This window comes from Sphingomonas sp. SRS2 (assembly GCF_000971055.1).
Taxonomy (GTDB): Bacteria; Pseudomonadota; Alphaproteobacteria; order Sphingomonadales; family Sphingomonadaceae; genus Rhizorhabdus.
Genome location: NZ_LARW01000090.1, coordinates 57,672 through 98,528 on the forward strand (window position 1 = coordinate 57,672; position 40,857 = coordinate 98,528).

Genomic DNA, 40,857 nt, shown 5'->3' on the forward strand with positions numbered 1-40,857 from the left:
CATCGATTCCGCTCAGTGCTGAGATAACCGCCTGGTGCGCGGAGCATCTCGACGCGGATCGCGGCGTGGCCGAGGCCGGGCTGGCGCTGGCCACCCGCATCCATGACAGTTTCACCTATGACGGAAGCGCGACCACCGTCGACACCACGCCGCAGGAGGCGTTCGAGAAGCGCCACGGCGTCTGTCAGGACTTTGCCCAGATCATGATCGCCGGCCTGCGTGGTGTCGGTATTCCGGCGGCCTACGTCTCCGGCTATCTGCGCACCATCCCGCCGCCGGGCAAGGAACGGCTGGTTGGCGCCGATGCAACCCATGCCTGGGTGGTGATCTGGTGCGGGGCGCAGCGCGGCTGGCTCGGCTTCGACCCGACCAACTCCTGCATGGTCGGCGGCGATCACATCATCACCGCGATGGGCCGCGATTATGCCGACGTCGCCCCGATCGACGGGGTCTTCACCGGACAGGATGGACAAAAGATCGACGTTTCGGTTGACGTCGAGCCGATCGGCTAAGCGGCCCGCATATCCGGCCCTGGCGCTGCGGCGCGTCCGGCGGCTCGCGCGACCAGCCGGTTGACATAGTCGATCTTGTCCATGATCGCGGGGGACAAGCGGAAAGGGTAGAGATCGGGCTGGCCCATGCTGCGGTTCACCGCATTGAGCGCGAAGCTGTAGGGCACCATCTCCGCGGTAAGCTGCTCGGTCGAGGCGTGATAGGGATCGAAGTCGATCTTCGCGCCCGGATTGCCTTCTGGGCCGGGGAAGGGCGCCATCCGCATATCCATCCCGCCGATCGTCGCGAGCGTATCGATCATGTGAAGATAATGGGCAAAGGTTTCGGCGAAATCTTCCCATGGATGCGAGGTCGCGTAATAGCTGACATAATCGTCGGTCCAGACCTTATTGCTGTTCGGCCCATAATGCTCCGCGAGCGCCTGGGCATAGTCGGTCGTCTCGTCCCCGAAGATTGCGCGAAACGCCGCCAGTTCCTCCGCATCGGTCTCCACCAACCGAGACCAGTAATGATGGCCGACCTCGTGCCGGAAATGCCCAAGCAAGGTCCGATAGGGCTCGCCCATCGCCCGCCGCGCCCGTTCGCGGGCGACATCGTCGGCTTCGATCAGATTAAGTGTGATAACCCCGCCGTCATGACCGGTGGTGATCTGCGCCTGTCCTTGTTCTTCGGCTGCGGGATCGTATAAGAAATCGAATGCAAGACCTTGGATTTTATCGACTTCTTCTGCCTTGGTCTCCAGTGGCAGGCCGAGCTTGATCAGCGTGTGGAAAAGCCGCCGCTTGGCTTCCTCGATCTTGCCCCAGCGTTCGGGCACCGTCGGCACGGTCAGGTCGGGGATGGTCCGGTTGTGGCGGCAGGCGCGGCAATAAGGTGTGTTGTCGCTGGCGGAAACCAGCCAGTTGCAGACGCCATATTCGTTGTTGTTGGCGCATACGACCGCATCATGCGGCTGGCCCCCGCCGTCACGCCAGGTGGTCGCCCCATCGCCGAGGAACAGGAAGCCATCCGATGAGGGATCATAGCCCAACGTGAAAGCGCAGGCCGGACAGACGCGCACCTCGAAATGATTGAGGCGCTTGCAATTGGGGCACGGATAAGGCGCCATGAACGGGTAACTCGCTTGTAGTTGGAAGGTTTAGGCCGCAAGAACGCGGACGGAACCGGCTGGTTGCCATCAGGCGCAGTAAACTTGGGCTTGCGCAATGGCGAGGCGGTACACATCTGATCTGTTGCATAAATGCAACAGGGTGCGACGGCAGGATGACGACGACGACTATGGCGGACCTTTATTCGAAGCTTGGGGTGAAAAAGGGCGCGGACGAGGCCGAGATCAAGAAGGCCTATCGCAAGCTCGCGAAGGAGCTGCACCCCGACCGCAACACGGACAATCCGAAAGCGACCGAGCGCTTTGCCGATGTGACCTCGGCCTACGATCTGCTGTCCGATCGCGACAAGCGCGCCCAATATGATCGCGGTGAGATCGACGAGCAGGGCAATCCGCGTGGTCCCTTCGGCTTTGGTGGACGCGGTGGCGGGGGTGGTTTTCGCCCAGGTGCCGGTCCCGGCGGGGGAGGCTCTGAGTTCGGGGCCGACGCGGCCGACTTCGGTGACATCTTCGAAGGCATTTTCGGTCGCTCGCGGGGCGGACCCGGCGGCGGCGCGCGCCGGCCGGGCGGCTTCGGCGGTTTCGGTACGCAAGGCGGCGGCATGCCGACCAAGGGCGCGGATGCCAATTACCGGCTTGCCGTGCCCTTTGAGGACGCGGCGGCGCTCAAGCCGCAGCGCATCACGCTATCCAGTGGCAAGACGATCGACGTCAAGCTGCCCAACGGTGTCGAGACCGGCACCCAGATGCGGCTGGGCGGGCAGGGCGAGCCGGGCCCTGGCGGTAATGGCGATGCGATCATCACGGTCGAGGTGCGCCCGCACCGCTTCTATACGCGTGATGGCGACGACGTCCGGCTCGATCTGCCGATCGCGCTCGACGAAGCGGTTGCCGGCGCCAAGGTGAAGGTGCCGACAGTCGACGGTGCGGTGATGCTCGGCATTCCCAAGGGTAGCGGATCGGGCAAGACCCTGCGGCTCAAGGGCAAGGGCTTCCACCGCAAGGACGGCTCGCGCGGAGATCAACTCGTGACGGTGATGATCGACATTCCCGCGGACGATAGCGAGCTCGAGGCGTTCGTCGAAAAATGGTCGGCAAAGGGGCAGCGCAACCCGCGCGCCAATCTGGGCGTTTAGGTCGATATTTTTCAAAGAGACAGGAGCGGCGCGCTTTGGTGACGGATGAATCTCCAGAGGCGCGCCGCAGACGGCCCTTCGACAAGCATCTCGACGAGATGCGATCGGGCGGGCGAATCTACACGGTGTTCAAGCGGGCGGCGCTGGGCGTTTATGCTGACGGCTTCATCCATGCCGGCAATATTGCTTATCTCGCGCTGCTGACGATGTTCCCCTTCTTCATCGTGATGGCGGCGCTGGCCCAGCTGTTCGGCCGGACGCCCGATGTCCAGCACGCCGTCTACGGCTTCCTGCGGACCGTGCCGCGATCGGTACGCGAACTGATTTCACAGCCGATCAACGATGTTCTCGCCGCCAATGGAAGCGGAACCCTGCTCTGGCTCGGCGCGATCGTCGGCCTGTGGACGGTGGGTAGCTTCGTCGAGACGATCCGCGACATACTCCATCGCGCCTATGGCACTACTCCGTCCAAGGGCTTCTGGCATTATCGCGCCGGATCGATCCTGATCATCATCGCCTCGGTGATACTCGCCATGTCGGCGTTCAGCGCGCAGGTCGTACTAACGGGCATCGAGCAGTTCATCTGGCGGCTTCTGCCGATCGGCCTCGAGTTCCAGCCGCTCATCAACCTGTCGCGCATTGCGCCGCTGCTCATGCTTATCGCTGCGCTCTATGCGATGTTCGCGACGCTGACCCCGCTCAAATATCGGACGGGGCCCTGCCCGAAGTGGCCCGGCGCGCTGTTCACCGCGGTTTGGTGGATGGCGGTGACGATGCTGCTGCCGGTCGTCGTCGCCGCGTTCGGCGGCTATGGACGGACTTATGGCAGCCTTGCGGGAGTAATCGTGACGCTATTGTTCTTCTGGCTGGTCGGCCTCGGACTGGTTTTCGGCGCACATCTCAACGCGGCTCTAGCGGAGACCCCAGAAACTTCTGTAAAGGACGAGACGCCCAACCTTTGAGGGAGATAACGTGGCGGGTTTGATGACGGGGAAGCGCGGGCTGATCATGGGGCTCGCCAATGATCGCTCGCTGGCGTGGGGGATCGCCAAGGCGCTCCATGAACAGGGCGCGGAAATGGCCTTCAGCTATCAGGGCGAGGCGCTGGAGCGGCGCGTCCGTCCGTTGGCCGAACAGGTCGGTTCCGATTTCCTGATCGAATGCGACGTGTCGGACGATGCGGCGATGGATGTCGCCTTCGCGACGCTCGCCGAGCGCTGGCCGACGATCGACTTCCTGGTCCACGCGATCGGCTTTTCGGACAAGAACGAGCTGCGCGGCCTCTATGTCGACACCAGTCTCGACAATTTTCTGCTGACCATGAACATCTCGGCCTACAGCCTGGTCGCGGTTACGAAGCGCGCCCGGCCGCTGATGGCCAATGGTGGTTCGGTCCTGACGCTCAGCTATTATGGCGCCGAGAAGGTCGTGCCGCATTATAATGTCATGGGGGTCGCGAAAGCTGCGCTGGAGACCAGCGTCAAATATCTGGCGATGGACCTCGGCCCGGAAAATATCCGCGTCAACGCGATTTCGGCCGGCCCGATCAAGACGCTGGCGGCCAGCGGCATCGGCGACTTCCGCTATATCCTAAAATGGAACGAACTGAACTCACCGCTCCGCCGCAACGTCACGATCGAGGATGTCGGCGGCGCGGGCGTCTACATGCTTTCCGATCTGGCCAGCGGCGTGACCGGTGAGATCCACCATGTTGACGCTGGCTACAACGTCATCGGCATGAAGGCGGAGGACGCACCCGACATCGCGCTGGCTTGATTTCTCCCTCTCCCTCGGGGAGAGGGAGCTATGAGCTATAACTCCTTCGGCCGCGTATTCCGCTTCTCCACCTGGGGGGAGAGCCACGGGCCCGCGATCGGGGCGGTGGTCGATGGTTGTCCTCCGGGGCTGACGCTTAGTGAGGCGGATATTCAGCCCTGGCTCGATAAGCGGCGGCCAGGCACCTCGCGCTTCACCACCCAGCGGCAGGAACCCGATCAGGTCCGTATCCTCTCGGGCGTGTTCGAGGGCAAGACAACCGGTACCCCGATCAGCCTGATGATCGAGAATGTCGACCAGCGCTCGAAGGATTATTCGGAGGTCGCGCTCGCCTATCGGCCGGGCCACGCCGACTATGCCTATGACGCCAAATATGGCTTTCGCGACTATCGCGGTGGCGGGCGCTCCTCGGCGCGCGAGACCGCGTCGCGTGTCGCGGCGGGCGCGGTGGCGCGGCTCGCGATCCCTGGGGTTCGGATTCGCGCCTATCTGGTCGAGCTGGGCGGCGACGCGATCGACCGCGCGTGTTTCGAAGATGCCGCGATTGATGAGAATCCGTTCTTCTGCCCCGATCGCGCCGCGGCGGCGCGCTGGGAAAAGATCGTCGACGACGCCCGCAAGGCAGGATCGTCGGTGGGAGCCGTGGTCGAATGCGTCGCGGACGGCGTGCCCCCGGGCTGGGGCGCACCGCTTTACGCCAAGCTCGACAGCGAACTGGCGGCTGCGATGATGAGCATCAACGCGGTGAAGGGGGTTGAGATCGGCGACGGCTTCGCTGCTGCCCGGTTGACCGGAGAGGCCAATGCCGATGCGATGCGGCCGGGCAATGATGGCAAGCCGGTCTTCCTCGACAATCATGCCGGCGGGATCGCGGGCGGTATCTCGACCGGGCAGCCGGTGCTGGTGCGGCTCGCGCTCAAGCCGACCTCGTCGATCCTCACGCCGGTCGAGACGATCGGGCGCGATGGCGAGGCGGCCGATATCCGCACCAAGGGCCGTCATGATCCATGCGTCGGCATCCGCGCCGCGCCGGTGGTCGAGGCGATGATGGCGCTGGTTCTCGCCGACCAGAAGCTGCTGCATCGAGCCCAGGTGGGATAGGCATAGTGGGTGAAGACTCGCGCATTGCCCGCCGTATTCACATCAAGGGCAGGGTACAGGGCGTGTTCTTCCGCGCCTGGACGGTCGAGCAGGCGATTGAACTCGGCCTCGATGGCTGGGTCCGCAATCGCCACGATGGTTCGGTCGAAGCGGTCGTCGCAGGACCGGCGGAAAAGGTGGAGGATTTGATTGCGCGGTGCCACCGCGGATCTCCGCCCTCGCGGGTCGATGAGGTGATTGTCGAGGATACGCCCGGCATCGTTGACGCAGGCTTCAGCCAGAAGCCCACGGCATGAGCGTTCGTCCGATCACTGTCGGTGCATTGGTAGGATTGCCGCACGGATTCCTTGGTCGTGAAGGCGGGGTGTCCGTGGGGATACATGCCGGCCTGAATGTCGGGCTCGGTTCCGATGACGACCGTGACGCGATCCTCGAAAATCGCCGCCGCGCAGTGGGGGCAGTGGCACCGGGCCACAAGCTCGTCACGCTGCATCAGGTCCATTCGGCAGACGCGGTCACGGTCACCGTCCCCTTTGCCGATGACGCGCGTCCGCATGCCGATGCTCTGGTTACGGATCGGCCCGGTCTGTTGCTCGGAATACTCACCGCGGATTGCGTGCCGGTGCTGTTCGCCGATGCGGAGGCGGGGGTCGTCGGTGCGGCGCACGCCGGTTGGAAGGGCGCTATCACCGGCGTGACCGATACGGCGTTGGCCGCGATGGAGAAGCTCGGCGCCGACCGCGCGAACATCGTCGCCGCGATTGGCCCCTGCATCGCCCGGTCGAGCTATGAAGTCGATGAGGGGTTCGTGCAGCGTTTCGAGGCCGCTGATCCCGCCAATGAGCGCTTCTTCGCCGATGGCCGGCGGCCGGGCCATGCACAGTTCGATATCGAGGCCTATGTCGCGCACAGGCTTGCGGCGGCGGGGATCGGCCGGGTGATCGCGCTGGGTGAGGATAGCTACGCCCAGCCCGACCGCTTCTTCAGCTTCCGTCGCGCGACGCATCGCGGCGAACCGGGCTATGGCCGGCAGATCTCGCTGATCGGCTTAGCGGAATAGCCCGTCAGAACGGCACCGACTTCGATTTGCGGGTGAAGTTCATATAGCCAACATTGACGCCGAGCCGCCACCCGACGCCGAGCCGGATCGGGATCAGCACGACATCGCCACGCCGCAGATAGGTCGCGGTAAAACCGCCGACGATATAGGCAGTCCCTTCGACCGCCGGAAAGCGACGGAAGATGTCGGCGCTGTCGTAGAGATTATAGACGAGCACGAAGCTCTTCGAGCCATTGGCGCCGAGATCGAAGCCGAGCGACGGGCCGGTCCAGTAGATCGGCTGCTGACCCTCGACCTTGTGGAACAGCGTACCCGAACCGTAGCGCACGCCGACGACGATCGCCCCGCCGGCTTCCCGGCCCGCGATATAGGCATTGGGCTGGCCCTGGTCCTTGAGGACCTTCTCGATGAGCTTGGCCAGGCCCTCGGCGCCCTTGCCGAACACGCCTTCCGCCGCGCTCAGCACATCATCCTGCGCATAGGTGCTGTTTGCCGAGGCGTCGGCCGCTTGCATCCGGGTCGAAGACGGGGGAGGCGGGGGCAGGGCGCCGCCGCCTTCAGACGCGACCGCGTCCGCCGCGGCCTGAGTGCTTTGCGGGGCTTCTGCGGGCGGCGCGGAGACCTTGGTGCCATAATTGGCTTCGCTAGCGGGTACGGGGGCCAGATCGTTCGCCTGATTGGGATCGATCGTGCGCGCCTGCGCCTGAACGATGCCTGCGTTACCGAGCGCCATCAACGCCGTGAGGCACAGGACATAACCGAACTTCATCGCCACTCTCCGCAAAAGGCCTTGCCGCTGCTGTATAAAGCCTCTTTTCCCTGTCGCTGCAATGAACGCGAACATGAATAATGCTGGAGGAATTTTGATTAGGGAAGGCGGTTGATCGGACCGCACTCGCTCGCTATAGCCCGGCCTCTGCCTTCCCGGAGACGTGGGTGAGTGGCTGAAACCAGCGGTTTGCTAAGACGATTTTGTTCTTTTTGTGCATAGCTGGAACATCCCATAAAACCGCCATTTGCTCAAGCTTTTTCATCGCCAAACCTCTGGTCGTGTGCCCAATCCTGTGCCACCCCTCGGATTGCCGCCTGACGCTCGTCTGGCGTGAGATGGTCAAGATAGCGCTCGGTCGTCTTGATGCTCGAGTGGCCTAGCTCCTGCTGTAGATCATAGATGCTTCCGCGACGGTCGCGAAGATAGCGAACGGCGAAAAGGTGCCGCAAATCGTGGAAGCGGAAGCGCTGAAAGTCGCGCCCTTCCTGTGTCGCTTTCTGTGCCACTCGAGATAGCTTTGCGAAAAATTCGCTATGCACCTCGACGTAGCGCTGACCGTCGCCGCGCCAGAACACCCAACGCTTCTTGAAATGGCGGGGCTGGCGATCGATGATCTCGAGCGCCCTCTTCGTCAGCGTGACCTGGCGGACCCTATCTGTCTTTGTCGCCTCGAGCGTCGCCACCATTCGGCTACGGTCGATCCGGTCATGCTCGAGGCTGGCGATTTCTTCCTCGCGCATGCCAGTCTCGAGCGCCAGTTCGGCCATGTCCATGAATCGACCGGGAAGAGCGAACACCTGCTCGAGGCTTTCGTCTCGAGGCAGGATGATGCGCGTCTTGCGCTCCTTGAACCTCGAGCGGTCGATCATCTTCGCCGGGTTCTCTTCAATCCACTCCATATCAACGGCATGGGCAAGCACGCTCGAGATGGCGGTCATGTCGCGGCGGATCGTGGCATTGGTAGCGCCGTGACGCTGGCGGTCAGCAACAATGCTCTTCAGCAGCCGCACGTCGATCTTCTGCACATCCTTATCGTCGAGATGCGCTCGTAGCTGGCCAATGCTGGTAAGGTAGCGGTCGAACGTGCTGGCCTTGATGCCGATGGCGTTGTAGCCCTTCGCACTCCACGAAACGACGGCAGCCGGCCAGGTGATGGCTTCGCTGGCTCCGTAGAACACCCGGTCCTGTACGCCGTCCTTCGCAGCCTTCAGCCGCCTCTCAGCCGTTGCGAGAGAACGAGTTCGTAGGCTTTCGCGATATTCGATCCCTTTGATCTTGAAACGCGCCCAATAAATGCCGTTTCTCTGATAGAGGCCTTTAGGCATGGCTTGCTCCCTAGCCCGCGAAGGGCTGCGATGTCATAGGTCCAGCGTCCGAACGATTTTCGCGCGCCGGGTATAAGGCCTGCCGCCGCCTTCTCCTGCAAGGTGCGGATCGGCAAGCCCGTGATGAGCGATCCCTGGCTCGAGCCGCAGCGCTCCGGTTCCACGCCCCTTACCCTCCCTGATCAGCGAGGAAGGGGTTTGCCAGATGCTCGATGGCGGTGGCGATCTCTTCGGCGGCGGCTTCATAGCCGTGCCCGTATTGCGACAGGCCGCCATATACTGACCTCTGAAACTCGTCGGCCTTATGATCCCTAGCCACCTCAGCACATGCGGCGGTGACGATCGGGATAATGGCTTGGGCGAGCATCTCAGCAATCACGCGCTCCCGATGATAGTCAAAGTCCTGCATCGTCGCGTCTCGGATCTTTCGCTTTCGCGCCATCCGGTATATCTCGGCCCGGTCTAGTCGACCGACAGCCTCCTCCACCATCTCCACCATCTCAACCACGGCTCTGGCTCCCCGTCTCGGTGAAGGAGCGAGACCTCCCTTGGCCGTACAATGCCGGGCCATGTTGAACAGAGACGCCGGACCCGCCGCAGGGCCAGCATCGCCAGAGATTGGGGTACACGCCGACATTGCCAGCGCCTCGGCAGACACGGCAGATCATTTCCCCACCTCCTCGATCAGCACGGCGCGGACTGCTAGGCCTTTCGCTGGCAAAAACAGGCGGCCAACATGACCGCATTCACGCACCCCACTGACCAACCCTTTGTTCACCAAGGCCCGCGCGGAATGGCCCGCAAATCGCTCAGCGGCGTATGTCCAGTAACCGGGCTCATCTGTTGGGCGGAGTGAAGCCAGCAGCGATTTCTGCCCAGGCGTCAGCGACGCAGCCAGCTTGTGCGGGTCGGTGTTCATCGCGTCCTCCACATCTTGCGGATCAGCCACGCCCAAGCAGCCCACCATGCCGCGATGATGGGCGCGAAGAAAATGGCGGCGGCTATCTCGCTCCCAGCCATCACCGCGCCCCGCTCTCAAGGGGTGGAAGCTCTGGAAACAAAGCAGGGCACCACAGTTCGTAATCGCTGATCGACCAGCCCTGCTCACAGTCGGGATGCAAATCCCCGGTTTCGTCGTCGAGCCAGATCAGGTGACGCTCCCACCATGTGTCGCCATTGGTATGGCGGACACGAATGGCTGCGATAAAGATGTCATCGACAGGCGCGCTCTCAATCGGCCTCCACCCATCGCGATCGGCAAGCAGGGCGAGGATGGACTTAATGAAAATTTCGCGGTCATAGTGTCGGCACGGCATGACGTGATATTCGTCGAATAGCTCAATCAGCGCCTCCCTGGTCACATCAGTCTGCATCGGGGGGTCCTTTGATTGCATTAATGGCGGAACGGGCGCGCTTACCTGCGGCCAATAACCGATCGCACTCCTCCGGATCGTTGATATGTTCAGCAATCGCACGGGCCCATACGCCGTCGCCGGCGACCATCTCTTGCAGCGCCTCCGCAGCTTGTGAGAGGATAGGTTTTAGGCCTTCCAGCTTGTAGGCAGCATCCTGCCCGGCCCTCAGATTACGCTGGCATTCGCCAAGCCAGTGATCCCGATCCTGCTCAACCTCGGCCAGCTTCGTTGCGGTGGAGGCGAGGGCTTTGAGCACCAACGAGACGTTTTCGCCGAAGCCAGCCCAGTTCTCGATCTCGTCAAGCAGGCGGCCGGAATCCCCCCATGCGCGCAACTCGCTTACAGCCGATGCGAGCGCTTCGGGATTAACCGACTTGATGTTGGCCGGGCTCTGCAACTCGTGCTCGAATCTCGCGAAGGCTTCCACAGCCGGATGCGCGTCGTCTTCGCCGGCCCTGATCTGTACGGGAACAGTTGCGAGGCCGAATTGCTCTGCGACCAGATCAGCAGCAGCATCTCGCGCCTTCTGCGACACCTTCAACGGCGGGAGCGCCTGGGGGTCAGTCATAGAAAAACCAGTCCGATTTGCCGCAGCCGGATCGGCAGCAATGCGTTTTCACATAGCGCGGCGTTTTGTAGCGCCCCACTGGCGGCAGATTGATCGTTTGGAAGGCCCGCCACTTGTGCAGCCCGATCAGGCAGAGCAGCTTACCCACGGTCTGCACCCCCAATCTCAGGGCGCGTTTTCGCGAGTGCGGCTAGGATACGATCTGCGCGCTCATAAGCCATCGCTCGGAATGCGGGCAGGATCGTGTCGCTATCCCACGGCACAGGGTAGGATTTCCGTCCGAACCAATAAGTTGACGGTGCGAACTTATATATCATTTCCGCGAGCATCTCGCGTTGATCCACCTCCGCATCCGACGCGGCATTGCTGGCTGGCTGCGCGTCAGATGCGTACCGCTCTATCCACTCCCGCGCCCGCTCCTCTAGCTCGACAGGCTCCGGGCGCTCGGTGGTGGGGCCCATCTCATGCGACCACAGGACATGCGAATAGGGTACGTCGTCCCGGCTGCTGTCGATCTTATGGCCGTCAACGACCCGCTCACGGCTAAGCATGAGCCCCTTCACCTTATGCAATGTAGGCTGGCCCGGTCGGATGACGTGATAGCCGCCGTAAATCGGCGCGTCCGGGTCTAGTGTGCGAAGCTGGGCGATCAGGTTGCCAACCGTTTTCGCGTAACCCCATTCCGGCGTACAATCCTCCACCCCGCCAACCGCCGTGCTTGGCGATGCGCTTCGGAGGGTGGGCCATTGATGCTCCGTTACGAAGTTGGGCGTCGTCGCCAGCGCCCGGCCAAAATAATCCTCCGCAACGGTGATAGCGTCACGTTCGCGGGCGAACCGCAGGGCCTCGATACTATCCTCGGTCCATTGCCCGCGTGACTTGAGCCAGAGCGGCGTTCCGTCGCCGCCCACCGCTTCGATTAGCCAGCCAGATTCTTCCCCGCGGACCGCCGCGCGTAGGGTGGCGATTGCTGTCCGCAAAGCGCGATGGTTACGCTGGTAATGCTGCGCCTTGGGCTGGTCACCTGTATAGGCAGGCATGTCTTTTTGCCAATTCGTAAGAACGGCGATGGCTTCGTTAACCGCCTCCATCCCAGAGACGGCGGGGGTTGGGTCTACGGTCATGCGGGGTCCTTTCGGATTGCTGCGGCGATTTCCCTTCCATAGAGAAACCAGTCAGGCTCATGGCCGTGGTTGACCGCGAGATCGCTTCGACAGTCGCGCTCAGCTATAAGTGCCGCCCGTTCCCGCTCTTCCGCCCTTGCCGTGGCGGCGTGTTGGGCGAGTAGCTGGAGCGCGTCTTGAACCGCGCGATCCTGCGCGCCGGTCAAACGATAATCGGTCGCATCGTCCCAATCGCGGTAGCCAAGGATCTTTGCAGCCATCTCCCGATCCGCCTCGGTCGGCGTTAGCTTGGGGGTCATTGGCCCGGCTCCTGGGCACATCCGCTATCGCGGACCGCGCTTTCGTGAACGGAGCCAGACAGGCTGTCTCCGCCCTGCCGGGCTTCAATCGCTTGTGCGGCTCCGTTCGACATTACTTCGCGACCTTGCCGATGAACGGCACCGACGATCCGGGCACCATCGTTGTTGGCAGGACGCCGTTCCACTTTTCGACGGCGCGCAACTCGACGATCTGAGGGCTATTCTGGATAGCCTCCTGCTCGATCTTCAGAGCTTCAGCCTTACCCTTCGCGGCTTCAACGCCGGCCTTTGCGCGGGCGGTCGCCGTCTTTACGTTCGCTTCGGCGGCAAGGGCTTCCTGCTCATTGGCGACGCGGGCGTTGATCTGGTTCTGGATCGTGATCGGAAGCCGGATGCGGCTAGCCCACGTCATTGACTCGATCTGGATGCCGTACTTGCCCAGCTTGTTCCGAACGCGGGTCGCGGCCCGGTCGAGCAACGCACCCTTTTCGGCACCATAGATCTGATCGACCGTCAGGACGCCGGATTCCTTGCTGATCGCGTCTTTCACCTCGTTATACACGGCACCGAGAATGATGCTGTCCATTTCGACGCGGTATTGCTGGAATAGCTTGGGCGCGAGTGCCGGGTTTGCCTGATATGAGATCGCAATATCGGCGTCGATCGACAGACCGTTCTTGTCCTGAAACGGCACCTTCTGATAGGTGTACGGCTGAGCGTAGACTTTGTATTCGTAGATCGACGTACCCGGCGGGGTGAAATACCAACCCACGGAAAGCGGCTGCGGATCGACGCCCGAACCGCTCCCGACATTCTGGACCTTCACGCCGACATGACCCGAGGTCACGCGCTCGAAACTACAGCTTGATATGCTCAGCAGCATGATGACGGCAACGCCGCCTCCGACGACTTTCAACAAATTACTTCTCCTTGGAAATGCGGAACAGGAAGGATGCGCCCCACGCGAGCCAAGCCAGCCCGAGACACGCACCGGCCAACAGGGCGACGCTTTGATGTGCATTGATGAGGGTCGGGATTACGAAGACCCCGAGCGCGCCAGTCGCAACAATCGCGACCCCCTCGTGGAATGCGCGGCGTTCCTTGGTCGTCATGCGATGTTCCTTGCGATAGCGATTGAAGCCGAATGGGCGAGACGGCGAAGCTGGCTCGATGCGAAGCACGAAAGCGCGGGCCCGCAGGGCATCGTCGCACCCTTGTTCCCCACCCCGACACAGCAGGGGGTCATAGGAGCCTCGCCACGACAGCGGACGGGTCCAGGTGTGCATCGCCTTCATATGCGGTGCAGCGCGGTCCATTCGGGCCATCCTGACGCCATTCGCGTGGGTAAGCAGGATCATCGACCGAAACGGCCATCGTCATTGCCGCGATCTCGCAACTGTCGCCTTCACCCTCACGGAAAGCACGATCGCGCTCGCAAACGCCGCACCAGCGGTTCATGAAATCACGGCCTTCCGAGCCGTTCGATGGACGGTATAGTGCGCTCACCTTCCCGCCTCCCCTTGGTGAGAGGTGAGGGCGAGTTCACGGCCTCGTTTTAGGGCCTTGAGCATCCAAGATTGGACGATCACGCCGCCCACCATCGGGCTCTCATCGACCAGCCTGTTAACCTCCGCGATGTCCGGATCGACAGGCTCGGGCAGCAGCGCGACAATGGCGCGGGCTTCGTCGCCTTGCGCAGTGTTAATCGCGTGCCAATCGCCGGGATCAGCCCACTTCGCGCGCTCAGCAGCGATGCCCCGCACAAGCGACACCATCCGCTCCACAACATCTTCGCTTATCTCAACCATGAGCTTTTCCCTTGGGGGTGGCGCGGGCGAGCGAGGAAATATGCATACGCCGGGGCGCTATCATCCGAGTGCATGGCGTTGGCCATCAACCCCGCCAAAGCCTGCCCAGCGAACCAATCGCGCAGGCTCATGCCCGGATCATAAGTCTGGTTCCACGTGCCATCCTGCGTTTCATGCTGCTCGGATGGAAACGCGCTTGGGTTCTCAGCGCTCATCGGATAGCCCTCCACGCTGCTGCGGTTGGTTTCTGGCTCATGCCTGCCTCGCCCGAATGCGGGTCAGCAAAAGGTCGGCACCGGCGGCCCAGCGAACCAGTGTCTCTTCACGCCTAGGATATAGGATCGCGTCGATCGTCTCGATCAGTTCTTCGATCATGTAGTCGGCATCGGCACCGATCTCGGTGGCCATCGAAAGGGCGGCGGCATAGCCCTCGTTCCAATCTTCCGACTGGATTGTGTCGTTGCCGCCAAGTGCGTCGATCTTTCGTTCGTAGGTAAATGCCATGATCAGCCTCCAAACTGCTTGCCGTAGAAGGCGGCACCCGAAACCATCACATGCCGCTCGTAAGCTGGCGGGATGCGGGTGTCGGCGAGATAGCGGGCGGCTAGGTCTTCACCGCGCCAGTCCTCTTGCTCGGCAAGATCGACGGCGATCAGGTCCACACCGTAGTCGGCCTTGTCGTAGCCTATCGAGCAGCCCGAGAACCGCTGAAGCTGGCGCTTGATGAGGCGCAGGGCTTCCCGGTCGGACAGCGCGTCAAACGCTTCCATGTACGGCAATTCCTGCGCGGGGATGATGCTATCGTGATCGTGAACGCCCATGTTGGGTATCCTTCAATGGTGGCTCCAGTCGGTCGGGGTCTTCGGGGCTAGCCGACCGGGGCCTTCGCTCCGTGGGGACGGGCGAATTGGTTAAGCTGCGGCATCCAAGAGCCCGAGCAGCGCCTTGCGCTCGTCTGAGTTGAGGCGCGAAGCCTCAGCGGCTTTAGAGAGCCGGACGAGCATGTCGGCCTGCACGGAGGCGGGCGATTTCTCGAAGCGGACTCCGAGCTGCTCGATTTTCTGCTTCCACCACATATAGTCGGTGACGGTGAGTTCGATTGCCCACTGCTCGGATTTCCTAGCAGTTTTCACATTCACTGAAACCGATCCGAATGATGTGACTGCATCGGTCGGGATCACCTCAACGAGCTGTCGGTAGAAAGCGAGGAATGAGGCGTGCTCAGCGTCGCGCCGCCCTTTTGCTGTGACTGCAATGTCAGCGATCGACTTGAACAAATCCGCGCTCAGTAATTTCCGCATCATCTTCTCCATCACGTTCGCTTCCTGCCGGGGCAGGGGGTTGGTTAATCTCTGGAACGACGCTCGATTTCGTCGTCGCGACCCGACTCCCAATCGGCCATCAGGGCCGCGTGGAAATCATCGTCGGCCATCAGCAAATCGATCAGCCAATCCGCCTTCACGAAGCCGATAAGCGGTTCAGCCGTGTCGATCGTGACCCCAGTGATTGCGCACGATGCGGGTTCGTCTGGGCTCTCGCGACCGGGGCTCAAATATGCCGGGCGATATTCGTACGAGACGATTACCGGGATACTCAGGTTGCCATCAGCGAAGAACATGTGCGTTCTGAATTTGGCCACGTTTTAATTCTCCATCCTGCGCTTCCTGCCGGGGCAGGGGGTTGGGTTGCTTAAAATCGAAGGTTGAGTCCGGCGGCGATGCCATGCGTGCCGATCAGCGAAATCTGGAAGATGTCGCGCGCCGTGCTGTCGTAGCCAGCGGCCTCACCGATCAGGACGCTCCCGCCGATGTAGACGCCTTCCATCAGCAGGAAGGCTCCAACGGCGTCCGTGAGCGACAGGCGCTTTCCGAACAGGCCGCGAAGGGCCGGATTGCCCTCTTCGCAAGTGCGGCGGCGGGAACAACTATAGGTCGTGCCAGTGTCCAGCAGAGCGGCTGCGGCGTGCGCTGCGAAACGGTTGGGTCCGATCTTCTCGATCAGGCTTTCCGCTGCGGCAGGCTGCGCGGTGCAGGCCGTTGCGAGGAGGGCTAGGAGGAGGGGTTTCATGCCATCACCTCAACGCGACGCAGGCACTCGACTAGCCCGGTAGCCAGCTTGTTTATGGCGTTGGCGTAGGCGTTGGCGTTGGCGTAGGCGTCGGCGTCGGCGTAGGCGTAGGCGTCGGCGTCGGCGTCGGCGTAGGCGTAGGCGTTGGCGTTGGCGTTGGCGTAGGCGTAGGCGTAGGCGTCGGCGTTGGCGTAGGCGTTGGCGTTGGCGTAGGCGTAGGCGTCGGCGTAGGCGTCGGCGTTCTTAAGGACTGGTTGCCACTCGCCCTTCGGCGCGACATCGCCCGCCAGAGCGCGCCGGTGGAGCGCCTGCAAAGCCTGATGTGGGGCCGGATCACGATCACGCTTGATAGCTGCGTCGATGCCCATCTGCGTCACGACATTGGCTTGCCAGTCATAGACGACACTGAAGGGAACATTGCCGTCGAGACGCTTCAGTTCGGCGTAGAAATCGCGACCCCATGCAAGGGCTTCGGCGGGCTTCTGACGATCGAAAAACCATGGCACCATCTGAGCGAGCCAGCGGGGCATGATCGCGGCGGGGCATTTGCTTGGGCCGTCGACATCATCGCCGAGAACGCCAAGCGCACAGGCCAGATCACGGCCATCGTCACCGCGACCGTGCCATTGGCCCTGCACGATGCGGCCTTCCGTCAGATACTCTTCGTACCGGTCAAAGGCTTCCGCTGCTGTCTGAACAATTCCCACTGCAACACTCCATCCATTTCGCTTCCTTCGTGCCAGGACGAGGGGAGCTGGGTTGCTTAAAATCGAAGGTTGAGTCCGGCGGCGATGCCATGCGTGCCGATCAGCGAAATCTGGAAGATGTCGCGGGCCGTGCTATCGTAGCCAGCGGCCTCACCGATCAGGACGCTCCCGCCGATGTAGACGCCTTCCATCAGCAGGAAGGCTCCAACGGCGTCCGTGAGCGACAGGCGCTTTCCGAACAGGCCGCGAAGGGCCGGATTGCCCTCTTCGCAAGTGCGGCGGCGGGAACAACTATAGGTCGTGCCAGTGTCCAGCAGAGCGGCTGCGGTGTGCGCTGCGAAACGGTTGGGCCCGATCTTCTCGATCAGGCTTTCCGCTGCGGCAGGCTGCGCGGTGCAGGCCGTTGCGAGGAGGGCAATTATCGTGGTGAGCTTGTGCACCTTGATCTCCATGAGCCGGGGTGGCTCGATGAAGACAGTGTTCGCACATCGCGAACGCGGATGCAATAGCTTAGTTCGAATAATCCAAACTTTTTTGAGTGCGCACGAAAAAGCCCGGCGGATTAGGCCGGGCTGCGATTCGTCAAGTGCGATGCTTGCGGTGGGCTAGGCTTGCTTTTCCGCCTCTCTGGCGGCGATCTCCGCGCGCTCGCCATCAGACAGGCCCGCAGGATCATCGGGCTCCAGTGTTGGGGCTCTGAGCATCATGTAAAACATGACCGACACCACAATTCCATACACGGCGGCGCAGATTGCCCAGAACGTCATTTTTCCCCCGCAATTCTGCGATGCCCGGCGATCTCCACTATATTCTGGTATGTCGCAGCTTCCGTGCCCGTGTCGACGACCTGTTTGGCCTCAGCATAAAAGCGGCGGAATGCCATCGCGCGCGCGGGCGGGATGAGTAACTCGAAAGGCTCCAGCCCCAAACCCTCAGCAGCCGCCTTCAGAACTGACGGTGAAAAGGTTTGCGAGCCGTTGACAAGCTGGCTGGTCGTCGCCTTGGTCCAACCCGTTCGCTCCATCAAATCGACCTGTCGAGTGATGCCGAGCGCCGCCATCCATTCATTAAGGTACCAGGCGACGCCCGGCTTTTTTGTTCCACGTCTGGTCATGCGCCTATTGTGCGATCGCCCAGCAAAAATGTCGGCGCTCAATGTGCGTATTTTCGCTCTTGCCTCTGAGTTCGGATTGTGCGAACAAGAGCTATGGATATCACCACATACCGAACCGGACACGCCAAGCTCACCCTTGAGGACTTCGCTGCGGCGATCGGCCTTAAAAGCAAGGGGCAGATGTCGGAGATCGAGCGTAGCAACAAATGCTCCGTCGCTGTCGCGCTGGCTATCGAGGCTCATTCAAAAGGCCTGGTTGATGCCGCAGGGCTGAACTCTGATGTGGCCGCCGTACGGCAGAGTGTGGCCGCGTGACGGCCCTATTTGATTCGGCGCAAAGTCGGCGGGCGATGGCTAGCCAGTTCAAGCGCGTCGAGCTTTGGCTGTGCTTGAGTAAAAAGCCCCTGAAGAGCCTTAGGCTTCCAATACGCGTGCTCCCCGTTGGGCCAAGTAAGGTGAAGAAGCCCATCGTCGATTTCAACGGCGGGCGCTTGGGTGACAATCGTAGCAACCATAACAGGACCCCTCCCAATGTGCTCATTCGCACACTTTGGAGAATGGTCCGATTTGGATGCCTGTCGAGTCTAATCGCAGTTAATCCCGCGACTAGGTATTCGCCCGTATCCGAAACGTCGACTTGTGCACGGTGGGCCGCATGAGCGACGGCCTTCAAACCGCGATCATCATCGGCGTCCTGATCGCAGCCGCACCTATCGGCATATGGCTGTACGACGCCCCCGAACTCGCCCCCGACGATCAGGACGGTTGGAGCGATCGGGAGCGCGACGAGCTTCGCGTGATCGAGCATCACGAAGCGGGGCGCTGGGAATGAGCGCGACCGCAATCAACGGCAAGCCCTGCCGCTTCATCACGGTTGACGCCGCTGGCGTACCGACGACCCGCGACATTCCGGTCTACAATCTGGCTGGCGTTCTTCGCGAGCATCAGCGGACGATCCGCAAGGTGGCGGCATGAGCGACATCACGATCCTCGGCGAACTCGCCCGCATCCGAGCCATGTTCCAGCAGCGCACGATCGCCAACGTCTTGCACGATCGCGTCCTTACCGACGCCGAGCATGACGCCCTTCGCCTCCAGCCAGCAGCCCGGCGACACGATGATGGCGGAAAAGCCGCTCCGGTTTCGGATCAATCTCATGGAGAGGGCGTATGACGCACCGCAACAACAGCGGCGAGCGGAAACCCGTCGTTTTTTCCGCTTCCACCGTTTTGGAGGAGTTGGCGGAAGCCCTGCGCGCCATCAAAAAGGCCGATGGCCTGACCGATCTTGATCTGGCCGCCGTGCTGGGTCGCAGCGAAGATCAGGCGCTCAAGTATCGCAATGCCGATGCCGAGATGGGCGTCATAGCCTTCGCGCGAGCCAGGCGCGAGTGGAATGGCCGGTTCACTGGTGGCCTCGATCGGCTGATCGCCGAGACACGCCCTGTCGCCGACGCCGACCGCGCTCACGGTAGCAAAGTCCTGAAGGCCGCGCTCGCGCTGTCGATCGCGCTTGAGGACAACAACCAGATCGACGCCCACGAAATCCGCGCCAACCGCTGCGCTTTGGAGCAGGCGCGCGATGCTTTGGACGAACTGCTTCGCCGGCCACGCGCCGCTTAATTCAACAGGGAAGGGATTACCATGATCGACCCCGTATCTGCGTCCGCATTGATAGGTGCTGGAGTGCTTGTCAGCTCGTGTGGCTGGCTGGCGGTGTTGGGCCGCGTGAAGGCTACGCACTTGAAGCTGCGCGCTGAAGACGCTGCCTACAAAAAGAATGCCGACGAGTTCATCGTCGATCTGGAAACCAAACTGTCGGCTGAGAAGGTCGAACTGACCAACTCCCGCGCGCACAACAATGTGCTGTCACGCCGGAATCTCGAACTGAGCTTCGACAACGATAGCCTGCTCGCGCGCCTCAAGCCGTTCATCGTCAAGCGCCCGCGTGATGCGAAGGGCCACTTCATGCCCGATCAGGTGGCGGCATGACGCACCACCTCTCACCAGAGCCCGACGTGATCCGCCGTCCGAGCGGTCTCACCTTCATCGATGTGCCGCATGGCTACCGGGATGCGCGGGCAAAGGGGCCGCAGCCGCGCTCCAATGACGGACGGTTTGCGCGTCGAACCTGATTTGAGATCGCCGGGGGAAGGTGGCCCGCCCCTCCGAGATGAAGCGAAAGAGCGGGCCTGTTTGGACAAGGACACCCTACATGAAACACGAAACATTTCCACCCACCTCTGTCGATAGCTTCAACGTCCGCGAACGGCATGAGCTTTTCGACGAGGACAGCCGCTTTCGCCGCGAGTTGATCCGCATCGGCACAGAGCATGAGGAGCGGGTTGCCGAGATCAAGGCGCGCTTTCACGCTGACCGTAGCGCCTTCGCGGTGGCCAAGCTGGAGCGTGCGGCATGAACGCGCCCGAGATCACGCGTGGCATGAAGGGTAAAACCATCAAGGCCATCCTCGCTAAGAAGTTTGAGGCGTTTGTTTCGTCGATCGACGACGAGGCCGTCAAGCATCTGGTCCGCAAAAACACGGTTATCACCGGGGGGTGTATAGCGTCCATGCTCTTGGGCGAGAAGGTGAACGACTACGATCTGTACTTTACCGACCGGGCCACCTGCGTAGCGGTCGGAAATTACTACGTGGGCAAGTTCGTCGCCGCCACCGGGCACCCAATGCAGATCGAGGACGATGGCGAGCGGGTCCGCATCGTCACATCCGCCGGCCATCGCGGCGAGACGGCAGGCGATGTCGCCACTCTGGAAGACTCCGGGGAGATCGAGGATCGGTACGAAGACATCAACGAAAAGGCGCAGGAGACCGAGGCCGACGAGACGTATCGTCCGGTTTTCATGTCCACCAACGCCATTACGTTGAGCGATCGTATCCAGATAGTCCTGCGGTTCTACGGCGAGCCCGACACGATCCATGAGAATTACGACTTCGTTCACTGCACTAATTACTGGCTTAGCCGCGATCGGTCTCTGACCCTTCGCCAGCCTGCGCTGGAAGCCCTGCTTTGCAAGGAGCTTCGCTACGTCGGCAGCAAGTATCCCGTTTGCTCGGTCATTCGCCTCCGCAAATTCATCAAGCGGGGTTGGACGATCAATGCGGGCCAAATCCTCAAGGCAGTGATGCAGATCAGCGAACTGGATCTGACCGACCCGAAGGTTCTGGAAGACCAGCTTACGGGCGTCGACAGCGCCTATTTCATGGAGGTGATGCGCAACCTTCGGGAGAAGGATCCCGAGAAGGTTAACGCCGCGTACCTCGTCGAAATCATAGATCGGATGTTCTGATGAACGCTCACGCAACCATCGGTCATAACGGGCCTCCAGAGGAAATCGATCCATTGGCCGACCTGACCAAGTCGATCGAAGACGCTTACGGTGAAGCCAAGGTATGGCTCGACGGCGAGGCGGTCGCCAATCAGGATCAGGCCGACGCGCTGCATGTGATCTTCACCAGCCTGGACGACGCCTACAAGCTCGCCGAGTCCACGCGGAAAGAACTGAAGCAGCCGCATATGGACGCGGCGGCGGCAGTCGATGGGGTATATTCCCCGCTGCGCGACAAAGCGGACAAGGCTCGCAATGCCGTCAAACTGGCTATCCAGCGGTGGAATGATCATCTGGCCGAGATTGCCGAGATCGAAGCTGCCCGCATCCGCAAGGAAGCGGAGGATGCTGAAGCTCTTGCCCAGAAGCAGCGCGACGAAGCACTGGCCGCAAACAACCTGACCGCGATCGAAGAAGCCGAACAGCAGTTTGATAATGCTGTGACGCTCGCAGCCATGGCGAAGAAGGTCGAGAAGGCCCCAACCGTCACCCGCGCTGGCGGCGGTCGCGGTATCGGCAAGGTGCCCATGCATTGGGTTGGCCGCATTGGTGAGGGCCAAGCCGACCGCAAAGCCTGCCTCCAGCATTACATGGTCGCACAGCGGGATGAACTGACCGTCTGGCTTCAGTCGCAAGTCGATAAGGACGTGCGCGCTGGCGTTCGCGTCATCCCCGGCTGCTCGATCAAAGAGGAGAAGCGGGCATGAGCTTTTCCGACGCACAGATTGACGCCCTAAAGGCTCCGCTCTCCCGAGATGCAGTTGCCCAGCGCCAGCAAGGCGGAAGCAAGGTTAGCTATATCGAAGCATGGCACGCCATTGCCGAAGCCAACCGCATCTTCGGCTTCGATGCCTGGAACCGCGAGACGGTCGAGCTTCGCATACTTGGCGAGCCTAATCTTGGGAAGGACCGCAACGGCAATGACCAGTGGCGGGTCAACTACATGGCGCGTGTTCGTGTCACGGTTGGCGATGTCGTCCGCGAAGGCAGCGGCTTCGGGCAGGGCATCGATAAGGACGTTGGGCAGGCCCACGAAAGCGGGCTGAAGGAAGCCGAGACGGACGCCATGAAGCGCGCCCTGATGACGTTCGGCAACCCGTTCGGTCTCGCGCTCTATGACAAGTCGCAGAGCAGTGTGGCGGACACCCCAAAGGCCGCTGAGCCGGAGCCCCTGATCAGCGATGATGAGCGCGCCCAACTGCTGACGCTCGCTGACGCGCATCACGTCTTGTTGGGCGACGTCTGCGCCATGGCAAAAATCAAAGACCTTCGCGAGCTGGAAGCCCGGCTTTTCAACAGCGCGAAGAATTGGATCATCAAAAATGCACGGAAGGAAGCCGCATAATGGCTGGTAGCGTCTGCAAGGTTATTCTCGTCGGCAACCTGGGGCGCGACCCCGAAAGCCGCTCGTTTCAGAATGGCGGCAAGGTCGTCAATCTCCGGGTCGCCACGTCCGAGCAATGGAAGGACAAGGCTACCGGCGAACGGAAAGAAAAGTCGGAATGGCACACGGTAGCCATCTTCAACGAAGCTCTGTGCACTGTTGCCGAAAAGTATCTCCGTAAGGGCAGCAAGGTCTATCTTGAGGGAACGCTTCAAACCCGCAAGTGGACCGATAACGCAGGCATTGAGAAGTACAGCACCGAAGTGGTGTTGCAGGGCTTCAACGCGGTCATGGTGCTTCTCGACAAACCTACTGGCGACCGGTCTGATCAGTCCGGCGGCGGTTGGGGTAATGACGACGTCAGCGACGATCCGTTCGCCTGATGTCTAACGCCGCCATCAAGCGCTATTGGGATTGGCTGGAGGGCACATGCGCCGGTTGCGGACGCATGGCCGAATGCATCCACCACATCATTCACGTCAATTTCCAGCGCATCACCAAGGATGGCTGGCTTGTCGTGAAGCTGTGCCGCGAATGCCACCATACCGGCAAGCTCAGCGTCCATGGCCTTGGTGGCGAGCGGCAGTTTTTGGAAGAGACGGGCGTGGACCTTGTCCAGCTCGCCATCCTCAATCGGCATAATTTCGAGGTACGGGCCCGATGACTCATACGGTCATCCTCAGAGGGCCGGCGCAACGCGCCCTCGCAACCAAACTCATCCTTCAGGCACCCGATAACTTCGTGGTGACGATCAAGGAGCAGACCCGCACGTCAGAGCAGTCCGACAAGATGTGGGCCATGCTCGGCGATATATCCCGCGCAAAGCCGCTTGGACGCCGCCACACCCCCGATGACTGGAAGGCCCTCGCCATGAACGCCTGTGGCTGGGAATGCCAGTTTCAGGAGGGGTTGGACGGTCGCCCGTTCCCCAAGGGCTTCCGGTCCTCACACCTAACCAAGAGCCAGATGTCTACGCTGATCGAATGGCTTTACGCCTTCGGTGCAGAAAATGGCGTGCGCTGGTCGGATCAGATGGAGCGCGCAGCATGATGACGAACATCTGGACGCCTGCCGAGAAGCAGCGCCTTCGCGACCTGAGCGAACAGGGCATGACCTTGGCCAACATATCGACCGCCATGGGGCGCAGCGAAAAGGCCATACAGGCGATGCGATCGAAGCTTGGCCTTGGTGAGCCTCGTAGCCCGATCACAATGCCAGACGAGTTCCGCGCCAATGGCTGCGGTATGACGATCAGGCAGATCATGGAAAGGTATCGCATCTGCTATAACAAGGCATCGGCTTGGCGTGATGCCTGCGGCTTTCCGCGCATACAACCCAAGAAGTCGCCGACCCGGATGCCCGACGATTTTCGCGAAGTCGGCCCAACCATGTCGATGAACGAAGCCGCCCGCTACTACCGCGCCCATAATCGGGCCGTGAGGCGCTGGCACGCAGAGGCCGGCACCACTTCTCGCGCCCCGGTAGCTACGCCAAAGAAGCGCCTGGGCACGCCCTCAACCTACAATATCCGCCAGCCAATCCAGTTCGGAGCGCCCGGCGACGGGTCCATTGCTGGAGCCGCTGCAAACCATCTGCGCCGCATCGGATATACCAACGTCTACAAGGCCACCGTGCTGGACATCGCAGCCCGTAAGCATCTCCCGGACGATGGCAGGCAATACTACTGCGTTTCTGGAAAGGGCCTCATCCATCAGGACGAGATGATCCGCCTCGCTGCCCACCACGGCTTCAGGCAGGCGGCATAGATCCTATGGGGGGAGACATCATCCTGCCGGCGAAGGCGCGCCGCAACTTCTCGGAAGTCGAGTTAGAGCGCCTGCGCGCTGATTATAGAGCGTACGTGGACGGCGGGCGGCTTACGGATCTAGCCGCTGAGATGGGGCGCTCCAAAAGCGTCCTTAGCGAGAAGGCCCGCGCTCTTGGGCTGACCGATGGGCACGCCGCTCGCAAAGCGGCGGCCAAGGCCGTTGGCGATGCGCGGCGCGGAAAGCCGCTGGCTTGGGAGCATCCACGCGGCTTCGCCGGAAAGCGCCACTCGACAGAGACGCGCGGAAAATTGCGTATCGCTTCGGCGGCATTCTGGGGCTCCCTGAGTGCGGAAGAGCACGAGGCTCAAGTGACCACTGCCTTGAAGGCGGCGATAGCTAAGAATGGGCGCATCGGTCCCATCACACCCAATCGGGCGACGACCTGGAAGGCCGGCTGGCGCGAAATAGCGGACAAGCGCCACTATTTTCGCTCGCGCTGGGAGGCCAATTACGCCCGCTATTTGCAGTGGCTCAAAGAGCGCGGAGAGATTCTAGATTGGGAGTACGAACCTGAGACGTTTTGGTTCGACAAAATCAAACGCGGTGTTCGGTCTTATTTGCCAGATTTTCGCGTCCACGAGCTGAATGGCTCGAAGCCTATCCATGAAGTGAAGGGGTGGATGGACGCACGGAGCCGCACGACCCTGAAGCGGATGGCCAAATATCACCCGGCGGAAACCATCATTCTTATCCGGGAGAAGGATTATCGGGCGATTTCGCGCTTCTCTGCGATGATCGGGGATTGGGAGTGAAGGCTGCTCACAAGCTCCAGCCCGGCGACGCCATGCCGAAGGTCGATAGCATGCGCCCCAACCCCGGCAAGCTACCGAAAGAGGCTATCGGCAAGCGGGTCAGCATCGAACTCCGCAACGGTCGCATCTGCCACAATTGGGCTGCTGATGGTCAAAGCGGCTGTCGCTGGACCCTTACCAACAACGATTGGGATATCGCGTTTTATGAGGTGCTGAAGTGAGCATCCGCCTCATGTCAGCAGTTTGGGGCCTTAACCTCCCCGACAGCGAGAAGATCGTCCTTCTCGCGCTAGCGGATTGCGCCGATGATAATGGCCTTTGCTGGCCTTCGATCGCCACACTGTGCCGCAAGGTATCTAAGAGCGACAGGACTGTGCAGGCGGCGATCAAGGGGTTGGTGCTGAAGGGTCAACTGGTGCGTGTCGAAGTGCTCGGCAAGGGGTGTTCATACACCGTCACCCCCCGAAGCGGCTTCGCCCCCGAAGAGCCTTCACCCCCGAAGCGAGCGACACCGACCCCCGAAGCGGCTTCGGACAAACCATCAAGAACCACCATTGAAGAGGAGGAGGATGCGGGCGCGATCGACAGCCCGGCAGCTTTCTTCGATGCCTGGAACCGGATGGCTGCAAAATCGAAAGCGCATCGCGCCGATCGCCTCACCGAAAAGCGCCGCAAGGCAGCTAGGGCCCGGATAGAGGAATACACCGACAAGATCGTTGCTGCCGCAATCGCGGCGGTCCCGTCGAAGCCTTGGCTGATGGGTCTCAACGAGCGCGGATGGTGCGCCGACATTGACTGGATACTCCGCCCCGACAGCATCGCGAAACTTCGAGAAGGCAAATACGATCATGGCAACCGTACCCGCCCTGCAAACGATCAGATCTCAAACCCCCGCGTCGCAGCCGCAGTTAAGCGAGCGGCTCAACGCACTGGTGGAGAGCGATCTGGCGTATTCTGATTTGCCGGTCGTCTCGCCTGCTGCCCGCCAAGCCGTCGAGGCCGAAATGCAGGCGATGACCTCGTTGCTTCAGCCGACCGACCCAGAGCGCATCAGCGACATGCTGGGAAGCCTTGCCGGGCTCTACCCTGCTGGCAAGATGACCGCAGCGGAGGCCGACGCGCAGAACGCCCTGTACTGCGATCTGCTGAAGGATATCCCACACGACATCCTGAAGCTGGCGTTCCGTTCAGCGGCGCAGGAGCATAAGTTTTTCCCGACCGTCGCGGAGCTTCGCGAACTGGCGCGACCGCATCGGGCAAGGCGCGCGCGCCGGTTCAACGCGCTGAAGCTGATTGCCACGAAGTACGACCTGGAGAGCGGATCATGACCGCTGGCATGGAGCTTTACGGCTTTCGAGCCGTGGAGCCGCTTTACCGGCCCGCAGGCTTGGGCGCGGCCCTCACGTTAGCGCTGGAAGCCCGTAGGGGCGAGACGCGCAGCGGCTCGATCGGCGAAGCCGACGACATAGCGACGGCGCAGCCGGAACGCCCAAACACTCCCCCCACACAACCGATAGGAAGGAAGAGGTCATGACGAATATGGACACGATCGAAAAAATACAGAGCGATCCGGAGATGGCTTGGGGCTGGCACTGCAACATTGCTGTGCCGCTGATGGACAGCCTCAACCTTGATCATGAGACGGCGAACGTCACCGCTGCTTACCTGATGAGCCACCTGTTCGGCGTGGACATCACGACGCACCCGCAGTTCCAATACGAGAAGGGCGGCGCGCAGAGCACGCACGAGTTCATGATGACAGCTGACGGTCGATGAGCATGACCAACGACATTCCGATGCTGGAGAAATGCGGGAGGGCAGTGAAGCGGACACTCGCACACCATGGAGTGGTTCTGCACCCCGACGACGTAACCGGGCTGGTGATCGATGTCCTCAACACGCTCAGCAATCCCGATGATGGGATGATTGCTGCCGGTGTCCAGGTGAAGCTGGCCGGTGAAGTCGCTGGCCAGATGCTCACGAAGGCCATCATCACGGCAGCGATCCACCATGTCAGCAGCGAAGGGGAGTGAGATGGAGAAAGCCAAGGAAGCGCTGGACACTTTGTTCGACGCCGGAAGGGTAATCGAACGCGCCGCGATCGTGAAGTGGTTGCGCAACGAGGCGGCGGTCTACGCATTCGCTCGCAAGTGGCGCTTGTCAGTCGCGCTGGAAAAGCAGGCAGACGCCATCCAACGCCTCGACCACCTCAACCCCGCAGCAGGAGAATAGGGGGTGATTGCCGGGATATCAGAACTGCGCTACACTCTCCGCGATCATGCGCCGCACCTCATGGTACATAGCTTTAACCGGCCAAACCTTCGCTCGTCTCTACTGGAGGCACCTGCGCTGGGAATGGCCAAACAGGCCGGCGAATGACAATGCGCGCGACGGTACGAACTCCAGAAATCGATGAAGCGATTATCTCAGGCCTGAGCGAAGGTAAGCCGCTCGCCGAGATATGCCGTGATAAGGATATCGGGCGATCGACAGTCTATGATTGGCAGATAGCCGACCCTGATCTAGCCGGACGCATCGCGCGCGCGCGTGAAATCGGCTTCGACGCCATTGCAGACGCGTGCCTTGAGATAGCAGACGACAGTTCGCTTGATGTGAAGATCGTTGGCGAGGACGAGCGCGAGGTCTGTAATACCGAGTTCGTTCAGCGCGCCAAGCTGCGCATAGAGACGCGCCTCAAACTGCTCGCGAAGTGGGACCCCAAGCGGTACGGCGATAAAATCGAGCATGAACACAAGGGCGGCGTGACGATCACCACAGGCCAGCACGACGCGGATCTATGACCTTCCAGCTAACCGCTAAGCAGCTTCAGGCGCAGGCGATCCTTGCCGGGTCAGCCAAGCACAATATGCTGTTCGGCGGCTCTAGGTCAGGCAAGACCTTCCTCCTCGTCCGCAACGTCGTGATGCGGGCGCTCAAGGCGGCGAATAGCAGGCACGCGATATTCCGGTTCCGCTTCAACGCGATCAAAGCTTCAATCGTGCTAGACACATTCCCCAAGGTGATGCGGCTTGCCTTCCCGAACGTCACCTACAAGCTCGACAAGACGGACTGGTACGTCACGCTCCCCAACGGTTCCGAGATATGGTTTGCGGGTCTGGATGATGCCGAGCGAGCGGAAAAGGTGCTCGGCATGGAGTTCGCTACGATCTATTTCAACGAGTGTTCGCAGATCCCTTATGTGTCACTCCAGACCGCGCTGACCCGGCTCGCGCAACAGGCTGAGCAGATTATCGACGGTCATGCATCGCCGCTCAAGCCCCGCGTTTACTACGACGAGAACCCGCCCTCGAAAGCGCATTGGTCCTACCGCCAGTTCATCCAGAAGGTTGACCCTGAGACCAAGCTCGCGCTTGGCAAGCCTGCCGACTATGCATGGTTCCAGATCAACCCCGGAGATAACCGGGCCAATGTTGCTGCCGACTATATCGAGACATTGGAGAGCATGTCAGGCCGGATGCGCAGGCGCTTCCTGCTCGGTGAGTTCGGTGATGCTGTGTCGGGCGCGCTTTTCTCTGATGAGGATATCGAGCGGTTCCGAGTGCTGGATGGTATCGTGCCTGACATGGTGCGTATCGTGGTGGCGGTCGATCCATCAGGCTCTGGTGACGTGGACAACGCCGACAATGACGCGATCGGTATCGTGGTCGTCGGGCTTGGCACTGATGGCATCTGCTACGTCATGGAGGATATCACCGTGAAGGCCGGACCCGCGACATGGGGCAAGGTCGCTACCGACGCATTCGATCGCCATCAGGCTGATCGCATCGTAGGCGAGACGAACTATGGCGGGGCAATGGTCAAGCATGTCATCACGACAGCGCGCCCACGCACGCCGTTCAGCCAGGTGACGGCAACACGGGGTAAGGTGGTGCGTGCAGAGCCCTTCTCCGCGCTGTACGAGCAGGGCAAGGTGCGTCACGTCGGCCGCTTCAATGATTTGGAAGACGAGCTGACGTCGTTCACGACAAACGGGTATGTGGGCGGACTGTCGCCGAACCGCGCCGATGCGTTGATCTGGGGGCTGACCGAGCTATTCCCGGCAGTCGTGAAGCCAAGGCAGGAAGAGCCGCAGACATCAACCGTCCCACGCATGGCGACTGGTTTCAACAGGAGGGCAGCTTGACAGCATGGTCCAAAGATGAGCTCATTGCTTTCGAGCAACTTGCGATGGACATTGAGGATGGGCAATTTGACGCATCCCGCCTTCCGCCACTTGAGAGGCCCGTACCGGAGAACGCTAGCGCGGTGTCGATTAGCCTGAGTGATGGGCGTAGATTAACCCGCGTCAAAATCTATGACCCTGTCGACTACAAGGTGTTGTACGTGGATTTCCTAACAGGTTGGTCGGATGGTGCTCAGGTGCCGCTTGCCTAAAAATTAGGCAGATGCTATCACGCCACTAGCTGAGGACCGCACCCCGAGGCGTTATCGGGTGGGGTGCGCTCATTGTCAGAGACCAAGGCACAGCGACTGGCGAAGCTTCACGAACGGGCCCTGACCCAGTTCGATAACGTCACACAGGCCACCCAGGAAGAACGCGCGCTTGCCCTACAGGATCGCCGCTTCGTCTCCATCGCTGGCGCACAGTGGGAAGACGAGTGGTATGACCAGTTCGAGAACAGCATCCGCGTCGAGATCAACAAGACCGCATCCGGCCTTGAAAAGATCGTAAACGACTACCGCTCGAACCGCGTCACCGTCAATTTCCGATCGACCACGGATACCAAGTCGACGCAGGCGACCGCCGAGCTTCTGGATGGGCTGTTCCGCGCCGATGTGTACCGCTCCAAGGGGCAGCAGGCATTCGACAATGCGTTCGAAGAAGGCGCAGCGGGCGGCTATGGCGCATGGCGGATCGTCAACGAGTTCGAGGACGAATATGATCCCGACAATGAGTTCCAGCGCATCGCCATCAAGGCGATCGTGGACGCTGATCAGTCTGTCTATTTCGATCCCAACGCCAAGCTCTACGACAAGTCCGACGCAATGTGGGCGATCGTGGTCACGGCCATGGCGCAGCAATCGTTCGAGGAGGAATATGAGGGGCGATGCTCCTCATGGCCTGACAGCTTCCCCAAGCCCTATTATGATTGGTACACGCCCGACGTCGTCAAGGTCGCGGAATATTACGCGGTTGAGGACAAGCGCGACACGCTGATCGTCTATCGTCACCCGCTCACCGAAGAGATCGACAAGCGCTGGAAATCGTCGATGGATGATGACGACGCGGCGGATATGGAGTTGCGGGGCTGGGTCGTTCTCAAGACGCAGCAGCGGCGTCGGAAGCGCGTTCACAAATATCTGATGAGCGGCACCGAGATCCTTGACGATCAGGGCTACATCGCCGGGCCCAACATCCCGATTGTGCCATTCTACGGCAAGCGGTGGTTCATCGACAACATGGAGCGATGCCGGGGCCATGTGCGTCTCGCGAAAGACCCGCAGCGCGTCTACAATGCCCAGATATCGAAGCTCACCGAGATTGCATCGGTGTCGCCGATCGAGCGCCCCATCCTTACGCCTGCCCAGGTCAAGGGCCATGAGGGTAGCTGGGCCGTGGCCAATCTGGACCGCGCACCTTATGCGCTGATCAACCCGACCGTCGATAGCGAAGGCAACGCGGTCAATCAGGGGCCGATCGGCAACATCAACCCGCCGCAGGTTCCGCCTGTGCTTGCCGCGCTTGTGCAGGTCACTGGCAGCGATATTGCCGAGATCACGAACTCGGACGATGGCGCGGAGAAGGTCAAGGCTAACGTTTCTGCAGATGCAATGGACATTGCCGCCACGCGAGTTGACGCCAAGAGCTTCACCTACATGGACAACTTCCGCCAGTCGATGCAGCGCTGCGGCGAGATATACCTTGGCATGGCCCGCGAGATCTATGTCGAGGAAGGGCGCACGGTCGAGACGCTGGGCGATGACGGCGAGGAAGGCTCAGCTGTCCTGCTGGAGAGCCAGACCGACGAGGCGACCGGCATCAACACGATCGCCAACGATCTGGAGCATGGTGCGTACAAGGTCATCAGCGACGTAACCGAGGCAACCACCACCCGGCGCGACAAGACCGTGAAGACCATGATGACCGTCGCTACTGCGGCGCAGGCATTGGGCGACATGGAGACCGGCATGGCCGCGCTGATCACCGGCGTCCTCAACATGGACGGCGAGGGCATGGACGATTTCCAAGCCTATATGCGCAAGAAAGCGCTCGGCATCGGCTTGGTCCAGCCCACCCCTGAAGAGCAGCAACAGATGGCAGAAGCGGCACAGGGTCAACAGCCCAGTGCTACCGATCAGGCATTGCTGGCGCAGGCCAAGGATTTCGAGGCGTCCGCCGGGCTTAAGCTCGCCAATACCGAGAAGGCCGTCGCCGACACCGGGCAGTCCAAGGCCAAGACCGTGCTTACGCTGGCACAGGCCCAAGAGACGGCGGCCAAAACCGGCCAGACCGTCGAGCAGACCAAGCGCGAAGGCATCCTCGCCATGCGCGATGAGGCCAAGCCGCAACTGGCGTTGCCGCCTCCGCAGGAGCGTCAAGCAGCATAATTCGGGCGCACCGCCCAAACGCCAGCCACCAGGCGCACATGGTGAGAAAAGGGAGCCACCTCATGGCAGCGTTCGAAGACGATCAGGACGACACCGAGCTCAATCTCGACACCCCGATCGATGACGAAGATCAGGACGACGAGCAAAATCCCGATGTGAACGACAGCGCCGACGAGCCGGATGATGAGGACGACACTCCCATTATCGGCTTCGGTGATGATATCGAGACCGAGGCGCTGAGCGACAGCGACCTCGTCAAGCATCTCCGCAAGCAGCTGCGCGAGGCACGGAAGACGCCGGCACAGGCCGCCAATGACGCCGAGATCGTCATCCCAGAGCTTGGGCCGGAGCCCACGCTCGAAAGCTGCGACTATGACGAGGCGCGACTCCAGCGCGAGCTGCGCGCCCACGTCGCCAAGGAAGCCGAGATCGAGCGGCTGACCGCGCAAGCCAGCCAGAAGAAGGAATCGGCGAAGGCGCAGTGGCAAGCGACCTGGGATGATTTCGCGACCAAGCGCGACGCGCTGCGGGTCAAGGATTTCGAAGACGCGGAAACCACCGTCCTCACCACGCTGACCAAGGAACAGCAGCTGATCATCGTGGGCGGCTGCGAAAACTCGGCGGCGATGCTCTACGCGCTGGGCAAAAGCCCGACCAAGCTCAACGAAATCGCCGCAGTGAAAGACCCGCTCAAGTTCGCGGTAGCACTCGGCAAACTGGAAAAGGATCTGAAGGTGCAGCGACGCAAGCCCCCAACTCCCGACACGCCCGCTCGCGGCTCCGCCCCCATGTCGCAGGGCGCGGTCGACAAGAAGCTGGAGCAGCTGGAGAAGGAGGCTGACAAGACCGGCGATCGGTCCAAGGTCATCGCCTACAACCGGGAAAAGCGCGCGAAGAAGGCGGCGTAAACCCTGGCAGTCGAACGGGAAGGGGGCTGTTCCGGCGGCCCCCTTTTTGATGTCTATTGCAATCTGCCTAAAAATTAGGCAATGTGACGCCTGCGCCCGCCCAGGTCCGCCCCTGAAATGGTGAGTAGTCGGTGCGATCGAGCTGAGAAAGCTCTCGCAACTACTCATTTAGGGAGGCCAAGATGGCCAACGGTTTTTCACGCGAAGAAAAAGTAATGTTCGACGCCATGCTCGAAGGTTTCGAGGATGCGCTAGTCTATTCGAAGATGGCTAAAGTCACCCTGACCAATCAGGAGCAGATGGAGCGTACCGGGGACATCATGTGGTTCCCGCAGCCTTACATCATGACCAGCTACGACGGCAACGACGCCACGTCCAACTTCAAGGACGTCGTTCAGCTGTCGGTTCCAGCCACGATCAACAACCAGCGCCACTCGCCCTGGAAGATGACCGCGAAGGAACTGCGCGATCCGCAGCAGCGTGACCGCATTCAGACGGCGGCCAAGGACGAACTTGCCTCGCGCATCAACATCAGCGCCATGAACGCAGCCGCGCTTTACGGCTCGGTATGGGTCAAGCGTGCTGTTGCCGCGACCGGCTATGACGATATCTCGCTTGCCGATGCCTCGTTCACCGAGCAGGGTATCCCGCGTTCGGATCGCGTCATCGCCATCCCGCCGCGCACCTACAATCTGATGGCCGGCACCCTTGCCAAGCCGCAGACTTCGGGCCTCGATCGCACGCTGTCGGCGTATGATCGCGCGTTCCTCGGCGATACGGCGGGCTTCAACACCTTCAAGGCGGACTATGGCTATCGCCTGCCCGCGCGTTTGGGTGTCGGCGTCACCATTGAGAATACGCTGCCGCTCTACTACACGCCTACCGCCTACACGACCACGGCGGGTATCGGTTCGCTCAACACCGACAACCGCTTCCAGACGATCGCAATCACGGTCACGTCCGGAACAGTCGCCGTGGGCGATGTCTTCACCCTGCCAAGCGTCAACGCGGTGCATCACATCGCCAAGACCAATACCGGCCAGCTGAAGACCTTCCGCATCGTGGAGATTGTCACCGGCGCGGGCGGCACCGGCACCGTCAAGATCACGCCTCCGATCATCTCGGGGACTGGCGGAACCGGCCCTGAGCTTCAGTATCAGAATGTCACTGCCGCGCCTGCTGATGGTGATGCGCTGACCTTCCTGAATACCGTTGCCGCTGAAGTCACGCCGTTCTGGCAGGGCGACGCCCTCCAGATACTGCCGGGCCGCCTGGCGCCGCAGGAGAACGCGGGCATGGCGGTCGTGTCGGCCACGACCAAGGACGGCTTCCAGCTGACCATGACGCGGCAGGGCGAGATCAACGACCTTACCTGCAAGTACCGCGTCGATGCGCTGTGGGGCGTCCTCGCGGCCAATACCGAGATGATGGGCGGAATGCAGTTCAGCCAGTCCTGATCTGTATCGGGGAGGGGCTTCGGCTCCTCCCACCCATTTAGCGGAGTAGCGCCATGTCGATGCCCTCGGAACGCCCGTTTAACCCCTCCCCGTTGGCGACCTTCTATGTGGCCAATGCGACCTCGGCATCCGCAGCTGCGGTGCTGTCCGACGATGCCGAACAGGTCGTGCTTTACAACAGCAGTTCGACCGCCATCGCCTATTTCACCTGCCGCAACATCAACCTGACCACGGACACCGGACCTACGGCGGTTGTGCCGACCACCGCGAATCCCGGCATCGGGGCATTCCCTGTCCCACCCGGCGCGCAGATCCGCATCACGGTTGGATACGGCCACAAGAAGTTCAGCGTCATCGCTTCGGCGGCTGACGGCAATCTCTATATCACGCCCGGCAAGGGGAATTGACATGGGCTTTCCGAAAGCAGTGTACCGCGACGGCACCGACTTCGATTGGGATGGTCGGATGGTCGATCATCGCCGCATTGGAGGCGAGGACGAGCTAACTGCCGCGCTGGCCGATGGCTGGCTTCTCCCGCGCGACTTCCTCACTGCTCCAAAGGCCGAAAAGACGCTTCTGGACAAGACCGCCGCCGAGATCATCGCCGAGATCCCCAGCCTAAGCGGTGAGGCGCTGCTTGAGCTTCTCGAAGCAGAGGAGAAGGGCAAGACCCGCAAGGGCGTGCTGGCGGCTATCAAGGATGCGATCGAAAAGCTGGTCGAATGATCATCTGGAACCCCAAGAAGCCGGATGAGACGGCGGCTTATACGATCGATTGGGGGCCGGAACTGCTTCTCGACGCCATCGAGTCCTATTCTCTGTCTGTCACTAGCGGCGCGGCTACGATTGTTGAGCAGGCATTCGCCGGTAATATTGTCACCGCGCTTATTACGGGCGGCGCAGATGGCGGCACGACGGTTTTCGAGTGCGAGATCACGTCGATTGCGCAACAGGTGCTATCCAAGACCGTCACGCTCTACACCATCGACACCGCCAACCCGAAAATACCATCTTCATCGACCAAGCGGGCGATAGTCGCGCTGGCGTTCCAAGAATGTCGCCTCAACAATTACCAGTTCGACCTGACGCCGGCTGAATTGAACGCGGCCCTGCAAAAGCTCGACAACCTGATGGCGGAGTGGGCGGTGACTGGCCGCGATCTTGGGTATAACTACCCCATATCCTACGGGATGGGCGATCTTGAGGACGAGAGCGGCATCCCCAACGCGGCTGTGCAGGGTGCCGGGCTTGAGTTGGCGCTCCGCATCGCGCCCAATATGGGTAAATCGTGGTCGCGCGAGAGCAAGCAGGCCTACACGCAATCCATGATCGCGATCGACACCATCACGGCTGTCCCGGTCAACCGCCTGCTCACCCGCACGACAGCGCTAGGGGCGGGCAATAAGCCCTGGACCACCTGGGAGCCCTATGCGGTGCGCGGCAACCGGGTGACTAACTCGGGCATCGGCTGATGACCGCTATCCCGATCCTCAACGGCGTCTACACGTCCGCACAGGGCGATTTTGTAGCATCCTATCCGATCAACCGAGAGCCGATCGTTCAAGATAGCGGCATGATCGCCAAAGGCTTTCTGAGGCCCGCGCCCGGCGTGACCCAGATGGGCACCGGCCCGGGCGCAGATCGCGGCTCGATCAACTGGAATGGCATCTGCTATCGCGTAATGGGCTCCAAACTGGTCTCGGTCTCGTCAGCCGGCGCTGTCACGGTCCTGGGCAATATCGCCGGCTCGGACGTCTGCGCATTTGATTACAGCTTTGATCGCTTGGGCATCAATGGCGGGGGCAACCTCTATTATTCGACCGGAGCCGCGCCATCCCGTGTGACAGATCCCGACCTTGGGAACGTCATCGACATGCTGTGGATGAACAGTCATTTCATGATGACCGATGGCGAGTACATCGTCGTCACGGAGTTGAGCGACCCGACTGCGATCAACCCGCTGAAATATGGATCATCCGAAGAAAGCCCCGATCCGGTAACTGGCTTGATGAAAGTGCGTGGCGAGCTTTACGCGTGCAACCGGCTGACGATTGAGGTCTTCGAGTATATTGGGGGCAACGGCTTTCCGCTCCAGCGGAATGCAAGCGCCCTGATTGAAAAGGGCTGCGTCGGACCGCGCGCCAAGGCGTACATAGGGGACACTTTCGCTTTTGTCGGCGGTGGCAAGAACGAGGCAGTCGGCGTCTATCTCGCGGGGCCCGGCCAAGCAGCCAAGATTTCAACGCAGGAGATTGACGAGCTTCTGGCGACGCTGTCGGACGCCGAGCTTTATGAAATCAATTGCGAGGCGCGCATCGACAAGGATGAGCAGCGCCTGTTGATCCATCTGCCGAATACGACATGCGTGTTCTACATCAGTGCGTCGAATGCGGCGGGAGAAAAGGTGTGGACCTTCCTCAACAGCGGCGTGCAATTCGAAAACCCTTATGGCCCGCGCAATGCTACATGGTGCTACAGCAAGTGGATTGTGGCCGACGCCGAAGGGCGCATCGGCTATCTTGACTATACAGTCTCCACGCAATTTGGGGAGATCGCCGGCTATCAGTTCGACACCAAGCTTCTCTACAATGGCGGGGCCTATGCAATCCTTGGCTCAGTTGAGCTTGTGGGCAATGTTGGGCGCGGCGGTAAGATATTCTTCTCCTCCACGGTAGACGGTCGGACATGGAGCCAGGAGCAGGCGATCAGCGGCGGGGATATCGGCCAGCGGGCGCAGCGACTCCAATGGCGGCCCGGCCGACGCTTCCAGCAATGGATGGGCCTCCGCTTTCGTGGCGCAGATGCGGGAACCGACAGCTATGCGCGGCTTGAGGCCGATATCGAGACACTGTTGTCATGATCGTAAAAACCAAGCGCCTCACCCGGCAGCAGCTTGAGGAGTTCCTGCCCAACAATCGCGCTATCCGCGCGTTTGAGTCGGTGCAGGATGATGTGATCGGGACCGGCAGCGTGCTAGCCGATGCGCCGATTATCACGATAGCGGAGGATGCGGACCTTCCCGCCTCTCGCGTGCTTACCGGCTCCGACAATGTCTCGATAGATGACGGCGGGGCCGGAGAGCCCGTTATCCTGGATCTAACCGACACTGGCGTTGATGCGGGCTCCTATGGCTCTACCACTCGCATCCTGATTATCGGCCTCGACTCCAAGGGTAGGGTGACGAGCGCAGAAGCGGTCAAGATCGATGTTTCCGATGTGGATGGCATCTTGATGGCAGCTAACGGCGGGACCGGGCTCGACGCCTACGCAGTTGGCGATTTGCTGGTGGCCAACGCAGCCGACGCGCTTGCGCCACTGCCCGACGTTGCGACTGGCAATGTGCTGAGATCTGGAGGGGTGGGCGCGATTCCCGCCTATGGCAAGGTTGACCTGACGACCGATGTTTCAGGCGTCCTGCCGGCAGCGAATGGCGGGTATCTTGGCGGCTTCAGCGGCACCGGCGCTTACACCAACTTTACCTTCACGAATGGGCGATGTACCGCCGCGTCGTAATGCCTAATAATTAGGCAAATGACTTGCGCATTGCCTAAAAAACAGGCAGAGTGTGCAAATCGGTAGATCGGGGGCTGCACCGGGCCAGATCGCGACGGGGGTCGTGTGGGTCTCTTTTCGTTCTTTCCCAAGATCATAGGCAACGTACTCGGTGATATTACCGGGACGAATGCCCAGATCAAATCCCAAGGCAGGGCGGCCGATCTTCAGGCCGCGTCTGCGCAAGCGGGCATCGACGAAACAAAGCGCCAGTTCGACGTTACGCAAGGCAATTTTGCGCCCTATCTCGACGCGGGCACGGACGCGCTCGGCGGCATTATGGACCTCCTCGGCTTGGGGGAGGGCGGCGCTGCCGCGCAGGGCGCTTCGATCGAAGCTTTGAAATCCTCACCCTTGTTCCAGTCCCTATTCGGGACTGGTGAGGAAGCCATTCTCCAGAACGCCGCCGCAACAGGCGCTTTGCGCGGGGGTAATACGCAGCGGTCATTGGCCGACTTCGGGTCGGACACGCTGGCGAAGGTTATCCAGGACCGGCTGTCGCAGCTTACAGGTGTGGCGGCGGGTGGCCAGTCTTCTGCCGCCAGCGTGGGGGGCTTCGGTCAGAATGCATCCTCGTCGATTGCCGATCTTCTCGGGCAGCAGGGCGCGGCTCGCGCTGGCGGCATCCTCGCGAAGGGCAACCAGCAGTCCGCCGGCATTCAGAGCGGGCTCAAGCTCGCCTCCAGCATCGCTGGATTCTTCTGATGCCCCTCTATCAGCCCATCAACTACGGCGCATACTCGCCACCACCCGATTTCGCCGAAGCAATCAGCTCGGGCCTTCAGGTTGGCCAGCAGTTTCGACAGAACCAGCAGCAGGAGAAGGCGCGCGAGATCGCGTTGCAGAATGCGCAGATTGCACAGGAGCGGCAGCGGCAGAAGCAGGAGGCATACAAGACTGTCCTGACAAACCCGCGCGCTGGCGCTCCGGAATATTCGAAGCTCGCCGCCATGTTCCCTGAGGACAGCGAAGATCTAAAGCGTTCGTTCGACATGCAGGACAAGGCCGCGAAGGACAGCGACCTAAAGCAGATGTCCGCCGTCTATGGCTACCTGCGTGGTGGTCAGAAGGATTTGGCCAAGCAGGCCATTCAGGCGCGTATTGATGCTGATCGAAAGGCCGGCGTCGATACGATGGACGATGAGCGCATGCTCGCTTCGATCGATCAAGACGGGGTGCAGGCCGCCAATACCGTAGGCTACCTCCTCTCCGCGTTGACTGGCGATAAGTTCGGCGAGACCGCAAAGGCCGTAGGTAGTGAGCGCCGCGCCGATGAATTGCAGCCTGCCGAGGTCATCAAGGGTGAGGCTGAGGCGAGCAAGGCGACGACCGAAGCGGCCTTTGCACCCAAGGTCATCGCCACAGATGTGGCCAACAAAGAGTCGCAGATACAGACCCGCAAGCAGCAGCTCATTCTTGATCAGGACAAGCTCAACCTCGGGTGGAAGCAACTTGCACTGGACGAGGACACCCTTGCGACCAACACAGCCCTCAAGCTCCAAGAGTATGAGCAGAACGGGTCCAAGGTCGAAGGATCGAGCCTTGAGACGCTGAACAAGGCTGTGGGTTCGGCGGTCACTAATCAGGCGCTTGCCGATCGCACCAAGGATCTAGCCGCCAAACTTCAGACTTCCAGCGTCCAAGGGCGCGGCTTTGCCTCGGATATTGGCGAATGGCTTGCTGCATCAACGGGCAAGCAGGATGCGGTTTCGGCTCTGCGCGGAGAATATGCCCGCATCAAGAACGGTATCGCGATTCAGAACCTGCCGCCCGGCGCTGCGTCGGATGCCGACGTCAAGCTCGCCATGAGCGGATTTCCGCCCGACACTGCGGACAAGGCGTATCTGGTCAGCTGGCTCAACGGCGTTTCAAAATTGCAGGAGATCGTCGCCGCGAACGAGCAGGCGAAAGCTGACTGGATCAGCTCTAACGGCAATATCGGGACAGCTAAGCGTGATCTCGACGTAGGCGGCGTGCGCGTACCAAAGGGGACGACGTTCGGCGAGTTCATGAAGAACCGCTCCAAGCTTCGGGCCCGCAACAATCCTCCGGCCGCGCTTGAGAGCATCCTCCAGAAATATGGCGGCGGCAACTGATGGCCTCGCTCGCATCCGTCAAGGAAGTGCTTGCAAGCGCCATTCCCGGCATCCGCTTCACTTCGGATCGGCGCTCGCAGGCCGAACAGGACGAGCTTGTGCGGCGCGGAAAGACCAAGGCGCGCAACAGCCAGCATGTCAGCGGCACGGGGCTGGACATGGTGTTGCCCAAGGGCTTCAGCGAAACTGACGTTGCCGATGCCTTGAGGGCTGTCGATGTGCGCCTCTCTGAGAGCATCAACGAGACCGGCAAAGGCAAGAACCAAGGCACAGGAGCCCACCTCCATATCGGATGGGGCGATAAATCGAAGGGAGGTGATCAGTCCGCCGGGGGCTCGACGTTCGATCGGGTCAAGGCGAAGCGCGACCAGGCCGGCAATGCGGCCCCTTCGATCGCTGGCGTTTATGAGGCGTACCGATCCAACAAGATGACCCCCAATGAGGCGGCGGCATTCGAAAACGCCGTTAACGATGGGGCGATCATCCTCCCTCGCGGCGCGAAGTTAAAGCGCGAGCCGGCGGCCTTCCAACTGCCTAAAGAAGTGATTGCGGCATATAACAGTCGTTCGATGGCCGACGATGAACGGGCCGCTATCGATGCCGCGCTAGCCGATGGTCAAGCGTCATTGCCAAAAGGTGCGAAGTTGACGGTTCCGCCAGCGCGGACGGCTACTGAGCTATTGCGTATGGGCGTTCGCGACCTCAGTGTCGGCATGGACTCGCTGCCTGATATAGTCGCGGGCCCTGCGAATGCCTTGGTCAATACCATCGCAGGCACAAATCTCTCCACGACGCCATTCCGGGACATGGCCGAAGGGCGGACGACGAATGCCATCGCACCGAAGCCAGAGAGTGGCGCGGAGCAGGTGATCAGCGCCGCCAATCAGGGCGCGATCCAGGGGCTTCTTACGTCTCCGCTGGCGAGTGCCGTTGGGGCCGAGACGACGGTTGGCCGCGTGCTGACCAATCCTCTTACGGATACAATTTCAGGAGCTACAGCGGGGGCCTCGCAAGAAGGTGCTCGGCAGTCCGGTGCGGGACCTGTCGGGCAGCTTGTCGCGGGACTGGCC

62 protein-coding genes and 1 pseudogene (1 of these 63 cut by a window edge) are annotated in these 40,857 nt (G+C 61.1%); 40 read left to right on the forward strand and 23 right to left on the reverse strand.

Going from position 1 to position 40,857, the window contains the following annotated elements; translation table 11 throughout:
* Nucleotides 1–512, forward strand: the 3' portion of a protein-coding gene (locus tag WP12_RS12030; RefSeq protein WP_046193954.1) for a transglutaminase family protein. Its footprint begins 367 nt before the window's first position; 512 of the gene's 879 nt are visible here — the last part of the coding sequence; the start codon falls outside the window, past its left edge; the stop codon is at nt 510–512.
* Here the strand turns inward: WP12_RS12030 and WP12_RS12035 are convergent.
* Nucleotides 509–1,621, reverse strand: a complete 1,113-nt coding sequence (locus WP12_RS12035) for a zinc-binding metallopeptidase family protein (RefSeq protein WP_046193955.1) — start codon at nt 1,619–1,621, stop codon at nt 509–511. The genes WP12_RS12030 and WP12_RS12035 overlap by 4 nt on opposite strands.
* A gap of 170 nt (nt 1,622–1,791) precedes the next feature.
* Between WP12_RS12035 and WP12_RS12040 the strand changes: the two genes are divergently transcribed.
* The 6 genes from WP12_RS12040 to pgeF are packed head-to-tail and all read left to right on the forward strand — an operon-like array spanning nt 1,792 to nt 6,694.
* Entirely contained in the window at nt 1,792–2,757 is a 966-nt protein-coding gene (locus WP12_RS12040) for a DnaJ C-terminal domain-containing protein (RefSeq protein WP_046193956.1), read from the forward strand.
* Between the two features lie 38 nt (nt 2,758–2,795).
* A complete protein-coding gene (locus WP12_RS12045) occupies nt 2,796–3,719 on the forward strand; it encodes a YihY/virulence factor BrkB family protein (RefSeq protein WP_046194019.1) in 924 nt (307 codons plus the stop codon).
* Between the two features lie 10 nt (nt 3,720–3,729).
* Nucleotides 3,730–4,533, forward strand: coding sequence for an enoyl-ACP reductase FabI (gene fabI / locus WP12_RS12050; RefSeq protein WP_046193957.1), 804 nt, complete (start codon nt 3,730–3,732; stop codon nt 4,531–4,533).
* 30 nt (nt 4,534–4,563) lie between these two features.
* Entirely contained in the window at nt 4,564–5,634 is a 1,071-nt protein-coding gene (gene aroC, locus WP12_RS12055) for a chorismate synthase (RefSeq protein ID WP_046193958.1), read from the forward strand.
* A 5-nt stretch (nt 5,635–5,639) separates the two neighbouring features.
* A complete protein-coding gene (locus WP12_RS12060) occupies nt 5,640–5,930 on the forward strand; it encodes an acylphosphatase (protein ID WP_046193959.1) in 291 nt (96 codons plus the stop codon).
* A complete protein-coding gene (gene pgeF, locus WP12_RS12065) occupies nt 5,927–6,694 on the forward strand; it encodes a peptidoglycan editing factor PgeF (RefSeq protein WP_046193960.1) in 768 nt (255 codons plus the stop codon). The genes WP12_RS12060 and pgeF overlap by 4 nt, the downstream gene beginning before the upstream one ends.
* Before the next feature lie 4 nt (nt 6,695–6,698).
* Here the strand turns inward: pgeF and WP12_RS12070 are convergent, their stop codons facing one another.
* The 21 genes from WP12_RS12070 to WP12_RS24120 form a co-directional block, all read right to left on the reverse strand.
* Complete coding sequence (locus tag WP12_RS12070; protein WP_046193961.1) at nt 6,699–7,463, reverse strand: DUF1134 domain-containing protein; 765 nt, start codon at nt 7,461–7,463, stop codon at nt 6,699–6,701.
* Between the two features lie 251 nt (nt 7,464–7,714).
* Nucleotides 7,715–8,791 carry a tyrosine-type recombinase/integrase gene (locus WP12_RS12075; RefSeq protein WP_046193962.1) on the reverse strand — a complete coding sequence of 359 codons (1,077 nt, stop codon included), beginning with the start codon at nt 8,789–8,791 and terminating at the stop codon, nt 7,715–7,717.
* A gap of 169 nt (nt 8,792–8,960) precedes the next feature.
* Nucleotides 8,961–9,200: a hypothetical protein gene (locus WP12_RS12080; protein ID WP_152663966.1), complete on the reverse strand. Its 240-nt coding sequence runs from the start codon at nt 9,198–9,200 to the stop codon at nt 8,961–8,963.
* A 255-nt stretch (nt 9,201–9,455) separates the two neighbouring features.
* Complete coding sequence (locus tag WP12_RS12085; RefSeq protein ID WP_152663967.1) at nt 9,456–9,710, reverse strand: hypothetical protein; 255 nt, start codon at nt 9,708–9,710, stop codon at nt 9,456–9,458.
* A gap of 100 nt (nt 9,711–9,810) precedes the next feature.
* Nucleotides 9,811–10,164: a hypothetical protein gene (locus tag WP12_RS12090; protein ID WP_046193965.1), complete on the reverse strand. Its 354-nt coding sequence runs from the start codon at nt 10,162–10,164 to the stop codon at nt 9,811–9,813.
* Nucleotides 10,154–10,774 (reverse strand): hypothetical protein, encoded by a 621-nt coding sequence (locus WP12_RS12095; protein ID WP_046193966.1) that lies wholly within the window; start codon nt 10,772–10,774, stop codon nt 10,154–10,156. Before WP12_RS12095 ends, WP12_RS12090 begins: the two co-directional genes overlap by 11 nt.
* On the reverse strand, nt 10,767–10,922 hold the full coding sequence (locus tag WP12_RS25270) for a hypothetical protein (RefSeq protein WP_160299215.1): 156 nt from the start codon (nt 10,920–10,922) through the stop codon (nt 10,767–10,769). Before WP12_RS25270 ends, WP12_RS12095 begins: the two co-directional genes overlap by 8 nt.
* Complete coding sequence (locus WP12_RS12100; protein WP_235399113.1) at nt 10,915–11,865, reverse strand: hypothetical protein; 951 nt, start codon at nt 11,863–11,865, stop codon at nt 10,915–10,917. Before WP12_RS12100 ends, WP12_RS25270 begins: the two co-directional genes overlap by 8 nt.
* 29 nt (nt 11,866–11,894) lie before the next feature.
* On the reverse strand, nt 11,895–12,197 hold the full coding sequence (locus WP12_RS12105) for a hypothetical protein (RefSeq protein ID WP_046193968.1): 303 nt from the start codon (nt 12,195–12,197) through the stop codon (nt 11,895–11,897).
* A 112-nt stretch (nt 12,198–12,309) separates the two neighbouring features.
* Nucleotides 12,310–13,116: an SPFH domain-containing protein gene (locus WP12_RS12110; protein ID WP_200894515.1), complete on the reverse strand. Its 807-nt coding sequence runs from the start codon at nt 13,114–13,116 to the stop codon at nt 12,310–12,312.
* 1 nt (nt 13,117) lies between these two features.
* Nucleotides 13,118–13,555 (reverse strand): hypothetical protein, encoded by a 438-nt coding sequence (locus WP12_RS25275; protein ID WP_052730355.1) that lies wholly within the window; start codon nt 13,553–13,555, stop codon nt 13,118–13,120.
* 144 nt (nt 13,556–13,699) lie between these two features.
* Entirely contained in the window at nt 13,700–14,005 is a 306-nt protein-coding gene (locus tag WP12_RS12125; protein WP_046193971.1) for a hypothetical protein, read from the reverse strand.
* 252 nt (nt 14,006–14,257) lie between these two features.
* Nucleotides 14,258–14,509, reverse strand: coding sequence for a hypothetical protein (locus tag WP12_RS12130; RefSeq protein ID WP_046193972.1), 252 nt, complete (start codon nt 14,507–14,509; stop codon nt 14,258–14,260).
* Nucleotides 14,510–14,511: 2 nt separating this feature from the next.
* Nucleotides 14,512–14,826, reverse strand: coding sequence for a hypothetical protein (locus WP12_RS12135; RefSeq protein ID WP_046193973.1), 315 nt, complete (start codon nt 14,824–14,826; stop codon nt 14,512–14,514).
* Nucleotides 14,827–14,916: 90 nt separating this feature from the next.
* On the reverse strand, nt 14,917–15,318 hold the full coding sequence (locus tag WP12_RS12140) for a hypothetical protein (RefSeq protein ID WP_046193974.1): 402 nt from the start codon (nt 15,316–15,318) through the stop codon (nt 14,917–14,919).
* A 32-nt stretch (nt 15,319–15,350) separates the two neighbouring features.
* A complete protein-coding gene (locus WP12_RS12145) occupies nt 15,351–15,644 on the reverse strand; it encodes a hypothetical protein (protein WP_152663969.1) in 294 nt (97 codons plus the stop codon).
* Nucleotides 15,645–15,694: 50 nt separating this feature from the next.
* Nucleotides 15,695–16,072, reverse strand: a complete 378-nt coding sequence (locus tag WP12_RS12150; RefSeq protein ID WP_046193976.1) for a hypothetical protein — start codon at nt 16,070–16,072, stop codon at nt 15,695–15,697.
* A complete protein-coding gene (locus tag WP12_RS25540; RefSeq protein WP_052730356.1) occupies nt 16,069–16,779 on the reverse strand; it encodes a hypothetical protein in 711 nt (236 codons plus the stop codon). The genes WP12_RS12150 and WP12_RS25540 overlap by 4 nt, the downstream gene beginning before the upstream one ends.
* 56 nt (nt 16,780–16,835) lie before the next feature.
* Nucleotides 16,836–17,219 carry a hypothetical protein gene (locus tag WP12_RS12160; protein ID WP_152663970.1) on the reverse strand — a complete coding sequence of 128 codons (384 nt, stop codon included), beginning with the start codon at nt 17,217–17,219 and terminating at the stop codon, nt 16,836–16,838.
* 165 nt (nt 17,220–17,384) lie between these two features.
* On the reverse strand, nt 17,385–17,546 hold the full coding sequence (locus WP12_RS25280; protein WP_160299217.1) for a hypothetical protein: 162 nt from the start codon (nt 17,544–17,546) through the stop codon (nt 17,385–17,387).
* On the reverse strand, nt 17,543–18,136 hold the full coding sequence (locus WP12_RS24120; RefSeq protein WP_084691127.1) for a helix-turn-helix domain-containing protein: 594 nt from the start codon (nt 18,134–18,136) through the stop codon (nt 17,543–17,545). The genes WP12_RS25280 and WP12_RS24120 overlap by 4 nt, the downstream gene beginning before the upstream one ends.
* Before the next feature lie 412 nt (nt 18,137–18,548).
* On the opposite strand from WP12_RS24120, the gene WP12_RS25285 reads away from it, so the two are divergent.
* Both WP12_RS25285 and WP12_RS25290 read left to right on the forward strand, forming a co-directional pair.
* Entirely contained in the window at nt 18,549–18,725 is a 177-nt protein-coding gene (locus WP12_RS25285; RefSeq protein WP_160299218.1) for a hypothetical protein, read from the forward strand.
* Nucleotides 18,722–18,868, forward strand: a complete 147-nt coding sequence (locus WP12_RS25290; RefSeq protein ID WP_160299219.1) for a hypothetical protein — start codon at nt 18,722–18,724, stop codon at nt 18,866–18,868. Before WP12_RS25285 ends, WP12_RS25290 begins: the two co-directional genes overlap by 4 nt.
* On the opposite strand, the gene WP12_RS12175 is transcribed toward WP12_RS25290, so the two are convergent.
* A complete protein-coding gene (locus WP12_RS12175) occupies nt 18,838–19,050 on the reverse strand; it encodes a hypothetical protein (RefSeq protein ID WP_046193980.1) in 213 nt (70 codons plus the stop codon). The two genes, WP12_RS25290 and WP12_RS12175, sit on opposite strands and share 31 nt — an antisense overlap.
* An 11-nt stretch (nt 19,051–19,061) precedes the next feature.
* On the opposite strand from WP12_RS12175, the gene WP12_RS12180 reads away from it, so the two are divergent.
* The 31 genes and pseudogenes from WP12_RS12180 to WP12_RS12335 form a co-directional block, all read left to right on the forward strand.
* Nucleotides 19,062–19,514 (forward strand): hypothetical protein, encoded by a 453-nt coding sequence (locus WP12_RS12180; protein ID WP_046193981.1) that lies wholly within the window; start codon nt 19,062–19,064, stop codon nt 19,512–19,514.
* A 21-nt stretch (nt 19,515–19,535) separates the two neighbouring features.
* On the forward strand, nt 19,536–19,883 hold the full coding sequence (locus WP12_RS12185) for a hypothetical protein (RefSeq protein WP_152663971.1): 348 nt from the start codon (nt 19,536–19,538) through the stop codon (nt 19,881–19,883).
* A 223-nt stretch (nt 19,884–20,106) separates the two neighbouring features.
* Nucleotides 20,107–20,310: a hypothetical protein gene (locus WP12_RS12190; RefSeq protein ID WP_046193983.1), complete on the forward strand. Its 204-nt coding sequence runs from the start codon at nt 20,107–20,109 to the stop codon at nt 20,308–20,310.
* Entirely contained in the window at nt 20,307–21,200 is an 894-nt protein-coding gene (locus WP12_RS12195) for a hypothetical protein (protein ID WP_200894517.1), read from the forward strand. The genes WP12_RS12190 and WP12_RS12195 overlap by 4 nt, the downstream gene beginning before the upstream one ends.
* The gene (locus WP12_RS12200; protein ID WP_046193984.1) at nt 21,200–21,946 is read left to right on the forward strand and encodes a hypothetical protein; all 747 of its coding nucleotides are present in this window, start codon (nt 21,200–21,202) and stop codon (nt 21,944–21,946) included. Before WP12_RS12195 ends, WP12_RS12200 begins: the two co-directional genes overlap by 1 nt.
* Complete coding sequence (locus tag WP12_RS12205; protein WP_052730357.1) at nt 21,943–22,584, forward strand: Rad52/Rad22 family DNA repair protein; 642 nt, start codon at nt 21,943–21,945, stop codon at nt 22,582–22,584. The genes WP12_RS12200 and WP12_RS12205 overlap by 4 nt, the downstream gene beginning before the upstream one ends.
* A pseudogene (ssb, locus tag WP12_RS12210) lies at nt 22,584–22,982 on the forward strand (single-stranded DNA-binding protein); the annotation flags it as partial. The gene WP12_RS12205 and the pseudogene ssb, both read left to right, overlap by 1 nt.
* A gap of 23 nt (nt 22,983–23,005) precedes the next feature.
* Entirely contained in the window at nt 23,006–23,287 is a 282-nt protein-coding gene (locus WP12_RS12215; protein ID WP_046193986.1) for a hypothetical protein, read from the forward strand.
* Entirely contained in the window at nt 23,284–23,673 is a 390-nt protein-coding gene (locus tag WP12_RS12220; protein WP_046193987.1) for a recombination protein NinB, read from the forward strand. The genes WP12_RS12215 and WP12_RS12220 overlap by 4 nt, the downstream gene beginning before the upstream one ends.
* The gene (locus WP12_RS12225) at nt 23,670–24,389 is read left to right on the forward strand and encodes a hypothetical protein (protein ID WP_046193988.1); all 720 of its coding nucleotides are present in this window, start codon (nt 23,670–23,672) and stop codon (nt 24,387–24,389) included. Before WP12_RS12220 ends, WP12_RS12225 begins: the two co-directional genes overlap by 4 nt.
* A gap of 5 nt (nt 24,390–24,394) precedes the next feature.
* Nucleotides 24,395–25,204 (forward strand): DUF1064 domain-containing protein, encoded by an 810-nt coding sequence (locus tag WP12_RS12230; protein WP_046193989.1) that lies wholly within the window; start codon nt 24,395–24,397, stop codon nt 25,202–25,204.
* Between the two features lie 32 nt (nt 25,205–25,236).
* Nucleotides 25,237–25,425: a hypothetical protein gene (locus tag WP12_RS12235; protein ID WP_235399114.1), complete on the forward strand. Its 189-nt coding sequence runs from the start codon at nt 25,237–25,239 to the stop codon at nt 25,423–25,425.
* 11 nt (nt 25,426–25,436) lie between these two features.
* Nucleotides 25,437–26,162 (forward strand): helix-turn-helix domain-containing protein, encoded by a 726-nt coding sequence (locus tag WP12_RS24125; RefSeq protein WP_152663972.1) that lies wholly within the window; start codon nt 25,437–25,439, stop codon nt 26,160–26,162.
* Nucleotides 26,137–26,532, forward strand: a complete 396-nt coding sequence (locus tag WP12_RS12245; protein WP_152663973.1) for a hypothetical protein — start codon at nt 26,137–26,139, stop codon at nt 26,530–26,532. The genes WP12_RS24125 and WP12_RS12245 overlap by 26 nt, the downstream gene beginning before the upstream one ends.
* A gap of 202 nt (nt 26,533–26,734) precedes the next feature.
* A complete protein-coding gene (locus tag WP12_RS12255; RefSeq protein WP_152663974.1) occupies nt 26,735–26,980 on the forward strand; it encodes a hypothetical protein in 246 nt (81 codons plus the stop codon).
* Nucleotides 26,981–26,982: 2 nt separating this feature from the next.
* Complete coding sequence (locus WP12_RS12260; protein WP_046193995.1) at nt 26,983–27,237, forward strand: hypothetical protein; 255 nt, start codon at nt 26,983–26,985, stop codon at nt 27,235–27,237.
* Between the two features lies 1 nt (nt 27,238).
* Nucleotides 27,239–27,436 carry a hypothetical protein gene (locus tag WP12_RS12265; RefSeq protein WP_046193996.1) on the forward strand — a complete coding sequence of 66 codons (198 nt, stop codon included), beginning with the start codon at nt 27,239–27,241 and terminating at the stop codon, nt 27,434–27,436.
* A gap of 149 nt (nt 27,437–27,585) precedes the next feature.
* Nucleotides 27,586–28,005: a terminase small subunit protein gene (locus WP12_RS12270; protein ID WP_152663975.1), complete on the forward strand. Its 420-nt coding sequence runs from the start codon at nt 27,586–27,588 to the stop codon at nt 28,003–28,005.
* Nucleotides 28,002–29,348 (forward strand): phage terminase large subunit, encoded by a 1,347-nt coding sequence (locus WP12_RS12275; RefSeq protein WP_084691130.1) that lies wholly within the window; start codon nt 28,002–28,004, stop codon nt 29,346–29,348. Before WP12_RS12270 ends, WP12_RS12275 begins: the two co-directional genes overlap by 4 nt.
* The gene (locus WP12_RS25840) at nt 29,345–29,599 is read left to right on the forward strand and encodes a hypothetical protein (protein ID WP_046193998.1); all 255 of its coding nucleotides are present in this window, start codon (nt 29,345–29,347) and stop codon (nt 29,597–29,599) included. Before WP12_RS12275 ends, WP12_RS25840 begins: the two co-directional genes overlap by 4 nt.
* Before the next feature lie 72 nt (nt 29,600–29,671).
* The gene (locus WP12_RS12285; protein WP_046193999.1) at nt 29,672–31,774 is read left to right on the forward strand and encodes a portal protein; all 2,103 of its coding nucleotides are present in this window, start codon (nt 29,672–29,674) and stop codon (nt 31,772–31,774) included.
* Between the two features lie 62 nt (nt 31,775–31,836).
* Nucleotides 31,837–32,682 carry a hypothetical protein gene (locus WP12_RS12290; protein WP_046194000.1) on the forward strand — a complete coding sequence of 282 codons (846 nt, stop codon included), beginning with the start codon at nt 31,837–31,839 and terminating at the stop codon, nt 32,680–32,682.
* Between the two features lie 182 nt (nt 32,683–32,864).
* Nucleotides 32,865–34,139: a P22 phage major capsid protein family protein gene (locus WP12_RS12295; RefSeq protein ID WP_046194001.1), complete on the forward strand. Its 1,275-nt coding sequence runs from the start codon at nt 32,865–32,867 to the stop codon at nt 34,137–34,139.
* A gap of 53 nt (nt 34,140–34,192) precedes the next feature.
* Complete coding sequence (locus WP12_RS12300; protein WP_152663976.1) at nt 34,193–34,546, forward strand: hypothetical protein; 354 nt, start codon at nt 34,193–34,195, stop codon at nt 34,544–34,546.
* Between the two features lies 1 nt (nt 34,547).
* A complete protein-coding gene (locus WP12_RS12305) occupies nt 34,548–34,865 on the forward strand; it encodes a hypothetical protein (protein WP_046194003.1) in 318 nt (105 codons plus the stop codon).
* Complete coding sequence (locus WP12_RS23460; protein WP_052730358.1) at nt 34,862–35,611, forward strand: packaged DNA stabilization gp4 family protein; 750 nt, start codon at nt 34,862–34,864, stop codon at nt 35,609–35,611. The genes WP12_RS12305 and WP12_RS23460 overlap by 4 nt, the downstream gene beginning before the upstream one ends.
* The gene (locus tag WP12_RS12315) at nt 35,611–36,999 is read left to right on the forward strand and encodes a packaged DNA stabilization protein (protein WP_046194004.1); all 1,389 of its coding nucleotides are present in this window, start codon (nt 35,611–35,613) and stop codon (nt 36,997–36,999) included. Before WP12_RS23460 ends, WP12_RS12315 begins: the two co-directional genes overlap by 1 nt.
* Nucleotides 36,996–37,652: a hypothetical protein gene (locus WP12_RS12320; protein ID WP_046194005.1), complete on the forward strand. Its 657-nt coding sequence runs from the start codon at nt 36,996–36,998 to the stop codon at nt 37,650–37,652. The genes WP12_RS12315 and WP12_RS12320 overlap by 4 nt, the downstream gene beginning before the upstream one ends.
* Nucleotides 37,653–37,757: 105 nt before the next feature.
* Nucleotides 37,758–38,396 (forward strand): hypothetical protein, encoded by a 639-nt coding sequence (locus WP12_RS12325; RefSeq protein WP_052730359.1) that lies wholly within the window; start codon nt 37,758–37,760, stop codon nt 38,394–38,396.
* A complete protein-coding gene (locus WP12_RS12330; RefSeq protein WP_046194006.1) occupies nt 38,396–39,787 on the forward strand; it encodes a hypothetical protein in 1,392 nt (463 codons plus the stop codon). The genes WP12_RS12325 and WP12_RS12330 overlap by 1 nt, the downstream gene beginning before the upstream one ends.
* The coding region (locus WP12_RS12335) for a hypothetical protein (RefSeq protein ID WP_046194007.1) at nt 39,787–40,857 on the forward strand (1,071 nt) is incomplete at its 3' end. The genes WP12_RS12330 and WP12_RS12335, both read left to right, overlap by 1 nt.

What these genes read in the sequence shown, in the direction of transcription:
- WP12_RS12035 (WP_046193955.1), bottom strand. Translation starts at nt 1,621, where the DNA reads ATGGCGCCTTATCCGTGCCCCAATTGCAAGCGCCTCAATCATTTCGAG.
- WP12_RS12040 (WP_046193956.1), top strand. Translation starts at nt 1,792, where the DNA reads ATGGCGGACCTTTATTCGAAGCTTGGGGTGAAAAAGGGCGCGGACGAG.
- aroC (WP_046193958.1), top strand. Translation starts at nt 4,564, where the DNA reads ATGAGCTATAACTCCTTCGGCCGCGTATTCCGCTTCTCCACCTGGGGG.
- pgeF (WP_046193960.1), top strand. Translation starts at nt 5,927, where the DNA reads ATGAGCGTTCGTCCGATCACTGTCGGTGCATTGGTAGGATTGCCGCAC.
- WP12_RS12070 (WP_046193961.1), bottom strand. Translation starts at nt 7,463, where the DNA reads ATGAAGTTCGGTTATGTCCTGTGCCTCACGGCGTTGATGGCGCTCGGT.
- WP12_RS12075 (WP_046193962.1), bottom strand. Translation starts at nt 8,791, where the DNA reads ATGCCTAAAGGCCTCTATCAGAGAAACGGCATTTATTGGGCGCGTTTC.
- WP12_RS12080 (WP_152663966.1), bottom strand. Translation starts at nt 9,200, where the DNA reads ATGCAGGACTTTGACTATCATCGGGAGCGCGTGATTGCTGAGATGCTC.
- WP12_RS12085 (WP_152663967.1), bottom strand. Translation starts at nt 9,710, where the DNA reads ATGAACACCGACCCGCACAAGCTGGCTGCGTCGCTGACGCCTGGGCAG.
- WP12_RS12090 (WP_046193965.1), bottom strand. Translation starts at nt 10,164, where the DNA reads ATGCAGACTGATGTGACCAGGGAGGCGCTGATTGAGCTATTCGACGAA.
- WP12_RS12095 (WP_046193966.1), bottom strand. Translation starts at nt 10,774, where the DNA reads ATGACTGACCCCCAGGCGCTCCCGCCGTTGAAGGTGTCGCAGAAGGCG.
- WP12_RS12100 (WP_235399113.1), bottom strand. Translation starts at nt 11,865, where the DNA reads ATGGAGGCGGTTAACGAAGCCATCGCCGTTCTTACGAATTGGCAAAAA.
- WP12_RS12105 (WP_046193968.1), bottom strand. Translation starts at nt 12,197, where the DNA reads ATGACCCCCAAGCTAACGCCGACCGAGGCGGATCGGGAGATGGCTGCA.
- WP12_RS25275 (WP_052730355.1), bottom strand. Translation starts at nt 13,555, where the DNA reads ATGATCCTGCTTACCCACGCGAATGGCGTCAGGATGGCCCGAATGGAC.
- WP12_RS12125 (WP_046193971.1), bottom strand. Translation starts at nt 14,005, where the DNA reads ATGGTTGAGATAAGCGAAGATGTTGTGGAGCGGATGGTGTCGCTTGTG.
- WP12_RS12130 (WP_046193972.1), bottom strand. Translation starts at nt 14,509, where the DNA reads ATGGCATTTACCTACGAACGAAAGATCGACGCACTTGGCGGCAACGAC.
- WP12_RS12135 (WP_046193973.1), bottom strand. Translation starts at nt 14,826, where the DNA reads ATGGGCGTTCACGATCACGATAGCATCATCCCCGCGCAGGAATTGCCG.
- WP12_RS12140 (WP_046193974.1), bottom strand. Translation starts at nt 15,318, where the DNA reads ATGGAGAAGATGATGCGGAAATTACTGAGCGCGGATTTGTTCAAGTCG.
- WP12_RS12150 (WP_046193976.1), bottom strand. Translation starts at nt 16,072, where the DNA reads ATGAAACCCCTCCTCCTAGCCCTCCTCGCAACGGCCTGCACCGCGCAG.
- WP12_RS25280 (WP_160299217.1), bottom strand. Translation starts at nt 17,546, where the DNA reads ATGACGTTCTGGGCAATCTGCGCCGCCGTGTATGGAATTGTGGTGTCG.
- WP12_RS24120 (WP_084691127.1), bottom strand. Translation starts at nt 18,136, where the DNA reads ATGAGCCTCGATAGCCAGCGCGACAGCGACGGAGCATTTGTTGCTACG.
- WP12_RS25285 (WP_160299218.1), top strand. Translation starts at nt 18,549, where the DNA reads ATGAGCGACGGCCTTCAAACCGCGATCATCATCGGCGTCCTGATCGCA.
- WP12_RS25290 (WP_160299219.1), top strand. Translation starts at nt 18,722, where the DNA reads ATGAGCGCGACCGCAATCAACGGCAAGCCCTGCCGCTTCATCACGGTT.
- WP12_RS12175 (WP_046193980.1), bottom strand. Translation starts at nt 19,050, where the DNA reads ATGAGATTGATCCGAAACCGGAGCGGCTTTTCCGCCATCATCGTGTCG.
- WP12_RS12180 (WP_046193981.1), top strand. Translation starts at nt 19,062, where the DNA reads ATGACGCACCGCAACAACAGCGGCGAGCGGAAACCCGTCGTTTTTTCC.
- WP12_RS12185 (WP_152663971.1), top strand. Translation starts at nt 19,536, where the DNA reads ATGATCGACCCCGTATCTGCGTCCGCATTGATAGGTGCTGGAGTGCTT.
- WP12_RS12190 (WP_046193983.1), top strand. Translation starts at nt 20,107, where the DNA reads ATGAAACACGAAACATTTCCACCCACCTCTGTCGATAGCTTCAACGTC.
- WP12_RS12195 (WP_200894517.1), top strand. Translation starts at nt 20,307, where the DNA reads ATGAACGCGCCCGAGATCACGCGTGGCATGAAGGGTAAAACCATCAAG.
- WP12_RS12200 (WP_046193984.1), top strand. Translation starts at nt 21,200, where the DNA reads ATGAACGCTCACGCAACCATCGGTCATAACGGGCCTCCAGAGGAAATC.
- WP12_RS12205 (WP_052730357.1), top strand. Translation starts at nt 21,943, where the DNA reads ATGAGCTTTTCCGACGCACAGATTGACGCCCTAAAGGCTCCGCTCTCC.
- WP12_RS12215 (WP_046193986.1), top strand. Translation starts at nt 23,006, where the DNA reads ATGTCTAACGCCGCCATCAAGCGCTATTGGGATTGGCTGGAGGGCACA.
- WP12_RS12220 (WP_046193987.1), top strand. Translation starts at nt 23,284, where the DNA reads ATGACTCATACGGTCATCCTCAGAGGGCCGGCGCAACGCGCCCTCGCA.
- WP12_RS12225 (WP_046193988.1), top strand. Translation starts at nt 23,670, where the DNA reads ATGATGACGAACATCTGGACGCCTGCCGAGAAGCAGCGCCTTCGCGAC.
- WP12_RS12230 (WP_046193989.1), top strand. Translation starts at nt 24,395, where the DNA reads ATGGGGGGAGACATCATCCTGCCGGCGAAGGCGCGCCGCAACTTCTCG.
- WP12_RS12235 (WP_235399114.1), top strand. Translation starts at nt 25,237, where the DNA reads ATGCCGAAGGTCGATAGCATGCGCCCCAACCCCGGCAAGCTACCGAAA.
- WP12_RS24125 (WP_152663972.1), top strand. Translation starts at nt 25,437, where the DNA reads ATGTCAGCAGTTTGGGGCCTTAACCTCCCCGACAGCGAGAAGATCGTC.
- WP12_RS12255 (WP_152663974.1), top strand. Translation starts at nt 26,735, where the DNA reads ATGACGAATATGGACACGATCGAAAAAATACAGAGCGATCCGGAGATG.
- WP12_RS12260 (WP_046193995.1), top strand. Translation starts at nt 26,983, where the DNA reads ATGACCAACGACATTCCGATGCTGGAGAAATGCGGGAGGGCAGTGAAG.
- WP12_RS12265 (WP_046193996.1), top strand. Translation starts at nt 27,239, where the DNA reads ATGGAGAAAGCCAAGGAAGCGCTGGACACTTTGTTCGACGCCGGAAGG.
- WP12_RS12270 (WP_152663975.1), top strand. Translation starts at nt 27,586, where the DNA reads ATGCGCGCGACGGTACGAACTCCAGAAATCGATGAAGCGATTATCTCA.
- WP12_RS12275 (WP_084691130.1), top strand. Translation starts at nt 28,002, where the DNA reads ATGACCTTCCAGCTAACCGCTAAGCAGCTTCAGGCGCAGGCGATCCTT.
- WP12_RS12290 (WP_046194000.1), top strand. Translation starts at nt 31,837, where the DNA reads ATGGCAGCGTTCGAAGACGATCAGGACGACACCGAGCTCAATCTCGAC.
- WP12_RS12295 (WP_046194001.1), top strand. Translation starts at nt 32,865, where the DNA reads ATGGCCAACGGTTTTTCACGCGAAGAAAAAGTAATGTTCGACGCCATG.
- WP12_RS12300 (WP_152663976.1), top strand. Translation starts at nt 34,193, where the DNA reads ATGTCGATGCCCTCGGAACGCCCGTTTAACCCCTCCCCGTTGGCGACC.
- WP12_RS12305 (WP_046194003.1), top strand. Translation starts at nt 34,548, where the DNA reads ATGGGCTTTCCGAAAGCAGTGTACCGCGACGGCACCGACTTCGATTGG.
- WP12_RS23460 (WP_052730358.1), top strand. Translation starts at nt 34,862, where the DNA reads ATGATCATCTGGAACCCCAAGAAGCCGGATGAGACGGCGGCTTATACG.
- WP12_RS12315 (WP_046194004.1), top strand. Translation starts at nt 35,611, where the DNA reads ATGACCGCTATCCCGATCCTCAACGGCGTCTACACGTCCGCACAGGGC.
- WP12_RS12320 (WP_046194005.1), top strand. Translation starts at nt 36,996, where the DNA reads ATGATCGTAAAAACCAAGCGCCTCACCCGGCAGCAGCTTGAGGAGTTC.
- WP12_RS12330 (WP_046194006.1), top strand. Translation starts at nt 38,396, where the DNA reads ATGCCCCTCTATCAGCCCATCAACTACGGCGCATACTCGCCACCACCC.